The sequence below is a fragment of the Streptomyces sp. NPDC006743 genome, from assembly GCF_040703815.1.
In the GTDB taxonomy this organism is placed as follows: domain Bacteria; phylum Actinomycetota; class Actinomycetes; order Streptomycetales; family Streptomycetaceae; genus Streptomyces.
This window is the reverse complement of sequence record NZ_JBEYJA010000040.1, coordinates 1-56,690: the sequence shown is the minus strand read 5'-3', so window position 1 is coordinate 56,690 and position 56,690 is coordinate 1. Positions and strand designations below refer to the sequence as shown.

Genomic DNA, 56,690 nt, shown 5'->3' with positions numbered 1-56,690 from the left:
GTCGGCGGGCCACCAGTCCTGCGAGGTGGTCAGCACCTCGGCGATGTCCCGCTTCACGGCCGGCAGGTCGAGGCTCTTGAACGCCTCGGCGTAGTCGAAGTCCTCACCGAACGGGTTGGCCACGGCGGGGTTCTTGGCGAGGATCTTCAGGTTCAGCCGCTCCGGCCACCACTGGCGGTTCCCGCCGCCCTGCGTCGGATGGGGTGCGCGTCCGTGCGCGACCGGGCAGCCGCCGCCCGCATCCTCCGTCTTCGGGTCGGTGACGATGGCCTCGTGGTTCTCGGACATGGAAATCCTTCCGGGCTGGGCGGGTCACGGTGCTCACGTGCTGGGCGCGGTGGAACAGGCGGGGCACTGGCCCCAGTAGACGACCTCGGCCTCCTCGATGGAGAAGCCGTGGGCGGCGGACGCGGTCAGGCAGGGTGCCTCGCCTCTCGCGCAGTCCACGTCGGCGACGGCACCGCACGACCGGCACACGACGTGGTGGTGGTTGTCCCCGACGCGGCCCTCGTACCGGGCGGGACTGCCGGCCGGTTCGATACGGCGTACGAGTCCTGCCGCGGTGAGCGCGTGCAGGGCCTCGTAGACGGCCTGCAGGGAGATGTGGCCGACGCGGCCGCGCACCCCGGAGGCGAGATCCGCCACGCCGAGGTGGTCACCCGCGCGGACGGTCTCCAGGAGGGCGACACGGGCGGCCGTCACCCGCAGCCCCGCACCGCGCAGTTCCTCGGCGGTCGTCGGGGGCCGGGCTGCCGTCATGGCGCCGAACCTACCGCCGCAGACACGAACGATTCAAGAAAACGAACGGTCAAAGTCCGGTACGGATCGTGCGGACTGCGTCGAGGGCCCGGCCGGGACCGCTTCGAGGAGGACGCCGGCCGGGACGAACGGGGCGGACCGGACGCGGAAGGCTCGGGTGAGCAGGGTGGGGCGGGACGGTGCGGGTGAGCAGGGTGCTGCGGGAGGGTGCGGGGCCGCTGCGCACCGCGCCGCCGACGGCGTCCGGGTGCCGGGGGGGACAGGGCCGGAGCCGCGGGCGGACGGGTCCCGGCCGTGGCCGGCGCCCCGGGCAGGAGGCGCCGGCCGGGCCCCGGTGGGGCCGGGGCGGATCCGCGGGAGTTCAGCCGCCGGGCGGATCCGCGGGAGTTCAGCCGCCGAGGGCCGTCAGGACGACCTGCTTGGCCTCGTCCTGGACCTGGCGGAGGTGGTCGGCACCGCGGAAGGACTCGGCGTAGACCTTGTAGACGTCCTCGGTGCCGGAGGGGCGGGCCGCGAACCAGGCGTTCTCGGTGGTCACCTTGATGCCGCCGATGGAGGCACCGTTGCCGGGCGCCTCGGTGAGCACGGCGGTGACCCGCTCCCCGGCGAGGGTGTCGGCGGTGACCTGGGCCGGGGACAGCTTGGCCAGGCGCGCCTTCTCCTCGCGGGAGGCGGGGGCGTCGATGCGGGCGTAGGCGGGCTCGCCGAAGCGTTCGGTCAGGGCCGCGTAGTGCTGGGAGGGGGTCCGGCCCGTGACGGCCGTGATCTCGGAGGCCAGCAGGGCCAGGATGATGCCGTCCTTGTCGGTGGTCCACACCGAGCCGTCGCGGCGCAGGAAGGACGCACCCGCGGACTCCTCGCCGCCGAAGCCGAGCGAGCCGTCGACCAGGCCGTCCACGAACCACTTGAAGCCGACCGGCACCTCCACGAGCCGCCGTCCGAGGTCGGCCGCGACCCGGTCGATCATGCCGGAGGACACCAGAGTCTTGCCCACGCCCGCGGCCGCGGGCCATTCGCCGCGGTGGGCGTACAGGTAGGAGATGGCCGTGGCGAGGTAGTGGTTGGGGTTCATCAGCCCGCCGTCGGGGGTGACGATGCCGTGCCGGTCGGCGTCGGCGTCGTTGCCCGTGGCGATCTGGAACCGGTCGCGCTGCTCGATCAGCGAGGCCATGGCGTACGGCGAGGAGCAGTCCATGCGGATCTTGCCGTCCCAGTCCAGCGTCATGAAGCGCCAGGTCGGGTCGGTGAGCGGGTTGACCACGGTCAGGTCGAGCCGGTGCTGTTCGGCGATGCGGCCCCAGTAGGCCACCGACGCGCCGCCCAGCGGGTCGGCGCCGATGCGCACGCCCGCGCCGCGGATCGCGTCGAGGTCCAGCACGCTGGGCAGGTCGCCGACGTAGGCGCCGAGGAAGTCGTGGCGGCCGGTGGACTCGGCGGCGAGCGCACGGGCGTAGGGGATGCGCCGTACGTCCTTCAGGCCGCCGGCGATGATCTCGTTGGCCCGGTCCTGGATCCAGGAGGTGGCGTCCGAGCCGGCCGGGCCGCCGCTGGGCGGGTTGTACTTGAAGCCGCCGTCGGCGGGCGGGTTGTGCGAGGGCGTGACGACGACGCCGTCGGCGAGGCCCGAGGTCCGCCCGCGGTTGTGGGTGAGGATGGCGTGCGAGACGGCGGGCGTGGGGGTGTAGCCGTCGGCGGCGTCGACGAGGACCGTGACACCGTTGGCCGCGAAGACCTCCAGCGCGGTGACGCGGGCGGGCTCGGACAGGGCGTGGGTGTCCGCGCCGAGGAAGAGCGGGCCGTCGGTGCCCTGCCCGGCGCGGTACTCGCAGATGGCCTGGCTGGTCGCGGCGATGTGGTCCTCGTTGAAGGCCGCCGCCAAAGACGAGCCGCGGTGCCCGGACGTCCCGAACGCCACGCGCTGCCCGGGTTCGGCCGGATCGGGGTGCAGCGCGTAGTACGCGGTCACCAGCCGGGCCACGTCGATCAGCTCCTCCGGACGGGCCGGGCTGCCCGCTCGTTCCTGCACCATGACACCCACTCCTCGTGTTCGGTCGTGTGTCCGCTCGCGATCTCCATCTTCCCCCGCCCGCGAACGGGAGGCGCACCCACGTCCCGGGGCACCGTCCCCCCGGCCCCGGGCCCGGTGCGCCTCCCCGGCCGCCGGCCCGGCCGGCCCCGGTTCACCGTCCGGGCACGCTGTCCGACAGCGCGGCGCCGCCCAGTTGTTCGAACCGCTGCTGGACGTTGGCGGCGAAGGCCTGCGACTCGGCGCCGCCGTAGCCCTGCCCGGTGGTGTTCATCGCCACCGTGAGGACTCCCTTGAAGGGGGCGCTGGGCGAGGTGCGGATCGGTGTGCACAGGAAGTCGAAGTCCTGCGGGGCCGCGGAGTCGTACGTCCGCAGCGACGCCCGGGGCACGCTGGTCGGCCGTCCCGTGCGCAGCGCGTCGTCCATCGCGGCGAAGACGCCGATCCGGTCCAGACCGGGCAGCACGTTCCGGCCGAGGCTGAACTGGGGGACCATGCCGAAGGCCTGTCCCTGCCTGCCGTTGGCGTAGCGCAGCAGGTGGTCGGGGCCCTCGGTGAGCATGATCGGGAAGGGGGCGCCGTCGAAGACGGCGAACAGTTCCTGCTGCTGGGCGAGGAGGCTGTCGCGCAGCTTGAACTCGGACAGCAGGGTCTCGGACAGTTCCTGCATGCCCAGCTTGAGCTGGCGGTCCCAGGCGCGCGGCTTGAAGTCGGCGACGCACACGGTGCCGAGGATGACGCCCGTGTTGTCGCGCAGCGGCGTGCCCAGGTAGGAGCGCACGCCGAGGTCGTTGACGAGCGGGTTGCCCTTGAAGCGGGGGTAGTCGAAGACGTCGTCCAGGGCGAGCTGGGACTGCTGGGCGACCACGTGCGGGCAGAAGCCGTAGTCGCCGGGTGCCTCGCGGGCGAGGTTGCTGAGGTCGAAGGGGATGCCGCCGCCCGAGACGTCCACGGGGTCCTCGGGGGTGCCGCCGGGCACATACATGCCCCGGAACATCTGGCGCTCGTCGTTGATGAAGTTGACCATGGCGAGCGGGGACTGGGTGAACGTGGCCGCGAGCCGCGCGATGCGGTCGAAGGTGGCCTCCGCCTCGACCGTGTTGAGGCCGAGAATCCTCAGCCGGTTGGTCCGCTGCTCGCCTGCGGCACGGTGCTGTTCGGGTGACAGGGATTCCATGGGGTCAGATCAAAGCAGAGATCCGGCCGCCGTGGATCACCACTCCAGGTCATTCCGCCCTCGGCTGTCCCACCGTCAACACGTCGGCGGTGGCATGGACTTGTCCGCCCGCCGTCCGGGGGCGGTTGCGCGCGGGAACGGCGCACGGACCGTCCCGGTGGCGCGGTGGGGCCGGCGGGTGGCCATCAGGAGAGTCTGTCCAAACTTTTCAATGTTTCAACATCGAGCGATCACTTCCCGTCATTCTTGGATCGCACATCGTTCGGGAACGATTTCACCCCCGACAATCATGCGGTGGACTTGCCGCCGACTCCGGTGATCCGGTCCGAGGCGGCATCAGATAGTCGAATGTTAGTTCGAATTGGGAAGGTGAGGCGGGTGCGCGGTCCCCGGTCCGTACCCGAGACACGGGAACGTCGAGACCGCCGGCCCCCCTCCCCGCGGCGGGTCCCGGAACTGCGCACGACAGGGGCACCGCGAGCCGGGCACCCCTTTTGTCCGCAGCTCTTACCCCACGACCCGCGCCGACTGCCCTGACCGGACGGTCCTGCGAGGCGGCCGCCCGCCGCCCGGACACAGCGTCGCCTCCCCCCACGGCACGCGCCGGGAACTTGCGCGCCCGGGCGTCCCGCTGCCGTCCCCGCCCCCGGACGGCACATGGCTCGCCACGGGCACCTGACGGACGCGTGGACCGGGTGCGTGGGGCAAGGTGCCATGGGGCAAGGTCGACTACGCCACGGCGTAGGGACCGTGCGACGTATGAACGGAGTTCTCTCATGAACAGGTCCGACGTGGACCCTCGGTCGGTCGCGGTGATCGGCATGGCGTGCCGGCTGCCCGGGGCGTCCGCGCCCGACGCGCTGTGGGCCCTGCTGCGGGACGCCGTGGACGCCACGAGCGAGACACCCCCCGATCGCTACGACGTGGACGCCCTCCACTCCCCCCAGCCGAGGCAGGGCCGAATAGCCGCCCGGCGCGGCGGCTACGTCGACGAGGTCGCCGAGTTCGACGCCGGGTTCTTCGGCATGTCCGCCACCGAGGCCACCGAACTCGACCCGCAGCAGCGGCTGCTGCTGATGACGGCCTGGGACGCGCTGGAGGACGCCGGCCAGAACCCCGACCGGCTGGCGGGCAGCCGCTCGGGCGTCTTCGTCGGCAACACCCGCGCCGACCACCTGGAACTCGCCCTGCGCCGCGGACCGGACTCGGTGACGGCCGCCCAGCTCAACAACTTCCGTTCCCTGCTGCCCGCCCGGCTGTCCCACTTCCTCGACTTCCGCGGCCCCAGCATCGTGGTGGACACCGCCTGCTCCTCCTCGCTCGTGGCCGTGCACCAGGCCGTGCAGAGCCTGCGCGCCGGTGAGACGCCGCTGGCTCTCGCGGCCGGCGTGAACGTGCCGCTGCGCCCCGACGAGGGCCTGGTGCTCTCGCACGCGGGCGCGATGGCCGCAGACGGGCGCTGCAAGTTCGGTGACGCGGGCGCGGACGGCTACTCGCCCAGCGACGCGGTGGCCGTCGTGGTCCTCAAGCGGCTGACGGACGCCCTGGCCGACGGCGACCGGATCCGGGCCGTCATCCGGGGAAGCGCCGTCGGCAACGACGGCCGCACCAGCGACTCGGTCCTCAACCCCTCCCTGCAGGGCCAGTTGGACGTGCTGCGCTGGGCGTACGAGGACGCGGGCGTGAACCCGGCCGACGTCGACTACGTCGAGGCCCACGGAGCGGGATCCCCCGCCCTGGACCCGCTGGAGCTGAGGGCCCTGGGTGAGGTGCTCGGAGCCGGCCGGCCCGCCGGCCGGCCGCTCCTGGTGGGTTCGGTGAAGACCAACATCGGCCACGCGGAGGCCGCCGGGGGCACGGCCGGCCTGATCAAGACCGTGCTGTGCCTGGAGCACGGCCAGGTGCCGGCCTGTCTCCACCTGGACACCCCCAACCCGGGCGTCGACTGGGACGCGCTGCCGCTGACCGTGCCGGACAAGCTGCTGGACCTGCCCGTCCTCGGCCGCCCCGCCGTCGCCGGAGTCGGCGGGCAGGGCTCCTCCGCCCTCAACGCCCACGTGGTGCTCGCCCAGCCCGACCCGCGCCACATGCCGCCCGCCACCGAGCCGGACCGCGGTCCCTACCTCCTCGCCCTGTCGGCCCACAGCCCCGCCGCGCTGGAGGCGCTGCGCGAGGCCTACGTGCGCTACCTGCGGCCGGGCGGCGCGGGCGCCTCGTACGCGCTGCACGACATCTGCCACAGCGCGGCCGCCCGGCGCCGCCACCACGCGCACCGCCTGGCGGTCACCGGCCACACCCACGAGGAGCTGGCGGCGGCCCTCGCCGGGACACCGGCACCGGCCGCCGGCGGACCGCTGACGGCGGCCGCCGAACGCTACCTGGCGGGCGGCGAGCCGGAACGGGCAACGATGTCCGGCACCCCGGGCCGGTGCGTACCGCTGCCTTCCTACCCCTGGCAGACACGGCGGTACTGGGCGGGCGAGGAGCCCGACGGCGGCCACCGCGCGCAGGACGGCGCGGACCTGGCGGACCGGGTGCTGCGCGAACACGCCCGCACCGGCTTCGACGACGCCTCCGGCCTCACCGACATCGGCATCGACTCCCTCGCCAAACTGCGGATCGTGGTGGAACTGGCCGAACGGTGCGGGCAGGAGATCGACCCCGAGGAACTCGGCGGACTGCGCACGGTCGGTGAGCTGCGGCAGTGGACGCGAACGCTCCAGGCGGCCGGCCGATGACCCACCCGTCCACCCTCTACGGCTGGTTCGCCCGCTCGGCCGCCGCTCACCCCGACGCCCCCGCGCTGGAGGTCGCCGGGGCGTGCCTGACCTACCGGGAACTGCGCGCGGCCGCCGAACGCCTCGCCGCCCGGCTGACCGCCGCGGCCGGGGGCACCGCACCGCGGCGCGTCGGGCTGCTGACGTCCCGCTCGGTGACCGCCTACGCCGGGTACCTCGCCATCCTGCGCACCGGCGCGGCCGTCGTACCGCTCAACCCCGAACACCCCGCCGCGCGGACCGCCGCCATCGCCGCGGCGGCCGGCCTGGACCTGGTGCTGACCACGAGCGCGGACGCCCCCTCGGCCACCGGCCTCGGCACGCCCGTCCACATCCACACCCCCGACGCCGAGACCGGCGCCGGCACCGAGGGCGCCGAGACCGCGGACGGCACCGGCCCCGGCGCGCCCCCGCCGCAGGCGGATCCCGACGGCGTCGCGTACATCATCTTCACCTCGGGCTCCACCGGCGCGCCCAAGGGCGTGCCCGTCCGGCACCGCAACATCTGCGCCTACCTGGAGCGGGTCGCGGGCCGCTACGGCATCGGTCCGGGCAGCCGGCTGTCGCAGAGCTTCGAGCTGACCTTCGACGGATCCGTGCACGACCTGTTCGTCGCCTGGGCGGGCGGCGGCACCCTCGTCGTGCCCTCCCGCGGCCAGTTGCTGAACCCGGTCAAGACCGTCAACAGCCTGCGCCTGACGCACTGGTTCTCGGTGCCGTCGCTGATCACCTTCGCCGCCCGGCTGGGCGCCCTGGCCCCGGACAGCATGCCGACCCTGCGGTGGAGCGTCTTCGGCGGGGAACCGCTGACCCTGCGGGCGGCCCGCGAGTGGCGCGCCGCCGCGCCCGGCAGCCGCCTCGAAGTCCTCTACGGACCCACGGAAGTGACGATCTCGTGCACCGCCTACCGGTTCCCCGACGAGGTGGCGCACTGGCCGCGGACCCCCAACGGCACCGCGCCCATCGGGACCGGTCACCGGGACCTGGACGTCCTCCTGCTCGGCGAGGACGGCCGGCCCGCCGAGCGGGGCGAGCTGTGCGTGCGCGGCCCGCTGCGCTTCGACGGCTACCTGGACCCGCGGCACGACGGGGGCCGCTTCCTCACCGAGGACCTCCGCCCGGCCGACGGCTCACCGCCCGCCCCGGGGCACTGGTACCGGACGGGCGACCGGGTCGCCGTGACCGACGGCCTGCTGGTCCACCTCGGCCGGACCGACCAGCAGGTCAAGGTCCGCGGGCACCGCATCGAACTCGGTGAGGTCGAGGCCGCCCTGCGCACCCAGCCCGGAGTGCGGGACGCGATCGTCGTCACCCTGCCCGCGGCCGACGGCGAACCGGAGCTCCAGGCCGCGGTCAGCGGCACCGGCTGCGTCCCCGACCGCTTGTACGCGGCGCTGGCCGGCCGCCTGCCGCCGTACATGATGCCCAGCCGGATCACCGTCCTGGACGAGCTGCCGCTCAACCCCAACGGCAAGATCGACCGCCGGGCGCTGCTCGCCGAACTGGGGCGCCCGCGCTGACCACGGGCACCGGCCTCCCCCCGAACCCCGCCTCCCACCCCCCACACCCTTCCTCCCCTGTCCCCGAAGCTCGTTGTGAGGCATCCGCATGTACGACGCCATCGTGGTGGGAGCGCGCTGTGCCGGCGCCCCCGCCGCCCTGCTGCTGGCCCGCGCGGGCCACCGTGTCCTTCTGCTCGACAAGGCGGCGTACGGTTCCGACACCCTCTCCACCCACCTCGTCCACCAGCCCGGCGTCGCCGCGCTCGCCCGGTGGGGAGTGCTCGACCGGGTCCGGGCCTCGGGCTGCCCGCCGCTGGACCGCACGGTCTACGAGGTCGCCGACATCCACATCGAGGGCCGGGCCAGGGGCGTGGCGGGACAGCGCTCGGGATTCGCCCCGCGCCGCCACGTGCTCGACGCCATCCTGGTCGACGCGGCCACCGCGGCCGGCGCCGAGTTCCGCGACCACTGCCGGGTGACCGGTCTGCTGCGCGACGGCCTCGGGCGGGTCGTCGGTGTCGAGGGCAGCCGGGACGGCCGGCCCTTCACCGAGCGGGCCCGCCTGGTGATCGGCGCGGACGGGATGCGCTCCACCGTCGCCCGGCTGGCGGCGGCCCCCTGCACCGTGCAGGACCCCCGGCTCACCTGCGCCTACTACACGTACTGGCAGGACGTGCCCGCCGACCTGGAGCTGTTCGAGCGGCCCGGCGGCTGGGTGGCCGCGGTGCCCACCAACGACGACGCGACCCTCGTCCTCGCCTACTTCCCGCAGTCCCGGTTCGAGGAGGTCCGCGCGGACGCGCACCGCGCCTACCGCGAGCAGATCCGCGCCACCGCTCCCGCCCTGCACGAGCGGCTGGCCGGCCGGGAACCGGCGGAGCGGCTGCACGGCAGCGGCGACCAGCAGAACTTCTTCCGGCGGGCGGCCGGGCCCGGCTGGGTCCTCGTGGGGGACGCCGCGCACCACAAGGACTCCATCACCGCCCGCGGGATCAGTGACGCCTTCTGGCAGGTCGAACGGCTGGCGGAGGCCCTGTCGGGCACCCTGGACGGCGCCCCGGACGTGCTCGACACCGCGCTGGCCCGCTACGCCGAGGACTGCGCGCGGCATCTGGCGCCGGGCTACGAGGCCACCCTCGGCGTCGCCCGGCTCGATCCGCACGAGCAGCGGCTCTCCCTGCTGCGGGCCGTGCAGTCGGATGCCGAACTCACCGCGATCTACCTCGACATGGTGGCCGGCATCGCCTCGGCCGGGGCGCTGTACACCCCGCGGCTGCTGGCCCTGCTGTGATGCGTCCGCCCGCCGTGACCGCGGCACCCGGCGCCCTGCACGGCCCACGGCGGCGCTGTCAACTCGGCTGTCGTCACAGGCCAGTTGCCATGGACGCCACATGACGCTGCGCGATGATCCTGATACGGTGCAGCTCGCGCGACTTCGATCACGGTGGGCCACCAGGCCGCGGGGGGCGGGGATCGTCGGACGTCGCGTTCCCTGCCCGCACCGCTGAACCGCTGCTGTACGAGGAATCAGATGCCAGGCACCCGCGACCGGCGGACACGTCACCGCGCCGGTACCCCGAGATCACTGCGATCCTCGTTCGTCCTCCCCTTCGTCATCCCCGCGGTCTGCGTCAGCGGGCTGTGGGGGTACACGGCCGCCGGTCTGGTGGACGACCAGGCCGGGCTGCACACCGACGCCGGCCACGTCGCGTCCGTCGCCCGGCCCGCGCAGCAACTGCTCGCACGGCTGCAGGACGAACGCCGGCTCACCGCCCTGTGGCAGGCGAGCCGCACGGACCCCGCGCGCGCGGACCTCGACTCGGCCCGCGCCAGGACCGACACCGCCCTCGCCGAGTACCGGCGGCACGCCGCCGCCGCGGACACCGCCGCGCTCCGGCGCCGGGCCGGGGCCTACGACGGCGCGCTGAAGTCGCTGGCGGACCGCCGGGCGGCGATCGACGCGCGCAAGCTGTCCTCCGGCGACGCCTTCGCGTACTTCACCGACGCCGCCTCGCAGGGGCTCGCGCTGCTGACCGCGGCGGTGCGCGGCGACGACGCCAGGACGGAGCGGGCCGGCACCGCGACGGTGGCGGTGGCCCGGATCACCGAGCTGCTGTCCCGCGAGGACGCCCTGGTCACCGCCGCCCTGCCCGGACACCGCATACCGGCCGCCGACCGCGCCCGCTTCGGCCGGTACGCCGCGGTCCGGACGGCCGCCCGGGAGGGGCTGGCCGCCGCGGACCTGCCCGGCGGCACCGCCGCCACGTACGACCGGATCACCTCCGGGCCCCAGTGGCGCACGGTGGCCTCGGCCGAGCAGGCCGTCGGCGACGGTCAGGGCACCGCGCTGCCGCGGGACGCCACCGCCTGGCCGGCCGCGGCCGACGGCGTGGTCCACGAGTTCCAGGCCCTGACCGACACCTCCCTCGGCGCGCTGTCCGCCCATGCCACCGACCGGGCGCGGGACTTGCTGCTGGTCACCCTGCTGGGCAGCGCGGCCACGCTGGCGGCCGTGGCCGCCGCGACGGTGCTGGCACTGCGCACCCGGCGCTCCGCGCTCGGCCGGCTCACCGAGTTCGAGCGGCTGTCCCAGGAGCTCGCCGGTCTGCGGTCGGGCACCGAGCACCTGGCCGCCGTACGGCTCCCCGAACTCCTGGCCCGGCTCGAGAAGGGCGAGCGGGTCGATCCGGCCGCCCTCACCCCGCACCGGCAGCACAGCGGCGACGAGATCGGCCGCCTCTCCTCTGCGGTCGACCAGCTGGCGCGGGTCGCCGCGGACTCCGTGCTGCGCCAGTCCCAGGGCCGGCAGGGCTCGGACAAGGTCGTCGGCCAGCTCATCCGGCGGGCCCAGGTGCTGATCCACCGGCTGATCGCGCTGCTGGACGACCTGGAGCGCAAGCACGAGGACTCCGACCTGCTCAAGGACATCTTCCGCGTCGACCACCTGGCGACCCGGGTGCGGCGGCACGCGGAGAACCTGATGATCCTCAGCGGCGCCCCGCCGAGCCGCCGCATGACACGGCCGGTGGCGATCACCGACGTGATGCGCGGCGCGGTGGCGGAGACGGAGCACTACACCAGGGTCAGGGTGCGCAACACCCCGGCGGACCGGCGGGTGGCACTGGCCGGCCGCGCGGTCGCCGACGTCACCCACCTGCTGGCCGAACTCATCGAGAACGGCACCAGCTTCTCCCCGCCCGACACCGAGGTCACGGTCAGCACCGCCCGGGTGGCCAAGGGCCTGGCGGTGCATGTCGAGGACCAGGGGCTCGGCATGCCCGCGGAGATGCTGGAGCGCGCCAACGAACTGCTCGCCCAGCCGCCCCGGGTCGACATGACGGTGTTCGGCGAGGACCCCCGTCTCGGGCACTTCGTGGTGGCCCGGCTGGCCGAGCGGCACGGCATCAAGGTGGTGCTGCGCGAGTCCGACTACGGCGGCACACGCGCCCTGGTGATGCTGCCGGCCGCGTTGCTGGAGGACGTCTCCTCCCCGGTCGTCGACCAGTTGCAGTCGGCCGCCGTCGCCGCGGGCCGGGCCGTGGGGAGCCCGGCGGACCCCCAGCTGACGGACGGCGGGCAGTACGCCGCCGCCGGGGCCGTGCAGGGTGCGCTGACCGCGGCGGCCGGCCCGCCGGCCGGTGCCGACGAGGTGATCGTCCACGCGGCGATGCCCGACCACAACGGCTTTCCCGAGTACGGAGGTGCCGGTCTGCTGCCCCCCGCCGCGTCCGACCACCCCGCGCCGTCGCCGGCCTTCGGGCCGGTTCCGGACGCCCCCGGCACCGGCGCCCGCACCCCCGCGACGACCCCGTACCCGCCCGGCCCGCCCTCGCACACGCCGGGCCGGGCCCCGGCGGGAGCGCACCCGCCGGCCGGGCAGCCGGGCCCCTCCGCGCCGTCGGCCCCGCCCGCACCGCCGGCCTTCCCCGCGCCCCCGGCCGGGTCCGTGCCACCGGATCCCCACCCGCCGGCCTCCCCCTACGCGCCCGAGGCCCCGTCCGCGCCGGCCGGCCCGTACGTTCCGGAGGACCGGCACGCGCCCCCGGCGCCGTCCTCGTCCCCGGCCGCCGACGCGTCCCTGCGGCGCAGCGCGGTACCCCGCCAGGAGCGGCCCGCGCCCGCCACGGACCACCCCTCCGCGGCGGCCGTGACGCCGGCGGCTCCCGCGGCCGGTGCCTCCGCCCCGGACGGCGCCCCGGACACCTCCGGCCCGCTGACGACCCCCTCGGTCCTGCCGCAGCGCGTCCGGGGGGCCAGCCTCGCGCAGCAGTTGCGCCGGGAGGCCGCGTACGCCGAGGACGAACCCGCGGGCGGGAGTGACGACGACGTCATCTCGCCGGACGCGTCGGCCCGTGCGATGAGCGCCATCCACCAGGGGCTCAAGCGGGCCTGGATGTCCGAGGACGACGACACGCCGCACGGTGCGCACGGGCGGCAGAGCGATGCGGCAGGCCCCCCTGCCCATGAACTGTGAGGACGTTACGCAATGACTGAGCAGGTACAGACCGGACGTCAGCTGGACTGGCTCCTGGACGGCCTGGTGAACCGGATTCCGGAGATCCGCTGCGCCATCGTGCTCTCCGGGGACGGTCTTCTGATCGGCAAGTCCAAGGACATGCTCCGGGACGACGCCGAGCACCTGTCGGCGGTGGCCTCGGGCGTGCACAGCCTCGCCCGCGGCGCCGCCCGGCACTTCCACAGCGGAAGCGTGCAGCAGACGGTCATTCAGATGGACAAGGCGTTCCTTTTCGTCACGGCCGCGGGCAAGGGGGCGCGGCTGGCGGCGCTGGCCTCGGAAGAAGTGGATGTCGGGATGATGGCGTACGAGATGGGCACGCTCGTCAAGCAGGTCGGCCAGTACCTGACGGCCGCGCCGCGCGTGCAGTCCCCGGCCGGCGGCCCCGTTCAGAATGCCTGAACCGCGCCGGCACGACGAGCCGGAGGCCGGACGCTACTTACGGCCCTACGCCATCACCGGTGGCCGTACCCAGCACAGTCAGCACGCGTTCACGCTGATCACGCTGGTCGTCGCGCGGTCCGCGCGGGGGGCGGGCGCCGGCCACCTGGAGCCGGAGGCGGCCCACATCCTGGACCTGTGCCGGGACCGGGCGCTGGCGCTCGCGGAGATCGCCGCGCTGCTGGACCTGCCGGTGAGCGTGGTGAAGGTGCTGTGCGGCGATCTGCTCGACGCCTCGCTGATCCTGGTGCAGTCGCCGCCGGGGCGCGAGAGCCGGCCGAGCGTGGAACTCATCGAAAGGGTGATGGATGGTATCCGTCAGCTCTGACCCCGTCATGGCCGGCCCGGTCATGCCGACCGCGTTGAAGATCCTGATCGCGGGCGGCTTCGGCGTGGGCAAGACCACCATGGTGGCCGCGGTGAGCGAGGTCCCTCCGCTGGAGACGGAGGAGCGCATGACCGAGGCGAGTCTCGGCGTCGACGACCTGTCGGGGGTGGAGACCAAGGCGTCCACGACGGTGGCGATGGACTTCGGCCGCATCACGATCGGTCCGGAACTGGTGCTGTACCTGTTCGGCACGCCCGGCCAGGACCGGTTCTGGTTCATGTGGGACGACCTGGCCACGGGGGCGCTCGGCGCGGTCGTCCTCGCCGACACGCGGCGGCTGGAGGCCTCGTTCGCCTCGATCGACTTCTTCGAGGAGCGCGGGATCCCCTTCGCCGTGGGCATCAACTGCTTCCACGGGCGGCGCGACTGCACCGCCGAGCAGGTGCGGGCGGCGCTGGACCTGGACCCGGCCACCCCGGTGGTGCTGTGCGACGTGCGCGACCGCGCCTCCGGCAAACAGGTCCTGCTCGGTGTCCTGGAGGCGGCCCGTGCCGCGGCCGAGGCCCGCGCCGGCCACGGACCGCAGCGGTCCCTGACCGGCGGCTGAGGGCGGCGCGCGGGACACACTGTGCCGGACGGCTGAGGACGGCGCGGGGCACACCGCGCCTGACCGGCTGAGGGGCGGCGCGGGCACCCTCTGCCCGCACCGCCCCTCGGTACCGCCCCGCCGGGCCGGGGCGGCCGCTTCAGCGGTGCGCCACGAGATCCGCGAGGGCGGTGTTGAGCCGCAGGACGTTCACCCGGGGCTCGCCCATGAAGCCCAGGGTGCGCCCGTCGGTGTGGTCCGCTACCAGCCGCTCGACCCGGGCGAGCGGCAGGGCGTTGCGTACGGCGACCCGGCGTGCCTGGAGCCGCGCGTACTGCGGGGAGATGTCGGGGTCCAGGCCCGATCCGGAGGACGTGACCGCGTCGGCGGGGACCTCGGAGGGCCGGATCGCGTGACCGTGCACCGAGTTGTCCCTGACGACGGCCGCCCGCGCGTCCCGGACCTGTTCGATCAGCGTCCTGTTGTCGGCGGCCAGGTTGGTGGCGCCGGACACCAGCAGCGAGTACCGGGTGTTGACGCTGTTGGCAGCCAGCCCGTTCGCGGGCCGGCCCTGGAACCACTTCAGGTCGGCCCGCGGGGTCCGCTGCCCCTTCTTCAGGGGGAGGCCGTAGGACTGGCCGATGAGCGCGGAGCCGACGACCCTGCCGTCCGCCCTGACCTCGGAGCCGTTGGCCTTGCCGGGGAACAGGCCCTGCGCGACGCCGGTGACGGCGAGCGGGTAGAGGACGCCGGTCACCAGGGTCAGCACGAGCAGGGCGCGCAGGCCCGCTGCGAGCAACCGGGCGGTGTTCGTGAAGGAGTTGTTCATGGCGGTCAGCCGATTCCGGGTATGAGGGACAGGAGCAGGTCGATCAGCTTGATGCCGGCGAAGGGGGCGATCAGGCCGCCGATGCCGTAGACGGCGAGGTTGCGGCGGAGCATCCGGTCCGCGCCCATGGGCCGGTAGCGCACGCCCTTGAGGGCGAGCGGCACCAGTGCCACGATGATCAGCGCGTTGAAGACCACGGCGGACAGGATCGCCGAGCTCGGCGAGGCCAGATGCATGATGTCGAGCTTGCCGAGGCCGGGATGGACCGCGGCGAACAGCGCCGGGATGATCGCGAAGTACTTCGCCACGTCGTTGGCGATGGAGAACGTGGTGAGCGCGCCCCGGGTGATCAGCAGCTGTTTGCCGATCTCGACGATCTCGATCAGCTTGGTGGGGTCGGAGTCGAGGTCGACCATGTTGCCGGCCTCCTTGGCGGCCGACGTGCCGGTGTTCATCGCCACGCCGACGTCCGCCTGGGCCAGCGCCGGTGCGTCGTTGGTGCCGTCGCCGGTCATCGCGACCAGCTTGCCGCCCGCCTGCTCGCGTTTGATGAGGGCCATCTTGTCCTCGGGGGTGGCCTCGGCGAGGAAGTCGTCCACCCCGGCCTCCTCGGCGATCGCCTTGGCCGTCAGCGGGTTGTCACCGGTGATCATGACGGTCCTGATGCCCATGCGGCGCAGTTCGCCGAACCGTTCCCGCATGCCGTCCTTGACGACGTCCTTGAGGTGGACGACGCCGAGCACGCGGGCGCCGCGCGCGTCCTCGACGGCGACCAGCAGCGGGGTGCCGCCGGCTTCCGAGATGCCGTCCACGAGAGCGGCGGCGTCCTGGGCGACCGTGCCGCCGCGCTCCTCGACCCAGGCGGCGACCGAGGCGGCCGCTCCCTTGCGGATCCGCCGGCCGTCGACGTCGACGCCGGACATCCGGGTCTGGGCGGTGAACGCGATCCACTCGGCCGAGGCCAGTTCCCCCTGGTGGCGTTCCCTGAGCCCGTACTCCTCCTTCGCCAGCACGACCACCGAGCGGCCCTCGGGGGTCTCGTCGGCCAGCGAGGAGAGCTGGGCGGCGTCGGCGAGTTCGGCCGCGGTGGTGCCGCGCACCGGCACCAGGGCGCAGGCCTGCCGGTTGCCGAGGGTGATCGTGCCGGTCTTGTCGAGCAGCAGCGTGGAGACGTCCCCGGCGGCCTCGACCGCGCGGCCGGACAGGGCGAGCACGTTGCGCTGCACCAGCCGGTCCATGCCCGCGATGCCGATGGCGGACAGCAGGGCGCCGATCGTCGTCGGGATGAGGCAGACCAGGAGCGCCACCAGGACCACCAGCGTCAGGTGGGCGCCGGCGTGCGCGGCGAACGCCGGCAGGGTGGCGCAGGCCAGCAGGAAGACGATGGTCAGGGACGCGAGCAGGATGTTGAGCGCGATCTCGTTGGGCGTCTTCTGCCGGGCCGCGCCCTCGACCAGGCTGATCATCCGGTCGATGAAGGTCTCACCCGGCCGGGTGGTGATCCGGACGACGATGCGGTCCGAGAGGACCTTGGTCCCGCCGGTCACCGCGGACCGGTCGCCGCCGGACTCCCGGATGACCGGTGCGGACTCGCCGGTGATCGCCGACTCGTCGACGCTCGCCACCCCCTCGACGACGTCGCCGTCCCCGGGGACGACGTCCCCGGCCTCGCAGACCACCAGGTCACCGACGCGCAGGTCGGTTCCGGGCACCCGCTCCTCTCCCCCGGCGGCCAGCCGGCGGGCCACCGTGCCGGTCTTGGCCTGGCGCAGGGTGTCGGCCTGGGCCTTGCCCCGGCCCTCGGCGACGGCCTCGGCGAGGTTGGCGAAGACGACGGTCAGCCACAGCCAGCCACTGATCGTCCAGCCGAACCAGTCACCGGGGTCGGCGCAGGAGCAGACGGTGGTCAGCACCGAACCGATCCAGACCACGAACATGACCGGCGACCTGGCCTGGATCCGCGGGTCGAGTTTACGCAGGGCGTCCGGCAGCGACTTGAGCAGCTGCGCGGGGTCGAACAGGCCGGCGCCGACGCGGCCGGTGGCCTGCGGGCGCCCGGTGGGGGCGTCGCGGTGCGGCGTCCGGGTGGGGGTGACTGCGGACATGGAGTCCTCGTGGCTCTCGGTACGGATGGTCATCACGCCAGCCCTTCGGCGAGCGGGCCCAGCGCGAGCGCCGGGAAGTAGGTCAGACCGGTGATGATCAGCACGGCGCCCACCAGCAGCCCGGCGAACAGGGGCTTCTCGGTGCGCAGGGTGCCCGCGCCGGCCGGCACCGGCCGCTGCCCGGCCAGCGATCCGGCCAGCGCCAGGACAAACACCATCGGCAGGAAGCGGCCGAGCAGCATGGCGATGCCGGTGGTCGTGTTGAACCAGTCCGTGTTCGCGTTCAGACCGGCGAAGGCCGAGCCGTTGTTGTTCGCGGCGGACGTGTAGGCGTAGAGGATCTCGGAGAAGCCGTGCGGGCCGGGGTTGAGCGCGGAGTGCGGCGGGGTGGGCAGTGCCGTCGACAGGGCGGTGAGGACCAGGACGAGCGCCGGGGTGACCAGGATGTAGCAGGCGGCGAGCTTGATCTGCCGGGAGCCGATCTTGCGGCCCAGGTACTCGGGGGTGCGGCCGACCATGAGCCCGGCGATGAACACTGCGATGACGGCCATGATCAGCATGCCGTACAGGCCGGATCCGGTGCCGCCGGGCGCGATCTCGCCGAGCATCATGCCGAGCAGGGTGACGCCGCCGCCGAGTCCGGTGAAGGAGGAGTGGAAGGAGTCCACCGCGCCGGTCGAGGTGAGCGTCGTGGCCACCGCGAAGATCGAGGAGGCGCCGACACCGAACCGGGTCTCCTTGCCCTCCAGGGCGCCGCCCGCCAGGTGCAGGGCGCCCTCGTGGTGGGCGAACTCGGTCCACATCATCAGGGCCGTGAAGCCGAGCCAGATCGTGGCCATGGCCGCCAGGAGGGCGTGGCCCTGGCGCACCGAGCCGACCATCAGTCCGAAGGTGCGGGTCAGCGCGAACGGGACGACCAGGATCAGGAAGATCTCGAACAGGTTGGTGAACGGCGTCGGGTTCTCGAAGGGGTGGGCGCTGTTGGCGTTGAAGTAGCCGCCGCCGTTGGTGCCCAGCTCCTTGATGGCCTCCTGGGAGGCGACCGCTCCGCCGTTCCACTGCTGCGAGCCGCCCATGAACTGGCCCACCTCGTGGATGCCGGAGAAGTTCTGGATCGCGCCGCACGCCACCAGGACGACGGCGGCGACCGCGGCGAGGGGCACGAGGATGCGGACGGTGCCGCGCACCAGGTCGGCCCAGAAGTTGCCCAGCTCACCGGTGCGGGTGGGGGTCCCCCCTGCTCGAGCGGAGCCGAGAGCTCGGGGGAGGGTGAACCCGCGCACCAGGGCGAGGGCCACCGCGATGCCCACCGCGGCGGAGACGAAGTTCTGCACGGCCAGACCCGCGGTCTGCACGACGTGCCCCATCGTCTGCTCGCCGGCGTAGGACTGCCAGTTGGTGTTGGTGACGAAGGACGCGGCCGTGTCGAACGCCTGGGCCGGGTCGACGGACCGGAAGCCGAGCGAGAGCGGCAGCACCCCCTGGATCCGCTGGAGCAGGTACAGGAAGAGGACACCGGCGGCGGAGAAGGCGAGGACACCGCGCAGATACGCCGGCCAGCGCATCCCCGCGTCCGGGTCGGCGCCGATCCCCCGGTAGATCCACCGCTCGACGCGCCAGTGCCGGTCGCAGGAGTAGACCCGGGCCATGTAGGAGCCGAGGGGAACGTAGGCGAGTGCCAGTGCGGCCACCAGGGCGAGCAGTTGCAGCACACCGGCAAGTACGGGACTCATGGCGGGGCTCAGAACCTCTCCGGGAAGAGCAGGGCGAGGACGAGGTAGCCCAGCAGGGCGACGGCCACGACCAGACCGACGACGTTCTCGGCGGTCACAGCTTCGTCACCCCCTTGGCGACGAGGGCCACCAGCGCGAAGAGGGCGAGGGTGGTGACGACGAAGGCCAGATCGGCCATCGCGGGCTCCTGGAATGGGTGCGGATGCTTCGGACGACTAGAGGAAAACCCCTCTTCGGCCCGGTCCGGCCCCCCGTTGACGCCTCTCTTACGGCGCTCACCTCGCCCTTGACGCAGCTCTGACGCCGTCGCCGCCACGGCGTTTCCCCCTCGGGCCCGCGGGTACGCGGCGTGCGTGACCGGCTCCGAGGCGGGTCCTTCCCGGACCGCCACCGTCACCGTCAGGCCGTACGGCAACCCTCTGCCGCTCGGGTTCTTCGCCTTCGGCGTCGGCATGGTGCTGCTCGCCGGGATCTCGCTGGGTCTGGTCAGTGGTGACCAGGTGCGTCCGGCGGGCCTCCTGCTCGCGGTCTTCGTCTTCCCGCTGGAGTTCCTCGCCGCGGTGATCGCCTTCCTGAGCCGGGACACCGCCGCGGCGGCGGCACTCGGGCTGTTCGCCACCTCATGGGCGGCGCTGGGTGTGCTGCACGTCGCCGCGCCGCAGCAGGACAGGAGCGTCGCGGCCGGCATGTTCCTGAGCGCGTTCGCCCTGATGCTCGTCCCGCTGGCAGTGGCCGGCTTCCTGGGCAAGACACTGCTCGGCGTGGTCCTCAGCGTGTCGGCGCTGCGCGCCTCGCTCGCGGCGTCCTACCAGCTCGGCGCCGTGCGGCTCGTCGAACTCGCCGATGCCGCGGCGGCCTTGCTGCTGGCGGTACTCGCCCTGTACGCGGGCACCGCCTTCCTGCTGGAGGATCTGCACCGCCGTACGGTCCTGCCGGTCCGGCGCCGCGGCGAGGCACGGCGTGTCATGGAGGACGACGGGGACGGCGGCGGGCGGGCCGGTCCGCCGCGGGAACCCGGCGTCCGCGGCCAGTTGTGAGCACGGGCGGGCGGGGACGGTCGGGCGGGGACCTCGACGGCACGGTCGGCTGTGGGCGACGGCTCCCGGCAAGGCCCCGGGGCGTCGTCGACTGCCGGCGACGGCCCGGGGCGCGGTCAGGCTCCGGGTGGCCCGCCCGGCGCGGTCAGGGCTCGGCGACGGCCCGCGGCGCCGTCAGCTCTGGGTGGCGGCCACCGCCAGGAGCACGGCGGCCGCGACCACCGTGAGCCCGGCGATCGAGAACGCGAGGCAGCGGGCGCGCAGCCGCCGGTAGCGTGCCTCGTACTCGCCGCGCAGCGCCCGGCAGCGGTCCGCGACGCGTTGCAGGTCCGCCCGCGCCCGGGCGAGACAGTCACGGACGTAGTGCTCCTCGATCTCCTCCCGCTGCGCGGTGGTCAGCCACTGCAACGGCTCGGTGAAGGCCCGGGCCCGCTCCTCGGCCTCGGCGACGCGGGCCTGCCACAGCAGGTAGCCCTCGACCTGGTTGACCAGGTGGGCGGGGCTGAGCGGCTCCCCGCCCGTGCGCCCGGCCGCGTCCGTCATGCCGGCAGACCCAGGTTCTCCTGCCGGTCCGCCAGCGACACCTCCGGATGGTTCAGGTCGAACGCCGGGGACTCGCTGCGGATCATGGGCAGGGTGACGAAATTGTGCCGTGGCGGCGGGCAGGAGGTCGCCCACTCCAGCGAGCGGCCGTAGCCCCACGGGTCCTCGGTGCCCACCGGCTTGCCGTACTTGGCCGTCTTCCAGATGTTGTAGAGGAAGGGCAGCATCGACAGGCCCAGCAGGAAGGAGCCGATGGTGGAGACCATGTTCAGCCCGGTGAAGCCGTCGGCCGCCAGGTAGTCGGCGTAGCGGCGGGGCATGCCCTCCGCGCCCAGCCAGTGCTGCACCAGGAACGTGGTGTGGAAGCCGACGAACAGCATCCAGAAGGTCATCTTGCCCAGCCGCTCGTCGAGCATCTTGCCGGTCCACTTCGGCCACCAGAAGTGGAAGCCGGCGAACATCGCGAAGACGACCGTGCCGAAGACGACGTAGTGGAAGTGGGCCACCACGAAGTAGCTGTCGGTGACGTGGAAGTCCAGGGGCGGGGAGGCCAGCAGGACACCGGTCAGACCCCCGAAGAGGAAGGTCACCAGGAAGCCGGTGGCCCACAGCATGGGTGTCTCGAAGGACAGCGAGCCCTTCCACATGGTGCCGATCCAGTTGAAGAACTTCACCCCGGTGGGCACCGCGATCAGGAAGCTCATGAAGGAGAAGAAGGGCAGAAGCACGGCGCCGGTGGGGAACATGTGGTGCGCCCACACCGTCACCGAGAGACCCGCGATCGAGATCGTCGCCCCGACCAGGCCCATGTAGCCGAAGATGGGCTTGCGGGCGAAGACCGGGATGATCTCGGTGACGATGCCGAAGAACGGCAGGGCGATGATGTACACCTCGGGATGACCGAAGAACCAGAACAGGTGCTGCCACAGGATCGCCCCGCCGTTGGCCGGCTCGAACACATGGGCACCGAACTTCCGGTCCGCTTCCAGCACCAGCAGCGCGGCCGCCAGGACCGGAAAGGCGAACAGCACCAGGACGCTGGTGAGCATCACGTTCCAGGTGAAGATCGGCATGCGGAACATGGTCATGCCTGGCGCGCGCATGGTGACGATGGTGGTGATGAAGTTGACCGCGCCGAGGATCGTCCCGAAGCCCGACAGGGCCAGGCCCATGATCCAGAGGTCGCCCCCGATGTTGGGCGAGTGATGGGCGTCGTTCAGCGGCGAGTAGGCGAACCAGCCGAAGTCTGCGGCGCCGTCCGGGGTGAGGAACCCGCCCACCGCGATCAGCGAGCCGAACAGGTACAGCCAGTAGGCCAGCATGTTCAGCCGGGGGAAGGCCACGTCGGGAGCGCCGATCTGCAGCGGCATGATCCAGTTCGTGAAGCCGGAGAAGAGCGGAGTCGCGAACATCAGCAGCATGACCGTGCCGTGCATCGTGAAGGCCTGGTTGAACTGCTCGGTGGAGACGATCTGCAGGCCCGGGCGGGCCAGCTCGGCGCGCATCACCAGCGCCAGGATGCCGCCGAGCAGGAAGAACGCGAACGAGGTGATCAGGTAGAGCGATCCGATCGTCTTGTGATCGGTCGTCGTGACCCATTTCACCACCACGGCTCCGGGTCGCACGCGACGACGGGGACCGGCGGTTTCCGGTGTGATGTGCTGAACGTCTGTCATGCGGCCCGTAACACGCTTTCTCTCAAGACACGGATGCGTGAGTTCCGCGGGACTGCCCGCAGGGCTCGTTTCCCCATCCTTGCGTCCGGGAGGGGGCGAAGTGCTCTCCGCCGTCGCCGGGACGGCCCAACGCCCGGCGCGATTGCACCCGGTCGGCCTACTCCGTCGGGGCGTCGGCGGCGGCCGTTGCGTGCGGCGCTCGCCGAAGAGCGGGACACGCGCGGTGCGGATGCGGTGAACTCCGTGCCGAGGGTGCGGCACATGTGCCGGTGCCGTGCCGGAGCGCCGCCCGGTGTGCGGTGCGCCCCGTCCGAGAGGAACATCCGGTGTCCTGCGTACGTCACGTCGCCCACGCCTTCCTGGAGCGTCAGGGCCTCACCACCGTCTTCGGCAACCCCGGCTCCAACGAGCTGCCGTTCCTCGCCGGTCTGGGGGCCGGTTTCCGTTACGTCCTCGGGCTGCACGAGGGTGCGGTGGTCGGCATGGCGGACGGCTACGCGCAGGCCACCGGGCGGCCGGCGCTGGTCAGCCTGCACGCGGCCGCCGGCTCCGGCAACGCGATGGGCGCGCTGACCAACGCGGTCGCCGCGCGCACGCCGCTGGTCCTCGTGGCCGGCCAGCAGGTGCGTCCCGCCGTCGGCCCGGAGGCGAACCTGGCCAACACCGACGCCGCAGCCCTGATGAAGCCGCTGGTCGGCTGGGCGGCGGAGCCGGCGTGCGCCGGGGACGTGCCGCGTGCGCTCGCCCAGGCCGTCTTCGAGGCGCGGCTGCGGCGCCGGCCGGCGTATCTGTCCGTGCCGTACGACGACTGGGCGGCCGACGCCGACGACAACGCGCTGGAGGTGCTGGACCGGCGGGTCGAGCGGGCGGCCGTGCCGAGCGGGGAGCAGGCCCGCCGGCTGGCCCGGCAGGTCGCCTCGGCGCGCCGGCCGGCGCTGGTGCTGGGCGGCGACATCGACGCGGACGCTCTCTTCGACGACGCGGTGCGGCTGGCCGAACGTCTGGGCGGGCCGGTGTGGGCGGCGCCCTCGCTGTTCCGGCTGCCCTTCCCGAACCGGCACCCGCTCTTTTGCGGAGTGCTCCCCGCCGGAATCGCACCGGTGTGCGAGGCGTTGGAGGGGCACGACCTGGTGCTGGTGCTGGGGGCTCCGGTCTTCCGCTACCACGAGCACCTGCCCGGCCGGTACCTGCCGCGGGGCACACGGCTCGTCCAGGTGACCGAGGACGCCGCCGCTGCCGCCCGGGCCCCCGTGGGAGAGGCGCTGGTCGCCGATCCGGGCGCGGTCATCAGGCTGCTGACCGAGCGGCTCCCCTCCCCCGCCGCCCCGCACGACCCCGGCGGCGCGTACCGGTCCGTCCCCGCGCCGGCTCCCGGTGACGGGCGGCGCCTGCACCCCGAGCAGGTCTTCGCGGCATTGCGCGACGCACTGCCTGAGGACACCGCGTACGTCGTCGAGTCGACATCGACGAGCGCTTCCTGGTGGCGCCAGATGGACCTGCGGCGGCCCGGCTCCTACTACTTCCCGGCCGCCGGCGGGCTCGGTTTCGGGCTGCCCGGCGCCGTCGGGGTCGCGATGGCGCAGCCGGACCGGCCGGTCGTGGCCGTCGTCGGGGACGGCTCGGCCAACTACGGCATCACCGCCCTGTGGACGGCCGCCCGGTACCGGGTACCGCTGACCGTCGTGCTGCTGCGCAACGGGACGTACGGTGCGCTGCGCTGGTTCAGCGGACTGCTCGGGGTGCCCGACGCACCGGGCCTGGACCTGCCCGGCATGGACTTCACCCGGATCGCGGAGGGCTACGGCGTCCCGGCCCGGCACGTCGAGGGTCCCGAGGAGCTGCGGGCCGCCCTCGCCGAACGCCCGGACGGGCCACGGCTGATCCAGGTGGACACGGTGCTCACGGCCCCTTCCTGACCGGACCGTCCCGGCCGGGACCCGGCTGAAATCCCGGTCGGCACCACAGCCCGGGGCCACGGCCGCGACCCCACCCGACGGCGTCCGCTGCTTCGGTGCGGTCACTGTGCCGGCCGTGCCGCGGCGCTCACCCTGCCGTGCACGGGGGCGGGCGCCGTACGAGGGTCTCGGGGATCTCGGGGACCGCCCTGACAGGGTGTCAGGGTCGGCTCAGGGTAGGAGCAGGGACGTCACTGATGGTGACGGAGAGGTGGGCGGCGGCAGGCTTGGGACATGCCGAAGACCACTGTTCACGACCCCCGTCCCCCGCGCACCGCGCCCGGTCCCCGTCGCGCCGGGCGCCGGTCCCGGCTCGGGCCCCGCACCGGTGCGGCCCTGGCCGGCGCGGTGGCCCTGCTGGGCCTGGCGAGCGCCCTTCCCGCGAGCGCCGCGCAGAGCACAGGGCCCGCGCGGAGCCCACGGAGCACGCAGGCCCTTCAGAGCGGACAGACCATGCAGGGCGGGCAGGCCGGGCGGGCCTCCCAGGAGCTGCCGGCCGGCTTCGACGACTGCCCCGCTCTTCCGGCGGGGGTGGATCCGGCCGCCTGGCGGTGCGAAGTGCACACCGCCTCACCGCGGCTGGCGATGGGAAGCCTCGCGGTGACGCTCGCGCCGATCACGATGACCCACGCCGAGGGTTTGCTGCCCGACGGTTCGCCAGGACAGGTGTGGGGAGCGATGCACAGCGCGGCGACCCCCGTCCCGGGCGGGCTGACCGGCAGCGACGCGGCCGGACGCACGCCCCTGCTCGGCCTGGCGGTACAGCCCGAGTACGGCGGCCGGGCCGACTTCTACACGGGCCGGTTCAGCCTCCGCTTCCGTCTGACAGGACCCCTGCTGCCCCGAGACTGCGCGATCGGCGCGGCCGAGCCGGTCGACTTCGCCTTCAAGCGGCCGAGCCCTTCGGAGTGGATCTCGACGGACCCGCCCCTGATCAGGTTCTCGGCGTACGACGACACCTTCGCCGCTCCGGCCGCCGAGCGCTGCGGCCCGCTGACGAAGGCGCTCGGCCGGCGTCTCTCCCTGCCCGCGCCGAGCGGCAACCTGATGAGCTACGACGCGACCTACACGTTCAGGACCTACGACCGGCTGCCCGCTCGCTGAGACACGGCCGGCCGAGCGCTGCCGGCGAACGGGCGGCACCCCCGCCACAAGGGCGCCGGGACCGATCGGCACCCGACGACCCGCAACCCCCCGCGCCCGTACGCAGTTGCTTCCCTGTACCCCCTCTGCGACGGAGGCTTCCCTTGCGTATGACCGACATCCAGCGCTGCGAGGTCCGGCCCGGACTGCTGGTGGAGTGGACACTCGACCCGGCGGCCGTCGAGGCCGCGTCCGCTCTGCCCGACGATCACCGACCGCCGGCGTACATCCAGGAGTCGCACATCAGGACGGCCCGGGCCGTCCGCGAGGGCGGGCTGTTCGTACCGACCTGGCTGGGCACCGCGTTCGACGTCCCGGGCAGAGTCGATCTGGACGCCCTCGGGGAGGCCCTGCGCGGCTGGATGCTCCGGCACGAGACGCTGCGCAGCGGCTTCCGCTGGGCCGGTGACGACATGCGCCGGTTCACGCTGGACGCCAGCGACGTGGCGCTGCGGCGTGAGACCGTCGGGTACTTCCCCGAGCCGGAGGCGCTGGCGCGGCACCTGCAGGACCGTTTCGACGTGACGGCGGACGCGTTGCGCTGGCCGAACTTCCTCTTCTGCGCGGTCGTCAGGGACGACGGCGCGAGTGTCTACATGGCGTTCGACCACAGCAACGTGGACTCCTACTCCGTGCAGCGGATCCCGGCCGAGATCCATGAGCTGTACTCCGCCGGGAGGGACGGCGAGCGTCCCGAGCCCGGGCCGGTCAGCAGCTATGTCGACTTCTGCCGGGCCGAGCGGGCGAGCGCCGACGAACTCGACGGCGCCGACGCCGTAGTGGAACGCTGGCGGGAGTTCATCGGCCGGTGCGACGGCCGGCTGCCGGACTTCCCGCTCGATCTCGGCCTGGAGCCCGGCGGTCCGCTGCCCCGGCAGAAGCTCATGCACGAGATGCTCGTGAGCGCCGAGGACGCGGCCGGTTTCGAGGCGTACTGCCGCCCCTTCGGCGGGAGCCTGGTCGGCGTCCTGGCCGCCACGAGTCTCATCGTGCACGAGATCGGCGGTCAGCCGGTCTACCGGACCGTCGTCCCCTTCCACACCCGCAGGAAGTCTCAGTGGCTGGACTCCGTGGGGTGGTACGTCGGCGGCGCGCCGATCGAGGTCGACACCGCCGGGTCGGCGGACTTCCCGGCACTGCTGCGGACGGTGAGCGCGCAACTGCGCGCCAGCAGGTCCCTGGCCCGTATGCCGCTGGCCCGGGTACTGCGCCTGCTGGGGTCCGACTTCCGGCCCACCTCCCCGGACCTGTATTCGATCGTCTCGTTCGTCGACGCCCGGCACATCCCGGGCTCCGAGCGCTGGTCCGAGCTGAAGGCCTACGGCCTGATCCGGGTGTCCTACGGCGACCAGGTGTGCGCGTGGGTCAACCGGCTGCACGAGGGGCTGCAGTTCGCGAGCCGCTATCCGGACACGGACATCGCGTACAAGAACATGCGGTTGTACGTGGAGCAGTTGCGGGAGGTGATCGTCTCGGTGGCCCGCTCGCGGGCCGCGTGAGGGTGCTCAGGCCGGCGGAGGTCCGCCGGGCAGCGCCAGTTCCGCCCAGATCACCTTGCCCTCGGGGGTGTACCGGGTGCCCCAGCGCTCGGTCGTCCGGGCCACGAGGAACAGGCCCCGGCCGCCCTCCTCGGTGGTCGCCGCGTAGCGCAGGTGCGGGGAGGCGCTGGTGCCGTCGGAGACCTCGCAGACGAGGGTGCGGTCGTGGATCAGGCGGACGTGGATGGGCGCGGAGCCGTAGCGGATGGCGTTGGTGACGAGTTCGCTGAGGACGAGTTCCAGGCTGAAGTCCAGGTCGGACAGGCCCCACTCGTCGAGTTTGGCGCAGGCCGCGAGGCGGGTTCCCGCGACGGCGGCCGGATCGGGCGGTACGTCCCAGTCGGCGATCCGGCCGGCGGGCAGCGCGCGGGTACGGGCGACGAGCAGGGCGACGTCGTCCCTGGGCCGGGCGGGCAGGAGCGCGTCCAGTACGGCCTGGCAGTTCTGTTCGGGCGTCCGCTCGGGGTGGCCGGCCAGGGCCTTGCGCAGCAGTTCCATCCCCTCGTCCAGGTCACGGTGGCGGTCCTCGATCAGTCCGTCGGTGTACAGGACGATCTGGGTGCCCTCCTCCAGGTCCAGTTCGGCCGTGCGGAACGGCATGCCGCCCAGCCCGAGCGGCGGCCCGGAGGGCAGGTCGGGGAAGTCGACGCTGCCGTCCGGGCGGACCAGCGCGGGCGCCAGATGTCCGGCGCGTGCCATGGCGCAGCGCCGGCTGACGGGGTCGTAGATCGCGTACAGGCAGGTGGCGCCGACGATGTCCGCGGCGCTCTGCGGGCATGCCTCGTCCTGGTCGATGCGGCCGACCAGGTCGTCGAGGTGGCTCAGCAGTTCGTCGGGAGGCAGGTCGAGCGTGGAGAAGTTGTGCACGGCGGTGCGCAGGCGGCCCATGGTCGCGGCGGCGTGCAGCCCGTGGCCGACCACGTCTCCGACGACGAGCGCGACCCGGCCGCCCGGCAGGGGGATCACGTCGAACCAGTCGCCGCTGACGCCCGACTGGGCGGGGAGGTAGCGGTGTCCGGCCTCGACGGCGCCGTGGTCGGGCAGGGCCCGCGGCAGCAGACTGCGCTGGAGGGTGACCGCCAGGGCGTGCTCGCGGGCGTAGCGGCGGGCGTTGTCGATGCTGACGGCGGCGCGGGCCACGAGTTCCTCGGCCAGGAGCACCTCCTCCTCCTCGAAGGGGCCGTGCTCCTTGGACCGCCAGAAGTTGGCCACGCCCAGCACGGCGCCGCGGGCCCGGATCGGCGCGGTGACGAGCGAGTTGATGCCGTAGTCCACGATGCGTCCGGCGCGTTCGGGGTCCTGGGCCTGCCAGCCGGCCGCCGACGACAGGTCGGGCACCAGTTCGGGCCGGCCGCTGCTGTGGCCGCGGGCCTGCGGTGTGGAGGGCAGGAAGTCGATCAGCCGGCCCTGCTCGTAGAGCGGAGCGTCGTCCCGTACGCCGCGCACGGCGACGCGGCGCATGCCGGTGGCCGCGCGGTCCGGCTCCTCCCCCCGCAGCACCGCGTCGTCGAGGTCGACGGTGACGAAGTCGGCGAAGCGGCCGGCGGTGATCTCGGCGAGTTCGTCGGCGGTGCGCCGGACGTCGAGGGTGGTGCCGATGCCCAGGCCGGCGTCGTAGAGGAGCCGGAGCCGTTCCCGTGCGGTCTCGGCCCGGCCGGCCAGTGCCTGCAGTTCGGTGGAGTCGCGCAGGGTGACGACGGTGCCCGCGGGTCCTCCGTCACGGTCGGTGGGCCGCTGGTTGACGGCGAGCAGCAGTCCTCCGGCCAGGTGGACCTCGTCGGTGGCCTCCCGGCCGGAGGCGAGCAGCGCCGCGGTCTCGGGCTGCAGTCCGGGCAGACGGCTCACCTTCGTGCCCTCCGCGTCCGGCGGGAGACCCAGGAGCCGCCGCGCCTCGTCGTTGGCCAGCAGCAGCCGCCCGTCCTCGCCGACGATGAGCACCCCTTCGCGCACGGAGTGCAGGACCGCGTCGTGGTGGTCGTACATGCGGGTCATCTCGTCGGGGCCGAGGCTGTGGGTCTGGCGGCGCAGCCGCCTGCCCACCAGCGCCGTCACGGCGGTGGCCACGCCCAGCGCCACGGCCCCGGCGGTCAGGATGATCGGGATCTGCCGGTACACCTGCCCGGTGACGTGCTTGACCTTCAGTCCGGCCGAGACCAGGGCGACCACGTGGCCGCGGGTGTCCTCGACGGGGACGACGGCCTGCACCTCCTGCCCGAGCGGCCCGTGCACGCTCTCGGTGCGGACCTTCCCCTTCAGGGACGGTCCGATGGTGCCGACAAAGCGCTTGCCGATCCGGTCGGGCAGGGGATGGGTGTAGCGGATGCCGTGCGTGTCCATGACGACGATGAAGTCGACGCCCGCCGCGGTGCGCCCGGCCTCCGTCAGGGGCTGGAGCACGGCCGAGGGAGCGGGGGCACGCAGCGCCGCCAGGACGCCCGGGGAGTGGGCGAAGGTCTGGGCGACGGCCGTGGAGCGGCGCTGGGCCTCGGCGCTGGTGTCCCGCTGGGACTGCAGGACGAGGGCGAAGACGGCGCAGATCACCAGCAGCACCACGAGGGCCGCCTGCAGCACGAACACCTGTCCGGCGACGCTTCGCGGACTCTTTCCCACCAGCGACCGCCCCGATATCCGTCGAAGACGGGCAAAACGGTCTGCCATCCGGCCTTTGTAGCATCGACCCTCCCAAGTCGTCACGACCTGGGCACATGATCCTTCGCCGGGTCCACCTGGTGAGACAGGCCCGTCGCCCCGCTCACGGCCCGCGCCCGGCGGCCGGGGGAAGGCTCACGCGGCGGGTTTCAGGACGCGGTGAGGTCGCGCAGCAGCGCGTCCAGCCGGTCGAGGACCCACGCCCAGGTCTCCTGGGAGTCGGGGGCGCTGTGCCGGAAGCCGCCGGCCAGCTCCAGGCTGACGTAGCCGTGGAAGACGCTGCCCAGCAGCCGGACGGCATGGGTCTCGTCCGGTTCCGTCAGGCCGTACCCGCGCAGGAGCGCCCGCGTCATCTGGGCGTGGCGCACTCCCGCGCTCCCGGCCGCGGTCTGCGCGTCCAGCGGCAGCCGTGCGGCGGCATAACGGCCGGGGTGCTCGCGGGCGTAGGCGCGGTAGACGTCGGCGTAGGCGGCCAGCGCCTCCTTGCCGGCCCGTCCGGCCAGGGCGTCGGCCGCCCGGTCGGCCAGTTCCTCCAGGGCGAGCAGGGCGATCCTCGTCTTCAGGTCCTGCGAGTTCTTCAGGTGCGAGTACAGGCTCGCCACCTTGACGTCGAACCGCCGGGCGAGCGCCGAGACGGTCACCTGGTCGAAGCCGACCTCGTCGGCCAGCTCCGCCCCGGCCCGGACCAGGCGGTCGGTGGTGAGTCCAGCGCGCGGCACAGTGATCCCTTCTGTTTCCTGAAGGGATTGTGCACTTGCCTAAACATCTTAGGCAAGTGCGGCGGGCGGCGGGGTCGGCGCAGGCCGCGGTGCTCGAGCGAGGCGCCGTGCGGGTCGCGGACCGCGACCCGCCAGTGCGGCGACCGGACGCTCAGCCCTGCGCCATCACCTATGTTGACATACCTATAATCTCATATCTAAAGTCGCCTCCATGCCCGGACCCCGTACGCCCGCAGACAGCGCCGCCGCCGAACTCGCGGTCGCCGTGTCGGCGGTGCACCGGGCCCTGGACCACCGCATCCGCGCGGACTTCCCGCACGACAAACTCCCCGACGGCCAGCTCGCGCTCCTGCGGCTCACCGCCGAGCAGGAAGGCGTCACCGTGCGGGAAGCGGCCCGCATCCTGCTGATGAAGCCGAACAACGTCAGCGCACTCGTCTCCCAGCTCACCGGCCTGGGACTGCTGGAGCGCCGCTCCGACCCGGCCGACAAGCGCGTCGCCCACCTGTACTGCACGGATCTCGCGCGGGAACGGCTCGCCGAGGCGGCCGCGCTCGCCGAGCGTCACCTCTCCGACGCCATGCGGCACCTCGGCGAGGGTGAGATGGCCGCGCTGGGCTCCGCCGTGGGCGCGCTGCGCTCGCTCGCCGCCCGTCTGCGGCCCGCCTGCGACCAGGACTGAGCCGCGCCCTGCGGGGCGCCCCCTGCTTCCGGGCCTCCAGGTCTCCCGGTTCCTTCTCCGCGCTTGTCCCGCCCCCGTCAGCCGGGCGCGCCGCGACACGCCTGCCGCGGCGCGCCCGCGCCCCCCTGTCCTCGTACGACACACGAAACAAGGCAGTCCTCATCATGTCCTCGCCCAGTGCGACCCTGTCGGCAGCTCCGCCCCAGCGGGCGGCAGGCCGCCGCGCCAACCCCTGGCTGACCCTCATCGCCGTCGCGTTCGGCCTGTTCATGGTCGGTCTCGACGGGTCGGTGGTCTCCATCGCCAACCCCGAGATCGGCCGCGACCTCCACGCCACCACCGCCGACCTGCAATGGGTGACCAACGCCTACCTGCTCGCGCTCGCCGCCGCGCTCATCCTCGGCGGCAAACTCGGCGACCGCTTCGGCCGCCGCACCGTCTACCAGGCCGGTGTCGCCGGTTTCACCCTGGCCTCCGTCGCCATCGGACTGTCCGGCGCGATCGTCCCGGTCATCGCCTTCCGCGCGCTCCAGGGCCTCTTCGGCGCCCTGCTCATGCCCAACACGCTCGGCCTGCTCCGCGCCGTGTTCCCGCCGCGCAAGTTCGGCATGGCGGTCGGCATCTGGGCCATGGTCTCGTCCGTCTCCACCGCGCTCGGCCCGATCGTCGGAGGCCTGCTCGTCGAGCACGTCAGCTGGGAATCGGTGTTCTACATCAACGCCCCGATCGGCGTGGCCGCACTGGTCGTGAGCGCGCTGGTCCTGCCCCAGAGCCGCAACGACGCCGCGCGCGGCGAGAAGTTCGACATCCCCGGTGTGCTGCTGCTCGCCGCCGGTGCGCTGCTCGTCGTCCTCGGTGTCGTCAAGGGCGAGACGTGGGGCTGGTCCTCGGCCGCCACCCTCGGCACGGTCGGCGCCGGGATCGTCGTACTGCTGCTGTTCGGGCGGCACGAGATGCGCGTGGCCGCACCGCTGCTGCCCATGCGGCTGTTCCGCAACCGGGCCCTGACCATCGGCACCGTGATCACCGGGCTCAACTTCTTCGTCCTGCTGGGCTCCATCTTCTTCGTGATGCTCTACCTGCAGAACGTCCGCGGCTTCTCCCCGGTCGAGGCGGGCGTGCGGACCCTGCCGCTGAGTCTCGCCTCGGTCGTCGCCTCGCCGCTCGGCGCCGCCCTGACCGAGCGTTTCTCCGCCCGGCTGACGATGCCGCTGGGCATGCTGCTGCAGGCGGCCGCCTCCTTCCTGATGCTCACCTGGAGCGCCGGTTCCGGGTACGGGGCGCTGTGGCCGCCGTTCATCGCGCTGGGCCTGGGCGTCGGCATGGTGATGTCGGCCTCCTCGGACACCATCGTGGGCAACGCTCCGGTCGCGGACGCCGGGGTCGCGGGCGGGCTGCAGGCCACCTCGCTCCAGGTCGGCGGCGCGCTCGGGACGTCCGTCCTGGTGTCCTTGATCAGCGGCCGCGTGGGCGCCACGCTCGGTTCCGCCCTCACCGCGGCCGGCGTGCCGCAGGACACCGCACGCCGGCTCGAGGGTGCGAAGGACGCCGTCTCCATGGGGGTCGCCCCCGTGTCCGGCGCGATGCCCGGCCCGCTGAAGGAGGCGGTCGTGGCCGGCAGCGGCCAGGCCTTCGTCGGCGGACTGCACACCGCGGCACTGACCACGGGCGTGCTCTGCGCGGCAGGTGCCCTCACCGCCGTCCTCGGCCTGCGCGACCGAGGCAACCGCACGGGCAGCAGCACCACCGGCCCCCACGGCAACGGCGAGCACACCCGCGACCGCGACCCCGGCACCGATCACGGCCACGGCCACGACCGCAGCCGCTCCCCAAGGAGCTGACACCCCGTCGCGCGCACCGCAGCCGAAGGGCCCTGTCCGCCGGGAGAACTTCCCCGGCGGACAGGGCCCTTGTGACACGGACCGCTAGTTGTCCGTGCCGACCGGAGAGCCGACGGCCGGTGGAGCGGTCATCAGCTTCCCGAACAAGGCCATGCACGTGGAACAGTGACCGGCCCGCTGCGCGCTCGCCCCGTCGACACGCCGGCCGAGCCGCTGGCCGCAGAGCGTGGTCACCGTGTTCTTGGCCATGACATGCCACACCAGTGCGCCGCCCGCTTTCTCGGCTCCTGCACACATCTCATACATGATCGGCTCCCTTGATGGACGCCTCTCTCACTCCAGGAGACACCCGATCAGCCCTGAGCACGCTGCCACGGACGGCCATTCGGGTGACGGCGCGAGGGCCGGGACCCGGCGGCCGGGCGGCCGGAACGCGGTGCCATCATGGGCGCCATGCGAAAAAGCGGTGCGATACGGACGGCCGCCGCGACGGTGGCCTGCGCGACCCTGGCGATCTGTCTGACGGGCTGCGGCAGTTCGGCCCACCCGCGCGCGAGAGGCGGCGCGAACGGGCCGGGCGGCACACCGCGCGCCACGGCGCCGACCCGTGTCCCCGGCATCGGCGACGGGATGTGGCGGCGCGTCCCGGCCGGCACCCGCCAGGTGGTCGCCGTCTACGGCGCGGGCCCCGACTCCCCCGACTCGACGGTGAAGCTCTTCACCAAGACCGGCTCCCGTTGGAAGCAACTGCGTTCCTGGGCGGCGCACAACGGCAGGAACGGGTGGACGACCGACCACCACGAGGGCGACCAGCGCACCCCCGTGGGCGTGTTCACCTTGAGTGACGCGGGCGGTGTGCTGGCCGACCCCGGGAGCCGGCTGCCGTACACCCGCTCCGCCTCGTTCCAGGCGCCGCACTACTGGAACAAGAACTCCTGGCACGACTTCGACTACGTCATCGCCATCGACTACAACCGCGTCCGGGGCACCGCGCCCAACGACCCCACCCGGCCCGAGGGACAGCGCAAGGGCGGCAGCATCTGGCTGCACATGGACCACGGCGGCGGCACGTCCGCGTGCGTGAGCCAGTCCGAGGACGCGATGCGCTACCTGCTGCGCACGCTCGACCCGCGCCTGCACCCCGTGGTGGTCATGGGCGACTCCCGCCACCTCGCCGCATGACCGGGCGGCCCGAGCGCCGCACGTCCTCCCGCCGGTGCCCGCCGCGGCCCCCCTGGCCCTCCCGGCGGTCCCCCCGCGGCCGGCACACGCCCTTCCGCCGGCGCCCGCCGGCGCGGGCGTCCACGAACCGGACGGACCGGCGACAAGGTGCCGGATGCATCTAACGTCCGGGGTGCCGATGAGACGGGGGCCGAACACGTCGAGGGGAGCCCTGGGATGGCCGAGGAGACAACGGGACGACGACCCGTGAAGGACGACGGGACGGCGGGCCCGGGCGCCGTCGTGGCGCTCCGGGACGTGGGTGTGCGCCGGTACACGACCGACCAGGTGATCCTCGACGGCATCGACTGGACCGTCCGGCCGGGGGAGCACTGGGCACTGCTCGGCGCGAACGGCGCGGGCAAGACGACGCTGCTGCGGCTGCTCGGCGCGCTGATGCACCCCACCACCGGCAGTGTCGAGGTGCTGGGCGCCCGGCTCGGCCGCGTCGACGTCCGTGAACTGCGGGCGCTCATCGGGCACGTCACCTCCGCGCAGCGCGTTCCCCAGGACCTCGACGCCCACACGGTCGTGCTGACCGGTCACACCGGCACGGTGCAGCCGCTGTGGCGGTCCTACGACGAGGAGGTGCGCGAGCGGGCGCACGAGCTCCTCGCCGAACTGGAGATCAAGGATTTGGCGGACCGGCCGTACGGTGTCTGCTCGGGCGGGCAGCGGGCCCGTGTCCTCATCGCCAGGGCACTGATGGCCGACCCCGCCCTGCTCCTGCTGGACGAGCCGTTCAACGCCCTCGACCTGCCCTCCCGCGAGGACCTCGTGGAGGCCATGCAGCGGCTGGCCGAGGGCCGTCCGCGGCTGGCCACCGTGACGGTCACCCACCACCTGGAGGAGCTGTCCCCCGCCGTCGGCCACGCCCTGCTGCTGCGCGAGGGCAGGATTCTGGCCGGCGGGCCCGTGGCGGACGTGCTGACCGGACCTTGGCTGACGTCCTGCTTCGGCCGGCCGATCGCGGTGAACCGGCACGAGGGCCGCTGGTGGGCCTACTCCGGACGACAGGCCTGACCTGGGCGTGTGACCCCGTGTGACGGTCCGGGTCGTGACGGTCAGTGGCTCAGCGTGGCCGGATGCCGCTTTCCACTACCGGGAGTAACGTGATCAACTTTTGCGCGGGTGCTCCCTACAGCCGAGTCGAGCGCTCTTCTCCGTCCGACCCCCCGTGCGAGGATCCTCATGCCGTCCCAGGGCGATGCTCTGCAGCAAGCGCATTCTGAACACCAACAGCACCTGCAGACGTGCCGCCAGTGCCGCGCGGACGGTGCGCCGTGCCCCGTCGCCAAGCACTTGCTGCGCCTGTACAACAACGCCCGGAGAGCGGCCGCCCGGGCCAACTGACCTGACACAAGCGGCGGCAGGCACCGAGGTCCCGGTGCCTGCCGCCGCTTCTTCGTGCGCCCCCGGACCCGGCCGGGGAGTCTTTTTCGGCCAAGTCACCCTGAACCGCGACGCGTTCCGCTCGCGTCCGCTTTCGGCCGACCGGGTGACCCTCCCCGGATGCCGGGCGCTGCCGCACGGAAATTGACCGCCAGGATCACCGGACGCGCCGCCCCAGTTCTCCCACATATCGCTATAAAACGTGTGTTATTCATTCATGCACTCACCTACGCGGCGCACCTTGCTCAGTGCCTCGATCATGGCTGCCGGCTCAGGTCTCCTGGGAGCCTGCTCCGGGTCAGGCTCCCCGTCGGAGGCGGGTCCGCACCCGGGAACCGCCCGGGGCTCGGGCTCCGCGCCGGGATCCGGCACCGCGGGCGGCCGCTCCCGTCCCTTCGTGCCGAAGGGGCCCAAGGGGTACGTGAACCCGTCCGACCCCGAGGTGCTGGCCGCCGAGCGCGAGCGCGGCAGCGGGCCCGTGCGCACCTTCCGGTTCACGGCGGCGCAGACCACGTTCGACCTGGGCGGACGCTCCGTCAGGACGTGGGCGTACGGCGGTGCGGTGCCCGGTGAGGTGATCCGCGTGACCAAGGGCGACATCCTGGACCTCACCCTGGTCAACCGGCTCCCGGTCGCGACGACGCTGCACTCGCACGGGGTGCGCCTGCGCTGCGACATGGACGGTGTGCCGGGGCTCACGCAGGAGGGGATCAAGCCGGGCGAGGAGTTCCGCTACCGCTTCGCCGTGTCCTACCCGGGCACCTATCTCCTCCATTCCCACGAGGGCATGCAGCTCGACCGGGGTCTGTACGCGCCGTTGATCGTGGACGACCCCAAGGAGCCCTTGTCCTACGACAAGGAGTGGGTCGTCGTCCTGGACGACTGGGTGGACGGGGTGGACGGCTCCACCCCGGACGGCGTGCTGTCGCAGCTGCACGGCGGCAAGCGTCCGCCGATGAGCATGGACATGGGCGGCGACTCCCAGCAGGAAGGTTCCGCCGGCCATCACGCCTCCGCCGGCCACAGCGCGCCGTACGGGAAGTCGGCCGGTGGCCCCTCCCGCGTCCTGCGCCACTCCCACAGCCGCCTCCTGGACGGCATGGGCGGCAACGTCGACTTTCCGTACTACCTGATCAACGGGCATCTGCCGCACTCCGCCCAGGTGTTCAGGGCCAAGCCGGGGGACCGCGTCCGGCTGCGGCTCATCAACGCCGGCGCCGACACCGCGTTCCGGGTGGCCCTGGGCGGCCACCGGATGACGGTGACACACACCGACGGCTACCCCGTCGAGCCCCGCGACACGGACGCGCTGCTCATCGGCATGGCCGAGCGCTACGACGTGGTCGTCACCGTCAAGGACGGGACGTTCCCGCTGGTCGCCCTGGCCGAGGGCAAGGGAAGCAAGGCCAGGGCGCTGGCCGTGCTGCGCACCGACCAGGGCAAGGGGCTGCCCTCGCCCTCGGTGCACCCGGACGAGCTGGACGGCCGCCTCCTGCCCGCCCGGGCCCTGCGGCCGCACGAGTCGGTGGCCTTCCGCGACGGGGAACCGGACCGGCACATCCGTATCCGGCTGACCGGCAGCATGAAGAACTACGACTGGGCCTTCGACCACCAGCCGTACTCCACCGAGCACCGCCATCCGGTCCGCAAGGACGAGCGGGTCCGGCTCACGCTGGTCAACGCCACCGACATGTGGCACCCGCTGCACCTGCACGGCCACACCTTCGCGCTGACCGGCCTCGGCGACATCGGCACGCGCAAGGACACCGCGATCGTGCTGCCGCACCGCAAGCTCGTCGCCGACTTCTACGCCGACAACCCCGGCCTGTGGATGCTGCACTGCCACAACCAGTACCACTCCGAGTCCGGCATGATGACCATCCTCGGCTACCGGAAGTGACGAGCACCGCGGTCACGCCGGCGGAGCAGGCGCTGCGCGCTCCGCGGGCGGCGGGGCTGGCCGGGGTCCTGTTCGCGCTGCTGCTCGCGGCGGCGGTCGTACTGATGCGGCTGGGCCTCCCGGAGGGCGCCGGCTCGGTCACCGCGCCGGCCCTGACCGACTCCACCCGGCGTGACGCGGTCCGGGCGGCGCTCGGTCTCGTGCCGCTGGCCGGGATCTTCTTCCTGTGGTTCGTCGGCGTGGTGCGCACCCATGTCGGAGCGGCCGAGGACAAGTTCCTGGCGACCGTCTTCCTGGGCAGCGGGCTGGTCTTCGTCGCCATGATGTTCGCAGCGGCCGCCGCGGCCACCGCCGCGCTCGCCACCGTCCGTGCGCCCGGCACCGCGCCCTCCCCCGCCGCCTGGGAGTTCGGCCGCCGTCTGGCGTACGAGCTGCTGACCGGGTACGCGATGCGGATGGCGGCCGTCTTCACCTGCTCCCTGTCGGTGATGGGACACCGGCTGCGGGTGCTGCCGCGGTGGCTGACCGTGCTGGGACTGCTGGCCGCGCTGACGCTGCTGTTCGCCTCCTCCCGGGTGCCCTGGGCCGAGCTGGCCTTCCCGGCCTGGGCGCTGGTGCTCAGCCTCCACATCCTGGGGGCGGCCGGCCGCCGCACCGGGCCCGCCGCACCGGCGGCCTGAGAGCCGGGCGGCAGCCGCCGGCGCTTTCCCCGCGCACCGGGACGGCCGGCGATTGTGCCCCGCGCGCCCGGCCCCGCGCGGGTGGTGGCCCGTCACTCCTACGGCGGGCTCCGGCGCGCGGCGGGGGCGTCGCGCTGCGGATCCTGTCGTGGGGGAGATGACCGCCGTCCGAGGGCGCCCGCCGAGCGGGTGGTGCCCGAGGACCTGGCCGCCGGAAGGGCGGGTCGCCAATGAGGCTTGTCGTCGATCTCAACAAGTGCCAGGGCTACGCCCAGTGCGCCTTCCTCGCGCCGGACGTGTTCACGATGCACGGCGAGGAGTCTCTGGTGTACAGCCCGTGGGCCGACGACGAGCAGCGGGAGAAGCTGGCCCGTGCCGTCGCGGCCTGCCCGGTGCAGGCGATCACCACGGACGGCACGGACGGGGGCGGCGCGCGCTCCGCCACCGCCGGGCAGGAGGCGTCCGATGCCCGCTGAGCAGTTCCACGAGTGGCTGCGCCGGGAGGGCCGGATCGTCGTCGTGGGTGCCTCACTGGCCGGTCTGCGGGCCGCCGAGACCCTGCGCGCGGAGGGCTTCGCCGGGTCGCTGACCATGATCGGCGACGAGCCGTACGAGCCGTACGACCGGCCTCCGCTGTCCAAGGCGGTCCTGCTCGGCAAGGCGGCGCCGGACCGCACGGACCTCCCCCGGCGCGTCGACGTCGACGCGACGTGGCGGCTGGGCGTGGCCGCGAGCGGACTCGACCTCGCGGGCCGGCGGGTCCGGCTCGCCGACGGCGACGAGGTGCCCTACGACCGGCTGCTCATCGCGACCGGGGTCCGGGCCCGGCCCTGGCCGAAGGAGGAGGAGGCCCAGCTCGACGGGGTCTTCGTGCTGCGCACGCGGGACGACGCCGTGCGGCTGCACCGGCGGCTGAAGGCCGGGCCGCGCCGGGTCTTCGTGATCGGTGCCGGGTTCACCGGGTCGGAGATCGCCTCCGCCTGCCGCGACCAGGGCATCCCCGTCACCGTGGCCGAGCGGGCCGACGCTCCGCTGGTGGGCGCGCTCGGCGGCGTGGTCGGGACGGTCGCCGCGGAACTGCACCACGACAACGGGGTCGACCTGCGCACCGGCGTCATGGTCACCGGTCTGGAGGGCAGCCCGGTCGGGCGGGTGCGGGCCGCCCACCTGTCCGACGGCAGCGTCGTGGAGACGGACGTCGTGGTGGTGTGTCTGGGCGCGACGCGCAACACCGACTGGCTGACCGGCTCCGGGCTCGGGGCCGGCCCGCGCGGCATCGCCTGCGACGCGGGGTGCCGGGCGTTCGACTTCCGGGGCATCGTCACCGACGACGTGTACGTGGCCGGGGACGTGGCCCGCTCCCCGCACCCGCTGTTCGGCTACCAGTTCCTGTCCCTGGAGCACTGGGGCAACGCCGTCGCGCAGGCCGAGGTCGCGGCGCACAACATGATCAGCGCCAGTTCCGACCGGCGACCGCACATGTGGGTGCCCGCCTTCTGGTCGTCGCAGTTCGGTGTGAACATCAAGTCCGTCGGCGTGCCGTCCATGGGCGAGCAGATCATGATCACCCAGGGTTCGCTCGCCGAGCGCCGCTTCGTCGGGGTCTACGGCTACCAGGGCCGGGTGATCGCGGCCGTGAGCTTCGACAACACGCGGTGGCTGGAGTTCTACCAGCGGCAGATCGAGATGGGCGCGCCGTTCCCGGTGGAGTACCCGACGCTGGACCGGCGGCCCGAGGGCCGCAGGCCGGTGCCGGCCGACTTCCCCGACCCGTCCCTGCCGACGCACGGCCCGACGGTGACCCTCAGCGGGTACTCACCGGCCGACCGGCGCATGGTCTTCACCCCGGCCCGCCACTGACCACCGCGCCGCCGGCCGGCGCCCCGCCCTGCCCCATTCCGAGGACACCCCGAGGACCTCCCATGACGCAACCGTCGCTCATGCGCCGGATCACCGACTTCTCCAGCCGCGCCAACCCCTACCCGCTCTACGCGGAGCTGCGCAGGACGCCCGTGCTGCACGAGGAGGAGGGCGGCCCGTACGTCGTCAGCTCCTACTACGACATCCTGGGCCTGCTGCACGATCCCCGGATCAGTTCCGACGCCGGCAACCTCACGGCGCCGGGTGCCGACGAGCTGTCGGAGCCGGAGGCGACGGGCCTGCCGCCGAGCTTCATCCGGCTCGACCCGCCCGAGCACGACCGGCTGCGGCGCATCGCCAACAGTTCGTTCGGACCGCCGCACCGGCCGCACCGGATCGACTCCATGCGCGAGGAACTGGGAGCTGTCGTCACCGAACTCCTCGACGGGCTCGGCGACGCCCGGCAGGTCGACCTCGTCGACCAGTTCGCGTACCCCTTCCCGGTGACGGTGATCTGCAGGCTCCTCGGCGTGCCCCGCGAGGACGAGCCGCGCTTTCGCGCATGGGTCGACCCGATCGTCGCCGGCCTGGACCCGGACTCGCGCGACGACCCCGGGGCGCCGGTCCAGCGCGCCGCGCAGGAGGCCCGGCTCCAGCTCGGCATGTACCTGGCGGGGCTGGCGGAGCAGCGCGCCAAGGAGCCCCGCGACGACATGCTGTCCGATCTGACGGCCGGCCACGGCCCGGACGGGGCCATGTCGACGATGGAGGTGCTCAGCACGGCGGTGCTGCTGCTCATCGCGGGCCACGAGACGACGGTCAACCTCATCACCAACGGCATGCTCACCCTGCTGCGCCACCCGGAGCACCTGCGGCGGCTGCGCGAGGACCCGGGGCTCAGCGTCAACATCGTCGAGGAGCTGCTGCGTTACGAGCCCCCGGTGCAGCTGGTGCCCTCGCGGACCTGCATCACGGACATCGAGCTGCGCGGGGTGACGATCCCCAAGGGCTCGCGGATCTGGCTCGTGCTGGGCGCGGGCAACCGGGACCCGGAGCGCTTCGAGGACCCCGACCGCTTCGACCCGGACCGCGGGGACATCCAGCACCTCGGGTTCGGCAGCGGTGTCCACGTGTGCTTCGGCGCGCCGCTGGCCCGGCTGGAGACGCAGATCGCGCTCATCGAGCTGGCGCGGCGCCTGGACAATCCCCGGCTCGTCGAGGACCCGCCGCCCTACCGGCAGAACGCGGTGCTGCGCGGCCCGCGGCACCTGAACGTCGCGATCGACGGCGTGCTGGCCTGACGAGCCCGAGAATCTTCTGGACAACAGAGAAAAATCAGACAAAATGAATGAGTATCCCCATCGCGACTTCGAGGAGCCGCCCCCGCATGGCGTACGGAGCCCACCACAGCCCCACCCCGCCGCCGCGCCCCGACCTGGACCTGGCTCGTGACTGCGAGCACTGTCTGGGCTGGGGGACCGTCGTCACCCAGGACGGTCAGCACGAACTGTGCGACACCTGCCAGTTCGCCCCGGACGACGGCGGTCCCTCGCTCGGCCTGAGCGCACGGCACCGGCCCCCCGGCTGACGGCACGACTCCGTCCGGCGGCGCACCGCTCCGGCGGTCCGCGCCGGCCGGTCCGGGGCCGGCCCCGTTCCCGCCCGGCACCGGCGGCGGTTGTCCGCCCGGCACCGACAGCGCTGCTCCGTCCGAGTGGTGCGACCTCTCACCCCGTCGTAGCGTCGTTGATGAGTTTCTGACGTCATCGGTTGGGAGCGGACATGGGCGAACACACTGTGAGGACCGCGGTCACGCTCGGTGCGGCCGTCCTGCTCACCGCGGGTCTGGGAACGGCCTCCGCGGCGCAGGCGGCACCGGCAGGGGCGGGAGCCTCGCACACCACGCACCGGCAGCCCGTGTTCGTCGACTGCTTCTGGAAGCCGCAGACGCGCCCCGACGCGTTCATCCTGGCCTGCGGCGACGGCAACAGCCGCCTGTCCTCGCTGCACTGGACGAAGTGGAACGGCCGCTCGGCGGTGGCCGAGGGCGTCAACCTCGTCAACGACTGCAAGCCGTACTGCGCGGCCGGGACCTTCCACTCGTACCCGGTCGTCGTGCGCCTGGACCGTGCGGAGCCGTGGAAGAAGCACCCGCGGTTCGAGCACTTCACCCGGCTCAGCCTCGCCTTCCCCGGGCACCGGCCGGACGGGTACGGGCGCGTGGTCACCTACTCCCTGTGGAACTGAGCCCGTGATGCGCCCGATCACCAAGGGCCTGCTGGCCGGCGCCGCGGGAACACTCGCGCTGGACGTGGTCACGTACGGCGACATGCTGCTACGCGGGCGGCCGTCCAGCAGCATCCCGGCCGAGGTCGCCGGCCGGCTCGCCGGCCGCGCCCGGATCCCGCTCGGTGGCGGCGAGGAGAAGGAGAACCGCACCCAGGCGGCCGGGGCGCTGATGGGCTACGCCACCGGGGTGGGCGCGGGAGTGGCCTACGGCCTGCTCGGCCACCGGCGCCCGGCGCTGTCCGGCTGGGCGGCCGGGCCGCTGCTGGGTGCCGCCGTCATGGCGGGAGCCAACGGGCCCGCGACCGTCCTGCGGCTGACCGACCCCGCTTCCTGGGACCTGGCGTCCTGGGTGTCCGACGTCGTGCCGCACCTGGTGTACGGCCTGACCACCACGGCGGCGTACCGGGCCATGCGCTGACCGGTGGGCGCCGGCACCGGGTGGCCGCCCGGTCGACGAGAGCGGGGAAGCACCGTGATGTTGCGCATCGGGGCCGAGGAGGAGTTCCACCTCGTGGAGGCCGGGAGCGGACGGCTGGTGCCCAGGGCCGGCGCCGTCCTCGAACGGCTGGCCGGAGCCGGGTTCGCGCCCGAGCTGCAGCGGTCGGTCGTGGAGAGCAACAGCGGGGTGCACGACACCCTGGACGGCCTCCTCGCCGACCTGACCGCGTCCCGGCGCCGGCTCGCCGCGACGGCCTCCTCCCTCGGACTGGCCGTGGTGGCCGCCGGCACCGTCCCGCTGGCCGCGCTCGCCCCGGGCGACGTCACCGACGACCCGCGCTACCGGCACATGGCCGAGCGGTACCGGCGGGTCGCCGACGAGCAACTGGTCTGCAGCGCGCAGGTGCACGTCGACGTACCCGACCGGGACACGGCCGTACGCGCCATGTGCCTGGTCTCGCCCTGGCTCCCCCCGCTGCTGGCGCTCTCCGCCAGCTCCCCGTTCTGGCTGGGCGCCGACACCGGTTACGCGAGCTGGCGGACCATGCTGTGGCAGCGCTGGCCCACCGCCGGACCGGCCGGCTGCCACTGCGGTGCCGACTCCTACGACGCCCTGCTGGCGGACCTGCTCCGCTCGGGGGTCATCAGCGACCCGGGAATGGTCTATTACGACGTCCGGCCCTCCGCGCACCTGCCGACGCTGGAACTGCGCATCTGCGACGCCTGCCCGCGGGTGACGACGGTGGTGCTGGTGGCCGGGCTCTTCCGGGCGCTCGTCCACGACGCCTGCGCCCGGCTCGCCCGGCGCGACCCACCCGGGTGCGACGGTCACCACGAGTGGCTGCGGGCCGCCACCTGGCAGGCGGCGCGCACGGGCCTCGAAGGCCCGCTGGTCGATCCCGTCACCCGCCGTGCCGCCCCCGCCCGCACGGTCCTGGCGGGCATGCCGGCCCGGTTCCGCCCGGCGCTGGAGGCGTCCGGCGACTGGGACACCGTCCGTGAGCTGCTGGACGCGGCCCTGGCCGACGGCAGCGCGGCGCGGCGGCTGCGGTGCACGGCCGGACAGCTGGGTCAGGCCGCCGCCGTACGGCTGCTGGCCGCCGAGACCCGCGGTGCCACGTCGGGGGCCGCCCGAGCGGCCCGCTCCGGCGGCCCCGGCCGCTCCACCGGCGCCACCGCCTCCCGCCCGCTCGCGCCGGGCCCGGGGACCGGCCGGGGGACGTGAGCGGCGTACTTCGCCCCGGCACTCCCCCGCCGGGGCGTTTCGGAACGCGCCGGACGGGCAACTCCTTGTGTCGAGCGCGCTGCAGCCGGGGAGTCGCCATGTGGAAGCGCAGGAAGCGCGTACGGTCCGCCGTACCCGTGCCGCTGGAACTGTGCGACCTGTGCGCCCTGACCTTCCCGGCGGACGAGGCGGTGCGCGGGTACGTGCCGGACTCGTCGGCCGTGCACCCCACCGAGGACTGGTTCGACGGGCTGCGGCTGGTCACCGCGTGCGGTGAAGCGCACTTCGCCGCCGTCCAGGAGCGCTACCGCCACCGCCCCTTCGTCCAGGAGGAACTCTGGGCGGCCAAGATCGACCGCGCCCTGAGCGGCGGCACGCCGGTGCTCACCATGGGGCAGCTCGGCTGCCGCACGGGGCTGCACGCACCGGAGATCCGGCGCGCCATCGCCTGGCACAACGCGCACCGGCCGCACGGCCCACAGCCCTGACGGGCGGGACAGCCAGGACACGGTTTCGCAGGCCTGCGCGGCGGGCACCCGGGGCGGACCCGTCGGCCGCACCGCCCCGGACGGCGGAGCGTGCCCGGACGGGCGCCGAGCGAGGAGGCCGGACATGAGCGAGCACGACACCGCCGCGGTGGGCCGGGCGGAGGACGGCCGTCCGACCGCGTCCGGCGACCTGCTGTCCGGGCCGCAGCCCGACGTGGCCCGGGCCGCCGGTTACCCCGACGCCCCGCCGCGGGTGGGTTTCTTCACCGACACCTCCGTCTGCATCGGGTGCAAGGCGTGCGAGGTGGCGTGCAAGGAGTGGAACTCCGTGCCCGCGGACGGACTGGGACTCAGCGGCATGTCCTACGACAACACCCGCGGCCTGGGCGCGAACACCTGGCGGCACGTGGCCTTCATCGAACAGACGAGGCCGGCCGGCCCCGCGGAACGCGCGGCGGGCGCCGAGGGGTTCGACGTGTTCGAGGCCGCCCGCGCCCTGGACACCCCGGGGGCCTCCCCGGCCTCACCTGCCTCTCCGGCCCCCTCGGGGCCCCCGGTGTCCCCGCCCGCCCCCGACGGGCGGACGGAGCTGCGCTGGCTGATGTCCTCCGACGTCTGCAAGCACTGCACGCACGCCGCCTGTCTGGACGTCTGCCCCACCGGAGCGCTCTTCCGCACCGAGTTCGGCACGGTGGTGGTCCAGGAGGACGTGTGCAACGGCTGCGGGTACTGCGTGCCGGCCTGCCCCTACGGGGTCATCGACCAGCGGGAGGAGGACGGCCGGGTCTGGAAGTGCACCCTGTGCTACGACCGGCTCGGGGTCGGCATGGAACCGGCCTGCGCGAAGGCGTGCCCCACCGAATCCATCCAGTTCGGCCCGCTGGAGGAACTGCGGGAGCGGGCCGCCGACCGGGTGGAGCGGCTGCACAGGGACGGCGTCACCGGGGCCCGGCTCTACGGCGAGAACCCGCAGGACGGGGTGGGCGGCGACGGCGCGTTCTTCCTCCTGCTCGACGAGCCCGAGGTCTACGGGCTGCCGCCCGACCCGGTGGTCACCACCCGCGACCTGCCGGCGATGTGGAAGCACGCGGCGCTGGCCGCCGCGGCGCTCGCCGCCCTCGGCGTCGCGAGCTTCGTGAGGAGGCCCCGATGAGCGGACCGGGCGACGAGAGGCGGACGGGACCGGACGGCGGGCGGGGCCCCGACGCGGGCGACGCAACCGGCGGCGGACCGGCCGTGACCCGGGGCGGTGTCCGGGGCGCGCGCCCCGGCCGGCAGGCTCCGGCGCCCGGCCCGGCCGACCGGCCGGGACACACGGACCGCTCCGGGCGCGCCGGACGGTCCGGGCGAGGCCGGCGCCGGCGCGGCGAGCAGCCGATGGTGCCCGACGCGGCGTTCTCCTCGTACTACGGCGAACCGGTCCTGAACAAGCCCACCTGGAAGCCGGCCGACATCGCCGGGTACCTCTACCTCGGCGGGCTGGCGGGCGCGTCGTCCCTGCTGGCGGCAGGCGGGCAGGGCACCGGGCGGCCGGATCTGGCGCGCGTGGCGAAGCTGGGCGCGGCGGGTGCCATCAGCCTGTCCCTGGGCGCGCTGGTGCACGACCTCGGCCGGCCCGCGCGCTTCTTGAACATGCTCCGCGTGTTCAAGCCCACCTCGCCGATGAACACGGGTTCGTGGCTGCTGGCCGGGTACGCGCCGCTGACCCTGGCCGCCGTCGCCGCCGACCTCACGGGCCGTGCGCGGCTCGCCGGGGCGGGCGCCACCGCCGGGGCGGCCGTGCTGGGTCCGGCCGTGGCCACCTACACGGCCGTGCTGCTCTCCGACACGGCGGTGCCGTCCTGGCACGAGGGCTACCGGGAACTGCCGTTCGTCTTCGCGGGGTCGGGGGCGAGCGCGGCGGCCGGGCTGGCCCTCCTCTGCGCGCCGCCGCGGCAGGCCGGGCCCGCGCGCCGGATGGCCGTGCTGGGTGCCACGCTGGAGCTGGGCGCCTTCCGGTGGATGAAGCGCGGGATGGGCCTGGCGGCCGAGCCGTTCGAGCAGGGCCGGCCGCACCGGCTGCTGCGGGCGGCGGAGCTGCTGACCGCGGGCGGCGCCGTGCTGGCGGCGTACGCGGGCCAAGGCGCCGGGCGGCGCGGGCGCGGCGGCCGGGTGCCGGCGGCGGTCGCGGGGGCGGCGCTGCTGACGGGTTCGGCCGCGCTGCGCTTCGGGGTGTTCCACGCCGGTGTGGCCTCCGCCGAGGATCCCCGCTACACGGTCGTACCCCAGCGCGAGCGGCTGCGCGCCCGCGCCGGCTGACGGCGGCACGGCCACCGCCGGACGGGTGACCGGGCGGCGGTCGAACGGGTGAGCGCCCGGCGGCCGTACGGCCCCGCACCGCCCCGCCGCGGATCCGGTTTCACCGCACGAGGACGGGGTACCCCGCAGCCACCGCGCCGCTCCACGGAGCGCCGTAACCGGAGAGGAGGGCCACGAAATGGGTGTACGCACCTGGATCGACTCCTGGCCGGTCTACCGCCAGCTCACCGGCACCGACCCGCTGGGCCGGGGCGCCGCGGCCAAGAGCGGGCCCACCGCGCGGCTCACCCCCCGGGTCGCTTCCGCCGACCGGGTCGTGAAGTCGGTCTGCCCCTACTGCGCCGTGGGCTGCGGCCAGAACGTGTACGTCGAGGACGAGCGGGTCACGCAGATCGAGGGCGACCCCGACTCCCCGGTCTCGCGCGGGCGGCTGTGTCCCAAGGGCTCGGCCAGCCTCCAGCTGACCACCGGGAGCGCCCGCGAGCACCACGTGCTGTACCGGCGTCCGCACGGCACCGAGTGGGAGCGCCTGGACCTGGACACGGCGATGGACATGATCGCCGACCGGGTCATCGAGGCGCGGCGCGCGGGCTGGCAGTGGGAGGTCGACGGCACGCGCACCCGGCGCACGCTCGGCATCGCCAGTCTGGGCGGGGCGACGCTGGACAACGAGGAGAACTACCTCATCAAGAAGCTCTTCACGGCGCTCGGGGCGATCCAGATCGAGAACCAGGCGCGTATTTGACACTCCTCCACCGTTCCCGGTCTGGGAACCTCGTTCGGCCGCGGCGGCGCGACCACCTTCCAGCAGGACCTGCAGAACGCGGACTGCATCGTCATCCAGGGCTCGAACATGGCCGAGTGCCATCCGGTCGGGTTCCAGTGGGTGATGGAGGCCAGGGCGCGCGGCGCCAAGGTGATCCACGTGGACCCGCGGTTCACCCGCACCAGCGCGCTCGCGGACGTGCACGTGCCGCTGCGCGCGGGCTCGGACATCGCCTTCCTCGGCGGGATCATCAACCACGTGCTGAGCACCGGCGCGTACTTCCGTGACTACGTCGTCGCGTACACCAACGCGCCGGTGGTGCTGCGGGAGGACTTCCGCGACACGGAGGACCTGGACGGGGTGTTCTCCGGGCTGGACCCCGACAGCCGCAGCTACGACAACACGAGCTGGCAGTACGAGGGCACCGAGATGCAGGCGGCCTCCGGGCAGCGCGACGAGGAGTACGACAAGCGCACCGGCTCCGCCCCGGTGAGCGAGGCGGCGGGCAGCGAGTCCCACGGCTCGGGCGGCCCCGCCCTCGGCGAGGACGAGCCCGAACGGGACGAGACCCTGAGCCACCCGCGGTGCGTGTTCCAGGTGCTCAAACGGCACTACGCCCGCTACACGCCCGAGCTGGTGGAGCGGATCTGCGGGGTGCCGCAGGACCTGTTCCGGCGGGTGTGCGAGCTGGTCACGGAGAACTCCGGGCGCGAGCGGACCACCGCGTTCGCCTACGCGGTGGGCTGGACCCAGCACACCGTGGGGGTGCAGTACATCCGGGCCGCCGCCGTGCTGCAGAGCCTGCTCGGCAACATCGGCCGGCCGGGCGGCGGCATCATGGCGCTGCGCGGGCACGCCTCCATCCAGGGGTCGACGGACATCCCCACCCTGTTCAACCTGCTGCCCGGGTACATCCCGATGCCGTACGCGCACCGCAACGAGGACCTGGACGCCTTCGTGCGCGGCGAGGCGGCCCGCAAGGGCTACTGGGGCAACATGCGCGCCTACATGGTGAGCCTGCTCAAGGCCTACTGGGGCGATGCGGCGACGGCGGAGAACGACTTCTGCTTCGACTACCTGCCGCGTCTGACCGGCTCGCACTCCACCTACGAGACGGTGACGGCCCAGCTGGAGGGGGTCTGCAAGGGTTACTTCCTCATGGGTGAGAACCCGGCGGTCGGTTCGGCCAACTCCAAGCTGCAGCGGCTGGGCATGGCCAACCTGGACTGGCTTGTCGTACGGGACTTCTCCCTGATCGAGTCGGCCACCTGGTGGAAGGACGGCCCGGAGACCGAGACCGGCGAGCTGCGCACGCAGGACATCGGGACCGAGGTGTTCTTCCTGCCGGCCGCCGCGCACACCGAGAAGGACGGCAGCTTCACCAACACGCAGCGGCTGCTGCAGTGGCACCACCAGGCCGTCGAGCCGGCCGGGGAGGCGCGCAGCGACCTGTGGTTCACCTACCACCTCGGGCGGATCATCCGGGAGAAGCTGGCCGGGTCGGCCGATCCGATGGACCGGCCGGTGCTGGACCTGACGTGGGACTACGCGACGAAGGGCGAGCGGGCCGAGCCCGACGCGGAGGAGGTCCTGGCGGAGATCAACGGCCGCGACGCCGAGGGCCGCCCGCTGGCCTCGTACGAGCAGCTCGCGTCCGACGGCTCCACCGTCTGCGGCTGCTGGATCTACTGCGGGGTGTACGCCGACGGGGTGAACCAGGCGGCGCGGCGCAGGCCCGGCGGCGAGCAGGACTGGGTGGCGTCCGAGTGGGGGTGGGCGTGGCCCGCCAACCGCCGCATCCTGTACAACCGGGCGTCGGCGGACCCCGACGGCAGGCCGTGGAGCGAGCGCAAGGCGCTCGTGTGGTGGGACGCCGACGCGGGCGAGTGGACCGGCCACGACATCCCCGACTTCAAGAAGGACAAGGCGCCCGGCCACCGGCCACCGCCGGACGCCACCGGTCCCGAGGCGCTCTCGGGCACCGACCCGTTCGTCATGCAGGCCGACGGGAAGGCCTGGCTGTACGTGCCCTCCGGACTCACCGACGGGCCGCTGCCGACCCACTACGAGCCGCAGGACTCCCCCTTCCCGAACCTGCTGTACGGCCGGCAGCGCAACCCGGTGCGACAGGTCATGCCGTCCGTCCCGGACAACCGTTACCAGCCCAGCGGCGACGAGCCCGGCTCGCAGGTGTACCCGTACGTGGCCACCACCTACCGGCTCACCGAGCACCACACGGCGGGCGGCATGTCCCGCTGGCAGCCCTATCTGGCGGAACTGCAGCCCGAGTTCTTCTGCGAGGTGTCGCCGGAACTGGCCGCCGAGCGCGGGCTCGAACACACCGGGTGGGCGACGATCGTCAGCGCCCGGGGTGTCGTCGAGGCACGGGTGCTGGTGACCGACCGCGTGCCGCCGCTGAGGGTGCACGGCCGCACCCTGCACCAGGTGGGGCTGCCCTACCACTGGGGTCCCAACGGCCTCAGCACCGGTGACGCCGCCAACGAGCTGATGCATCTGTCCCTGGATCCCAACACGCACATCCAGGAGACCAAGGCGTTCGCCGTCGACATCCGGCCGGGGCGCCGCCCCCGCGGCCCGGCCGCACCGGCGCTGGTGCGCGCCTACCGGCAGCGGGCCGGCATCGACGACCGCACCGGGACCGAGCCCTGACCGGCCCCCGGCGCGGTCCCGGCACGGTCGGCTCCTCGTCCGCTCATCTCAGGACGAGCGAGTGCGGGCCGGGAGCGACCAGCTCGCCGATCACCGGAGCCCCGGGCACCTCCCCGGCGACGAGCAGGCCGCCGGAGGTCTGGGCGTCGGCCAGCAGCAGCCGGGTGTCCGGGTCGGTGGCGCCGAAGTCGGTGAAGGGGGCCACCCACTCCAGGTTGCGCCGGGTGCCGCCGCTGACGTAGCCGTCGCGTACGGCCTCCCGGGCGCCGTCCAGGTAGGGCACGGCCGCGGTGTCGAGCACGGCGGTGACGCCCGAGGCGCGCGCCAGTTTGTGCAGGTGTCCGAGGAGTCCGAAGCCCGTCACGTCGGTGGCGCAGCGGGCCCCCGCGGCGACGGCGGCGGCCGCCGCGTCGCGGTTGAGGGCCGTCATGGCCGCCACCGCCTGCGGGAACCGTTCCCCGGTGGCCTTGTGCCGGTTGTTCAGCACTCCGAGGCCCAGCGGTTTGGTCAGGGACAGCGGCAGGCCGGGCCGGCCGGCGTCGTTGCGCAGCAGCCGGCCGGGGTCGACGAGGCCGGTGACGGCCATGCCGTACTTGGGTTCCGGGTCGTCCACGCTGTGCCCGCCGCCGACGTGGCAGCCGGCCTCGGCGGCGATGTCGAGGCCGCCGCGCAGCACCTCGCGGGCCAGCTCGAAGGGCAGCACGTCGCGGGGCCAGGCCAGGAGGTTCACGGCGAGGACCGGGCGGCCGCCCATGGCGTACACGTCGGACAGGGCGTTGGCCGCGGCGATGCGGCCCCAGTCGTACGGGTCGTCGACGACCGGGGTGAAGAAGTCGGCGGTGGACACCAGGGCCGGGGCCGCGGAGCCGTGCGGGGCGGGCAGGGCGACGACCGCCGCGTCGTCGCCGGTGGCCGGTCCGACCAGCATCGGGATGTCCTTCGGTGCCGGCAGCGGCGGGGTCAGTCCGCCGAGCAGGTCCTCCAGTTCGCCGGGCGGGATCTTGCAGGCACAGCCGCCGCCGTGGGCGAACTGCGTGAGCCGTACGGGCGTTTCGCTGCTGGCGGTCATGCCGGGTCCTTCCGGTAGCCTGGCGGGCGGTGGAGGCGTGTGGGTGCCTGGTGGCCCTCCCGGTCTTCAAAACCGAGGTGTCCGAGGATCTCGGGCAGGCGGGTTCGATTCCCGTCCGCCTCCGTCCCCCGCAAGCTTCCTACCTGCGAAAACACATAGCCCGCAGGTGCCGTGGCCAAACCATGGCCGCACGAGGGCCTCTCAAGGTCAGAAATGCGCCTTACGCTCCCCCCGTGGTTCCCGGCCGGCAGCGGCGGTGCTGGTCGTCGATCCGTTCGGTGTGTCCGCGGGCGTCGAGGAGTTCCAGCAGCGGCACGGCGACCCGCCGGGTGGTGCCGAGGGCCCTGCGCGCCTCGCTCAGGGTGAAGGGCTGCGGCAGTCCGCGCAGCACGGCGGCGGCCTCCGTGTCCGCGCCCGGCAGCAGGACGACTCCCTCGGTGACGCGCAGCAGCGCGCCCGCCCGGACGGCGGCGGCCAACGCCTTGCGGTGCAGCCCGAGTTCGGCCAGGCGGTCGGCCTCGGGGGCGCGGAAGGGCGTCTTCTCCAGCTCCTCGCGCACGGCGTCGACAGCGGCCCGCAGGGGCGGCGGCAGTGCGGGGCGGGCCCGGGCGGGGACGTACAAGCGGCCTTCCTTGCCGAGCAGCCCGGTGGCGCCGGGGGTGCGGGCCAGGGCGTCCACGAGGGTGCGGTCGGGCAGGCCGAGCAGCCGCCGGGCCGCTTCGGCGGGCAGGCCCGGCTCCATGGGGTGCTGCTCGGCGTACCGCTCGACCTCGGCGGCCAGCCGCTCGCGCAGCCGGGCCCAGTGCGCCGGGTCGGCCAGCCAGTCGCCGGTCACCGGCGCGGTGGGCGCGGGCACGCCCATGGCCAGCAGTTCCGAGCGGCGGACGAGGCCGCGGCGGCGCAGTTCCGCGGCGCCGTCGGGCCGGCCGGTCAGTGCGGCCAGCTCTGCGGCGCGGGCCCGGCCCGCGCCCCGCCGCTCCAGGGGCGGGGGCCGGACGTCGAGGACGGTCGCCGCGCAGGGCGGCCGGCCGCCGCCCGGCTCGCGCAGCACCGCCCGGTCGCCCACCCGCAGCGGCAGGCGCCGGCTCAGGGTGAGCCTCGCGGTGTCCTCGCCCAGGGGGCGCACGGTCACCGGGACTGCGGCCGTGCCGAGGTGCAGCCGCAGCGTCCGCGGCAGGTCACCGGTTCCCTCGCCGCCGACGCGGACGTCGGCCAGGTCGGTGAGCAGCCAGCGGTCCGGGGTGAGCAGCACGTCCCCGCGGCGCAGCGCTCCGTCCAGGGGGCCGTGCACGTTGACCGCCACCCGCGCCACCCCGCTGACGGCCGTGCGTTCCTGCTGGAGGCACTGCAGCGCGCGTACCCGCAGCGCGGTCGTACCGTCCGAGGCCACCAGGCGGTCCCCCACGCGCAGGGTGCCCGCGCCGAGCGTGCCGGTCACGACGGTGCCGTGCCCGCGCACCGTGAACGCGCGGTCCAGCCACAGCCGTACGTCGGCGTCGGCGGGGGGTTCGGGCAGGGTGCGGGCGAGGCGGGCCAGTTCGGCGCGCAGCCCGTCGAGGCCGGCGCCGGTCACCGCGCTCACCGCGACGGACGGCACGGTGCCCAGGGAGGTGCCGGCCAGCCGCCGGACGGCGTCGGCGCGCACCGGCTCGGGGTCGGCGAGGTCGCTGCGGGTCACGGCGAGCACGGCGTGCCGGACGCCGAGCGCGTCGAGGATCACCAGGTGCTCCTGCGACTGGGGCTGCCAGCCCTGGTCGGCGGCGACCACGAAGAGCACGGCGGGCACGGGCCCGGCCCCGGCCAGCATGGTGGCGACGAACTTCTCGTGTCCGGGCACGTCGACGAAGGCCAGGTACTCGCCGTCCGGTGCGGTCCGGGTCCACACGAAGCCGAGGTCGAGGGTGAGCCCGCGGCGCCGTTCCTCCTCGTAGCGGTCGGGTTCCATCCCGGTCAGGGCGCGCACGAGGGCTGACTTGCCGTGGTCGACGTGGCCGGCGGTGGCCAGGACCCGCATGGCGCCGCCTACCTTTCCGCGACCCGGCGCACGGCTTCGGCCAGCCGTTCGTCGTCCTCGGGCGGCACGGCCCGCAGGTCGAGCAGGCACCGCCCGCCCTCGACCCGCCCCACCACGGGCAGCGGGCCGGTGCGCAGGGCGGCGGCCCAGGATCGAGGCAGGGAGAGGGCCGCGCTGGGCAGTGTCACGCCGGGTGCGCCGCCGCCGCCGACCGTGGCGGCCGAGGCGACGGCCCGTACGTCGATGCCGGCGCCGCTCAGGCCGGCGGCGAGCTGCCCGGCGCGCCGGTCCAGTTCCCTGGGGTCGGCGGTGAGGGCCGTGGCGGTGGGGGTCGCGGGGCCCGTCAGGGTCGCCTCCAGGGCGGCGAGTGTCAGTTTGTCGACCCGCAGCGCGCGGGCGAGCGGGTGCCGGGCGAGGCGGTGCACGAGGCCGGCGTCACCGAGGAGCAGTCCGCACTGGGGGCCGCCGAGCAGTTTGTCCCCGCTGGCGGTCACCAGCGCCGCGCCGGCCCGCAGTTCGGTCGCGGCGTCGGGTTCGTCGGGCAGCAGCGGATGGGGGGCGAGCAGGCCGGAGCCGATGTCGACGACGACCGGGACGCCGAGCGCGGACAGGTCGCGGGTGGCGACGGCGCGGGTGAAGCCGCTGATACGGAAGTTGGACGGGTGGACCTTCAGGACGAACCCGGTCTGCGGGCCGACGGCCTCCGTGTAGTCCGCGACCGCCGTGCGGTTGGTGGTCCCGACCTCGCGGAGCCGGGCGCCGGTGGAGACCAGCAGGTCGGGCAGGCGGAAGCCGTCGCCGATCTCCACCATCTCGCCGCGGCTGATGACGATCTCGCGCCCGGCGGCGAGCGCGGTCGCCGCGAGGACGAGGGCGGCGGCGCCGTTGTTGACGACGTGTGCGGCGGCTGCCGACGGCACGCGTGCGCGCAGCGCGGCCAGGGCGCTGCGGCCGCGCCGGGCGCGGACACCGGCGCTCAGGTCGAGTTCCACGTCGGTGGGTCCTGCCGCGTCCTGCACCGCCTGCCGGGCCGCCGCCGACAGGGGCGCCCGGCCGAGGTTGGTGTGCAGGAGGACGCCGGTGGCGTTGATCACCGGGCGCAGTCCGCCGGCCGTGGGCGGCAGCAGCGCGAGGGCGGTGTCGGCGACGTCCTCGGGGGCCACCGTGCCGTGGCGTGCCTGCTCCTGTGCCTGCCGTACGGCTGCCTTCACGGGCCGCGGCCCGAGCCGGCCGGCGGCCTGGAGCAGCCGCGGGTCGCGCAGGACGGTGTCGGTGCGGGGAATGCGCCGCCGGGCGTCCGGCGCCGGCCGCTCCCGGGCGGTGGTGCCGCGAGGACCGGCCCCGGACGGGCCCGGCCCGGTCGTCCCCGTGGTCGCGGCCGTGCCACGCTCTCCGTGCCCCGCGACCCGTTGGTCCACCGCAGCCCCTCCGTTCCGAGCGCGCTCTCCCGGCCGTCCTGGCGGGCCCATCGTCCCTCAGCGACGGCGGTCCTCCGCACGACACGCCGGTACCCCGGCGGCGGCGGAGGACACGTCCGTACGCTACGGACCGTCAGGCGCTGGGCGGGCGGCCGTCAGGCGCCGGGCGGCCGGCCCTCCGGTGCTGGGGCGGGCGGCCGTCCGGGGCTCGGCAGCCGGGCGTCAGGTGCTGAGCAGCCGGTTGAAGAAGGACCGGTAGCGGCGCAGCGCCTTGCGCAGTTCCTCCGTGTCCACCTGTTCGCCCTGGCTCCACTGCCCCTCCAGCTCCTCCTTGTGACGGGCGAAGGTCGCGGCCAGGGTCTGCATGACGTCGGCGACCAGGGTGTCGGCGGCGTGCACGGCGTCGCGCGGGTCGTCGACGAACTTGTTCTGCGTCTCGTGCCAGCGGTCGCGGAACCCCTGCTCGTCCTCGGTGCTGAGCAGGCGGGGGGCGTCCTCGCCGTCACCGGCGGGCCCGGTCGTCTCCGGGGTCCGGGCGGTGTCCGGGCTTCCTGCTGCTGCCGGGCCCTCTGCCGTGTCCTGGCCTCCTGCCGTCTCCCCGGTTCCCGTCGTGCCGGGAGGCGCCGTGTCCGTGTCCGGGGTCGCTTCCGCGTCCGCGGTTCCGGCCGCGCCGGCGGACCTTTCCTCTCCGGCCGTCCGGTCCGGACGGTCCCCCTGCGGGGTCGTGGCCGTACCGGCCCTGCCCGGCGAGGGGGTGCCGGTGCTCTCCCCCGGGTAGAGAGGGGCCTCGCGGGAGGCCGTTCCCGGTTCACCGGTCCGTTCCGGTGGGCCGGACCCCTGCTGCGCCAGGTCCTCGGTGGACAGGCCGCCGCTGAAGCGGCTCGGCTGGTCTTTGTCTCTGTGCATGGTGTTCCTCCCTGCCGGGCCGGCGTCGTCGGTGTCGTCGGCGGGCGCCGGCCGGGGTGGCAGGCCGGGTGTCAGGACCGGGCGGGTGCCCGGCCTCCGTCGGAGAGCAGTTCGTCGAAGAGCGCGCGGTAGTGCACCATGGCGCCGCGCAACTGCTCGGTGGTGGCCTTGTTGCTGGTGCTCAGCGTCTCGATCTCGTGGGCGGCCCGGTAGTGGTCGAGCGTCCGGCCGTGCTCGACCGACAGGTCGGCGGCCTGCTGCTCGAAACCGCCGGTGGGATAGCCGCGCTCGTGCATGAGCGAGGTCACCAGCCGGTCCGCGTCGTGCACCGCGTCCTCGGGCCGGTCCACGAACTCCTCCTGGACGCTGCTCCACTCGCGTGTGTAGCGCTCCCGCGAGACGGCGGGCAGCGGCTTGATGTCCAGCGAGTCGTGCCGCTTTTCGCGGTCCTTGAGTTCGCGCTCGCCCGCCCTGCGGCTTTCGGCCTCCTGGACGGTCCGTTCGTACTCGGGGCCGAAGCGCTTGCGGAGACGGCGGCGCCGGCTCAGCAGCGAAACCGCCACGGCGATCAGGGCCAGCACGACGACGATCGGGATGATGATGGCGAGAAGTGTTCCCGTGGACATGTGATGCACCCCCTTGGGCACTGCTTCGCGTGCCCAACATCGGTGGGATTATGCGTAAGTGTTGGGTTCCACCCCTTTCGCCCCGATTTTTTTCTCGTGGTCCGCACCCGCCGCTCAAGATGCCGTCACGCGAACGGACGACTAGCGTCTACCAGTGAGAGCCGCAACCGGGGGGACGCCCCGGGCGAGGTCTCCACCGCGGGGCCCGCCGGACGTGTCGCACCTCCGGCTGTGACGCCGACGACCGCGCCGCACGGTCTCTCACGACTGGGCGCGGCCATCATTCTCGCGCTGTTCCCCTTGCGCGAGACGATGGAAGGAAAGGTATTACCCATGCGAGCACAGCGCGTCAGGCGCCTCTTCGCCGTGTCCGCGGCCGGCATCATGATGGCCGGCGGCGCCGCGATCGGCGCGGCCGGGACCGCGTCGGCCCACGACTCCAACTACGACTCCAACCACCACTCCGGATACAGCCGCGACTGCTCGGACCGCGGCGGCTGGTGGGACGACTGCGGCTACGGCAACCACCGCGGCGACCGTGGCGACTACGGCGACCACGGCGGACGCGGGGACTACGGTGACCACGGCGGACGTGGGGACTACGGTGACCACGGACGCGGCGACCACGGCGGTGACCACGGCGGACGTGGCGGTGACCACGGCGGCGGTGACCACGGCGGACGCGGCGGTGACCACGGCGGCGGTGGCGGCCACGGCGGTGGTGGCGGCCACGGTGGTGGACGCTGACCGAGAACCCACAACCATATGAGCCACGGCGTGCGGTGCGCGGACCGCACGCCGGGGCGGGGGTGTGGGGGCGGGGGGATGAGCGGGATGTGCGCCGCGCCCCGTGCCGGCGGGGGAGTTC

General features: G+C 73.7%; 48 protein-coding genes and 1 tRNA gene (1 of these 49 running past the window's edge). 30 read left to right on the top strand and 19 right to left on the bottom strand.

Features of this window, described 5'->3' with window-relative positions; genetic code table 11:
• The 4 genes from katG to ABZ719_RS27235 all read right to left on the bottom strand — a co-directional run.
• Positions 1–288 carry the 5' portion of a catalase/peroxidase HPI gene (katG, locus tag ABZ719_RS27250; RefSeq protein ID WP_366727801.1) on the bottom strand. 1,947 nt of this gene lie to the left of the window's left edge, so the window shows 288 of its 2,235 coding nt (coding positions 1–288); it begins with the start codon at positions 286–288; its stop codon lies beyond the left edge, outside the window.
• A gap of 33 nt (positions 289–321) precedes the next feature.
• On the bottom strand, positions 322–759 hold the full coding sequence (locus tag ABZ719_RS27245) for a Fur family transcriptional regulator (protein WP_366727800.1): 438 nt from the start codon (positions 757–759) through the stop codon (positions 322–324).
• Positions 760–1,147: 388 nt separating this feature from the next.
• Positions 1,148–2,788, bottom strand: a complete 1,641-nt coding sequence (gene pgm / locus ABZ719_RS27240) for a phosphoglucomutase (alpha-D-glucose-1,6-bisphosphate-dependent) (RefSeq protein ID WP_366727799.1) — start codon at positions 2,786–2,788, stop codon at positions 1,148–1,150.
• A gap of 151 nt (positions 2,789–2,939) precedes the next feature.
• Entirely contained in the window at positions 2,940–3,962 is a 1,023-nt protein-coding gene (locus tag ABZ719_RS27235; protein ID WP_366727798.1) for a GAF domain-containing protein, read from the bottom strand.
• A gap of 776 nt (positions 3,963–4,738) precedes the next feature.
• Between ABZ719_RS27235 and ABZ719_RS27230 the strand changes: the two genes are divergently transcribed.
• The 7 genes from ABZ719_RS27230 to ABZ719_RS27200 all read left to right on the top strand — a co-directional run bounded on the left by ABZ719_RS27230 (position 4,739) and on the right by ABZ719_RS27200 (position 14,133).
• The gene (locus tag ABZ719_RS27230) at positions 4,739–6,700 is read left to right on the top strand and encodes a beta-ketoacyl synthase N-terminal-like domain-containing protein (protein ID WP_366727797.1); all 1,962 of its coding nucleotides are present in this window, start codon (positions 4,739–4,741) and stop codon (positions 6,698–6,700) included.
• On the top strand, positions 6,697–8,259 hold the full coding sequence (locus ABZ719_RS27225) for an amino acid adenylation domain-containing protein (RefSeq protein WP_366727796.1): 1,563 nt from the start codon (positions 6,697–6,699) through the stop codon (positions 8,257–8,259). Before ABZ719_RS27230 ends, ABZ719_RS27225 begins: the two co-directional genes overlap by 4 nt.
• A gap of 88 nt (positions 8,260–8,347) precedes the next feature.
• Positions 8,348–9,532 (top strand): FAD-dependent monooxygenase, encoded by a 1,185-nt coding sequence (locus ABZ719_RS27220; protein ID WP_366727795.1) that lies wholly within the window; start codon positions 8,348–8,350, stop codon positions 9,530–9,532.
• 240 nt (positions 9,533–9,772) lie between these two features.
• Positions 9,773–12,715, top strand: a complete 2,943-nt coding sequence (locus ABZ719_RS27215; RefSeq protein WP_366727794.1) for a nitrate- and nitrite sensing domain-containing protein — start codon at positions 9,773–9,775, stop codon at positions 12,713–12,715.
• Positions 12,716–12,727: 12 nt separating this feature from the next.
• Complete coding sequence (locus tag ABZ719_RS27210; protein ID WP_037852441.1) at positions 12,728–13,159, top strand: roadblock/LC7 domain-containing protein; 432 nt, start codon at positions 12,728–12,730, stop codon at positions 13,157–13,159.
• Positions 13,152–13,526, top strand: coding sequence for a DUF742 domain-containing protein (locus ABZ719_RS27205; protein ID WP_366727793.1), 375 nt, complete (start codon positions 13,152–13,154; stop codon positions 13,524–13,526). Before ABZ719_RS27210 ends, ABZ719_RS27205 begins: the two co-directional genes overlap by 8 nt.
• Positions 13,507–14,133: an ATP/GTP-binding protein gene (locus ABZ719_RS27200; protein ID WP_366727792.1), complete on the top strand. Its 627-nt coding sequence runs from the start codon at positions 13,507–13,509 to the stop codon at positions 14,131–14,133. The genes ABZ719_RS27205 and ABZ719_RS27200 overlap by 20 nt, the downstream gene beginning before the upstream one ends.
• Before the next feature lie 139 nt (positions 14,134–14,272).
• On the opposite strand, the gene ABZ719_RS27195 is transcribed toward ABZ719_RS27200, so the two are convergent.
• Genes ABZ719_RS27195 through ABZ719_RS27175 form a run of 5 tightly spaced genes read right to left on the bottom strand, consistent with a single transcriptional unit; the run spans position 14,273 to position 19,095 of the window.
• On the bottom strand, positions 14,273–14,941 hold the full coding sequence (locus ABZ719_RS27195; RefSeq protein WP_366727791.1) for a potassium-transporting ATPase subunit C: 669 nt from the start codon (positions 14,939–14,941) through the stop codon (positions 14,273–14,275).
• A gap of 5 nt (positions 14,942–14,946) precedes the next feature.
• Complete coding sequence (gene kdpB / locus ABZ719_RS27190; RefSeq protein WP_366727818.1) at positions 14,947–17,046, bottom strand: potassium-transporting ATPase subunit KdpB; 2,100 nt, start codon at positions 17,044–17,046, stop codon at positions 14,947–14,949.
• 32 nt (positions 17,047–17,078) lie between these two features.
• Entirely contained in the window at positions 17,079–18,779 is a 1,701-nt protein-coding gene (gene kdpA, locus ABZ719_RS27185; RefSeq protein ID WP_366727790.1) for a potassium-transporting ATPase subunit KdpA, read from the bottom strand.
• A gap of 8 nt (positions 18,780–18,787) precedes the next feature.
• Positions 18,788–18,877, bottom strand: coding sequence for a K(+)-transporting ATPase subunit F (gene kdpF, locus ABZ719_RS27180; protein WP_037817630.1), 90 nt, complete (start codon positions 18,875–18,877; stop codon positions 18,788–18,790).
• A complete protein-coding gene (locus tag ABZ719_RS27175; RefSeq protein ID WP_366727789.1) occupies positions 18,874–19,095 on the bottom strand; it encodes a hypothetical protein in 222 nt (73 codons plus the stop codon). Before ABZ719_RS27175 ends, kdpF begins: the two co-directional genes overlap by 4 nt.
• A 37-nt stretch (positions 19,096–19,132) precedes the next feature.
• Here ABZ719_RS27175 and ABZ719_RS27170 point away from each other — a divergent pair, with 37 nt between their 5' ends.
• On the top strand, positions 19,133–19,816 hold the full coding sequence (locus ABZ719_RS27170) for a hypothetical protein (protein ID WP_366727788.1): 684 nt from the start codon (positions 19,133–19,135) through the stop codon (positions 19,814–19,816).
• A 174-nt stretch (positions 19,817–19,990) separates the two neighbouring features.
• Here the strand turns inward: ABZ719_RS27170 and ABZ719_RS27165 are convergent, their stop codons facing one another.
• Together ABZ719_RS27165 and ctaD are read right to left on the bottom strand one after the other, a co-directional pair.
• Positions 19,991–20,359, bottom strand: a complete 369-nt coding sequence (locus tag ABZ719_RS27165) for a hypothetical protein (RefSeq protein ID WP_051812366.1) — start codon at positions 20,357–20,359, stop codon at positions 19,991–19,993.
• Positions 20,356–22,035, bottom strand: a complete 1,680-nt coding sequence (gene ctaD, locus ABZ719_RS27160) for a cytochrome c oxidase subunit I (RefSeq protein WP_366727787.1) — start codon at positions 22,033–22,035, stop codon at positions 20,356–20,358. The genes ABZ719_RS27165 and ctaD overlap by 4 nt, the downstream gene beginning before the upstream one ends.
• A 326-nt stretch (positions 22,036–22,361) precedes the next feature.
• Between ctaD and mdlC the strand changes: the two genes are divergently transcribed.
• The 3 genes from mdlC to ABZ719_RS27145 all read left to right on the top strand — a co-directional run bounded on the left by mdlC (position 22,362) and on the right by ABZ719_RS27145 (position 26,632).
• The gene (gene mdlC, locus ABZ719_RS27155) at positions 22,362–23,951 is read left to right on the top strand and encodes a benzoylformate decarboxylase (protein WP_366727786.1); all 1,590 of its coding nucleotides are present in this window, start codon (positions 22,362–22,364) and stop codon (positions 23,949–23,951) included.
• A 273-nt stretch (positions 23,952–24,224) separates the two neighbouring features.
• On the top strand, positions 24,225–25,094 hold the full coding sequence (locus ABZ719_RS27150; protein ID WP_366727785.1) for a hypothetical protein: 870 nt from the start codon (positions 24,225–24,227) through the stop codon (positions 25,092–25,094).
• A 149-nt stretch (positions 25,095–25,243) separates the two neighbouring features.
• Positions 25,244–26,632, top strand: coding sequence for a condensation domain-containing protein (locus tag ABZ719_RS27145; RefSeq protein ID WP_366727784.1), 1,389 nt, complete (start codon positions 25,244–25,246; stop codon positions 26,630–26,632).
• 6 nt (positions 26,633–26,638) lie between these two features.
• Here ABZ719_RS27145 and ABZ719_RS27140 read toward each other — a convergent pair whose 3' ends face one another.
• The gene (locus ABZ719_RS27140) at positions 26,639–29,329 is read right to left on the bottom strand and encodes a SpoIIE family protein phosphatase (RefSeq protein WP_366727783.1); all 2,691 of its coding nucleotides are present in this window, start codon (positions 29,327–29,329) and stop codon (positions 26,639–26,641) included.
• A gap of 140 nt (positions 29,330–29,469) precedes the next feature.
• On the bottom strand, positions 29,470–30,039 hold the full coding sequence (locus ABZ719_RS27135) for a WHG domain-containing protein (RefSeq protein ID WP_366727782.1): 570 nt from the start codon (positions 30,037–30,039) through the stop codon (positions 29,470–29,472).
• A 211-nt stretch (positions 30,040–30,250) separates the two neighbouring features.
• Between ABZ719_RS27135 and ABZ719_RS27130 the strand changes: the two genes are divergently transcribed.
• Positions 30,251–30,721 carry a MarR family transcriptional regulator gene (locus ABZ719_RS27130; RefSeq protein ID WP_366727781.1) on the top strand — a complete coding sequence of 157 codons (471 nt, stop codon included), beginning with the start codon at positions 30,251–30,253 and terminating at the stop codon, positions 30,719–30,721.
• A gap of 164 nt (positions 30,722–30,885) precedes the next feature.
• Positions 30,886–32,562, top strand: coding sequence for an MFS transporter (locus ABZ719_RS27125; protein ID WP_366727780.1), 1,677 nt, complete (start codon positions 30,886–30,888; stop codon positions 32,560–32,562).
• Between the two features lie 84 nt (positions 32,563–32,646).
• Here ABZ719_RS27125 and ABZ719_RS27120 read toward each other — a convergent pair whose 3' ends face one another.
• On the bottom strand, positions 32,647–32,868 hold the full coding sequence (locus ABZ719_RS27120) for a hypothetical protein (RefSeq protein ID WP_366727779.1): 222 nt from the start codon (positions 32,866–32,868) through the stop codon (positions 32,647–32,649).
• 147 nt (positions 32,869–33,015) lie between these two features.
• On the opposite strand from ABZ719_RS27120, the gene ABZ719_RS27115 reads away from it, so the two are divergent.
• The 15 genes from ABZ719_RS27115 to fdh all read left to right on the top strand — a co-directional run bounded on the left by ABZ719_RS27115 (position 33,016) and on the right by fdh (position 49,789).
• Positions 33,016–33,744, top strand: a complete 729-nt coding sequence (locus tag ABZ719_RS27115) for a L,D-transpeptidase family protein (RefSeq protein ID WP_366727778.1) — start codon at positions 33,016–33,018, stop codon at positions 33,742–33,744.
• Between the two features lie 216 nt (positions 33,745–33,960).
• On the top strand, positions 33,961–34,806 hold the full coding sequence (locus ABZ719_RS27110; RefSeq protein WP_366727777.1) for an ATP-binding cassette domain-containing protein: 846 nt from the start codon (positions 33,961–33,963) through the stop codon (positions 34,804–34,806).
• Between the two features lie 586 nt (positions 34,807–35,392).
• Positions 35,393–37,075: a multicopper oxidase family protein gene (locus tag ABZ719_RS27105; RefSeq protein ID WP_366727776.1), complete on the top strand. Its 1,683-nt coding sequence runs from the start codon at positions 35,393–35,395 to the stop codon at positions 37,073–37,075.
• Positions 37,072–37,755, top strand: a complete 684-nt coding sequence (locus tag ABZ719_RS27100) for a hypothetical protein (RefSeq protein WP_366727775.1) — start codon at positions 37,072–37,074, stop codon at positions 37,753–37,755. The genes ABZ719_RS27105 and ABZ719_RS27100 overlap by 4 nt, the downstream gene beginning before the upstream one ends.
• Positions 37,756–37,985: 230 nt before the next feature.
• Positions 37,986–38,231: a ferredoxin gene (locus tag ABZ719_RS27095; RefSeq protein ID WP_366727774.1), complete on the top strand. Its 246-nt coding sequence runs from the start codon at positions 37,986–37,988 to the stop codon at positions 38,229–38,231.
• A complete protein-coding gene (locus ABZ719_RS27090) occupies positions 38,221–39,615 on the top strand; it encodes an FAD-dependent oxidoreductase (RefSeq protein WP_366727773.1) in 1,395 nt (464 codons plus the stop codon). The genes ABZ719_RS27095 and ABZ719_RS27090 overlap by 11 nt, the downstream gene beginning before the upstream one ends.
• A gap of 62 nt (positions 39,616–39,677) precedes the next feature.
• Positions 39,678–40,916 (top strand): cytochrome P450, encoded by a 1,239-nt coding sequence (locus ABZ719_RS27085; protein ID WP_366727772.1) that lies wholly within the window; start codon positions 39,678–39,680, stop codon positions 40,914–40,916.
• A gap of 86 nt (positions 40,917–41,002) precedes the next feature.
• Positions 41,003–41,203 (top strand): hypothetical protein, encoded by a 201-nt coding sequence (locus tag ABZ719_RS27080; protein ID WP_366727771.1) that lies wholly within the window; start codon positions 41,003–41,005, stop codon positions 41,201–41,203.
• Positions 41,204–41,397: 194 nt separating this feature from the next.
• Positions 41,398–41,862, top strand: a complete 465-nt coding sequence (locus tag ABZ719_RS27075; protein ID WP_366727770.1) for a hypothetical protein — start codon at positions 41,398–41,400, stop codon at positions 41,860–41,862.
• Positions 41,863–41,869: 7 nt separating this feature from the next.
• Positions 41,870–42,322, top strand: coding sequence for a hypothetical protein (locus ABZ719_RS27070; protein ID WP_366727769.1), 453 nt, complete (start codon positions 41,870–41,872; stop codon positions 42,320–42,322).
• Positions 42,323–42,379: 57 nt separating this feature from the next.
• Positions 42,380–43,567, top strand: coding sequence for a YbdK family carboxylate-amine ligase (locus ABZ719_RS27065; RefSeq protein WP_366727768.1), 1,188 nt, complete (start codon positions 42,380–42,382; stop codon positions 43,565–43,567).
• 98 nt (positions 43,568–43,665) lie between these two features.
• The gene (locus tag ABZ719_RS27060) at positions 43,666–44,055 is read left to right on the top strand and encodes a hypothetical protein (protein ID WP_366727767.1); all 390 of its coding nucleotides are present in this window, start codon (positions 43,666–43,668) and stop codon (positions 44,053–44,055) included.
• 124 nt (positions 44,056–44,179) lie between these two features.
• Positions 44,180–45,208, top strand: a complete 1,029-nt coding sequence (locus ABZ719_RS27055; RefSeq protein WP_366727766.1) for a 4Fe-4S dicluster domain-containing protein — start codon at positions 44,180–44,182, stop codon at positions 45,206–45,208.
• A gap of 224 nt (positions 45,209–45,432) precedes the next feature.
• A complete protein-coding gene (gene nrfD / locus ABZ719_RS27050) occupies positions 45,433–46,353 on the top strand; it encodes an NrfD/PsrC family molybdoenzyme membrane anchor subunit (RefSeq protein ID WP_366727817.1) in 921 nt (306 codons plus the stop codon).
• A gap of 178 nt (positions 46,354–46,531) precedes the next feature.
• Complete coding sequence (gene fdh, locus ABZ719_RS27045) at positions 46,532–49,789, top strand: formate dehydrogenase (protein WP_366727765.1); 3,258 nt, start codon at positions 46,532–46,534, stop codon at positions 49,787–49,789.
• Between the two features lie 43 nt (positions 49,790–49,832).
• Here fdh and selD read toward each other — a convergent pair whose 3' ends face one another.
• Positions 49,833–50,858, bottom strand: coding sequence for a selenide, water dikinase SelD (selD, locus tag ABZ719_RS27040; protein ID WP_366727764.1), 1,026 nt, complete (start codon positions 50,856–50,858; stop codon positions 49,833–49,835).
• A gap of 31 nt (positions 50,859–50,889) precedes the next feature.
• On the opposite strand from selD, the gene ABZ719_RS27035 reads away from it, so the two are divergent.
• Positions 50,890–50,982: transfer RNA gene (locus ABZ719_RS27035), tRNA-Sec, on the top strand.
• 96 nt (positions 50,983–51,078) lie between these two features.
• Here ABZ719_RS27035 and ABZ719_RS27030 read toward each other — a convergent pair.
• The 4 genes from ABZ719_RS27030 to ABZ719_RS27015 form a co-directional block, all read right to left on the bottom strand.
• Positions 51,079–52,872 carry a SelB C-terminal domain-containing protein gene (locus tag ABZ719_RS27030; RefSeq protein WP_366727763.1) on the bottom strand — a complete coding sequence of 598 codons (1,794 nt, stop codon included), beginning with the start codon at positions 52,870–52,872 and terminating at the stop codon, positions 51,079–51,081.
• Between the two features lie 8 nt (positions 52,873–52,880).
• Entirely contained in the window at positions 52,881–54,155 is a 1,275-nt protein-coding gene (selA, locus tag ABZ719_RS27025) for an L-seryl-tRNA(Sec) selenium transferase (protein WP_366727816.1), read from the bottom strand.
• A gap of 357 nt (positions 54,156–54,512) precedes the next feature.
• Positions 54,513–55,196, bottom strand: coding sequence for a hypothetical protein (locus ABZ719_RS27020; protein WP_366727762.1), 684 nt, complete (start codon positions 55,194–55,196; stop codon positions 54,513–54,515).
• A 71-nt stretch (positions 55,197–55,267) separates the two neighbouring features.
• Positions 55,268–55,822, bottom strand: a complete 555-nt coding sequence (locus ABZ719_RS27015; protein WP_366727761.1) for a hypothetical protein — start codon at positions 55,820–55,822, stop codon at positions 55,268–55,270.
• Positions 55,823–56,155: 333 nt separating this feature from the next.
• Here ABZ719_RS27015 and ABZ719_RS27010 point away from each other — a divergent pair, with 333 nt between their 5' ends.
• A complete protein-coding gene (locus tag ABZ719_RS27010) occupies positions 56,156–56,569 on the top strand; it encodes a hypothetical protein (RefSeq protein WP_366727760.1) in 414 nt (137 codons plus the stop codon).
• Positions 56,570–56,690: the final 121 nt, after the last annotated feature.

What these genes read in the sequence shown, in the direction of transcription:
- ABZ719_RS27215 (WP_366727794.1), top strand. Translation starts at nt 9,773, where the DNA reads ATGCCAGGCACCCGCGACCGGCGGACACGTCACCGCGCCGGTACCCCG.
- ABZ719_RS27105 (WP_366727776.1), top strand. Translation starts at nt 35,393, where the DNA reads ATGCACTCACCTACGCGGCGCACCTTGCTCAGTGCCTCGATCATGGCT.
- ABZ719_RS27010 (WP_366727760.1), top strand. Translation starts at nt 56,156, where the DNA reads ATGCGAGCACAGCGCGTCAGGCGCCTCTTCGCCGTGTCCGCGGCCGGC.
- ABZ719_RS27245 (WP_366727800.1), bottom strand. Translation starts at nt 759, where the DNA reads ATGACGGCAGCCCGGCCCCCGACGACCGCCGAGGAACTGCGCGGTGCG.
- ABZ719_RS27150 (WP_366727785.1), top strand. Translation starts at nt 24,225, where the DNA reads ATGCCGAAGACCACTGTTCACGACCCCCGTCCCCCGCGCACCGCGCCC.
- ABZ719_RS27195 (WP_366727791.1), bottom strand. Translation starts at nt 14,941, where the DNA reads ATGAACAACTCCTTCACGAACACCGCCCGGTTGCTCGCAGCGGGCCTG.
- ABZ719_RS27210 (WP_037852441.1), top strand. Translation starts at nt 12,728, where the DNA reads ATGACTGAGCAGGTACAGACCGGACGTCAGCTGGACTGGCTCCTGGAC.
- ABZ719_RS27115 (WP_366727778.1), top strand. Translation starts at nt 33,016, where the DNA reads ATGCGAAAAAGCGGTGCGATACGGACGGCCGCCGCGACGGTGGCCTGC.
- ABZ719_RS27090 (WP_366727773.1), top strand. Translation starts at nt 38,221, where the DNA reads ATGCCCGCTGAGCAGTTCCACGAGTGGCTGCGCCGGGAGGGCCGGATC.
- ABZ719_RS27095 (WP_366727774.1), top strand. Translation starts at nt 37,986, where the DNA reads ATGAGGCTTGTCGTCGATCTCAACAAGTGCCAGGGCTACGCCCAGTGC.
- ctaD (WP_366727787.1), bottom strand. Translation starts at nt 22,035, where the DNA reads ATGACAGACGTTCAGCACATCACACCGGAAACCGCCGGTCCCCGTCGT.
- ABZ719_RS27230 (WP_366727797.1), top strand. Translation starts at nt 4,739, where the DNA reads ATGAACAGGTCCGACGTGGACCCTCGGTCGGTCGCGGTGATCGGCATG.
- ABZ719_RS27080 (WP_366727771.1), top strand. Translation starts at nt 41,003, where the DNA reads ATGGCGTACGGAGCCCACCACAGCCCCACCCCGCCGCCGCGCCCCGAC.
- ABZ719_RS27130 (WP_366727781.1), top strand. Translation starts at nt 30,251, where the DNA reads ATGCCCGGACCCCGTACGCCCGCAGACAGCGCCGCCGCCGAACTCGCG.
- selD (WP_366727764.1), bottom strand. Translation starts at nt 50,858, where the DNA reads ATGACCGCCAGCAGCGAAACGCCCGTACGGCTCACGCAGTTCGCCCAC.
- ABZ719_RS27060 (WP_366727767.1), top strand. Translation starts at nt 43,666, where the DNA reads ATGTGGAAGCGCAGGAAGCGCGTACGGTCCGCCGTACCCGTGCCGCTG.
- ABZ719_RS27055 (WP_366727766.1), top strand. Translation starts at nt 44,180, where the DNA reads ATGAGCGAGCACGACACCGCCGCGGTGGGCCGGGCGGAGGACGGCCGT.
- nrfD (WP_366727817.1), top strand. Translation starts at nt 45,433, where the DNA reads ATGGTGCCCGACGCGGCGTTCTCCTCGTACTACGGCGAACCGGTCCTG.
- ABZ719_RS27165 (WP_051812366.1), bottom strand. Translation starts at nt 20,359, where the DNA reads ATGACGGACGCGGCCGGGCGCACGGGCGGGGAGCCGCTCAGCCCCGCC.
- kdpA (WP_366727790.1), bottom strand. Translation starts at nt 18,779, where the DNA reads ATGAGTCCCGTACTTGCCGGTGTGCTGCAACTGCTCGCCCTGGTGGCC.
- ABZ719_RS27065 (WP_366727768.1), top strand. Translation starts at nt 42,380, where the DNA reads ATGTTGCGCATCGGGGCCGAGGAGGAGTTCCACCTCGTGGAGGCCGGG.
- ABZ719_RS27205 (WP_366727793.1), top strand. Translation starts at nt 13,152, where the DNA reads ATGCCTGAACCGCGCCGGCACGACGAGCCGGAGGCCGGACGCTACTTA.
- ABZ719_RS27125 (WP_366727780.1), top strand. Translation starts at nt 30,886, where the DNA reads ATGTCCTCGCCCAGTGCGACCCTGTCGGCAGCTCCGCCCCAGCGGGCG.
- kdpB (WP_366727818.1), bottom strand. Translation starts at nt 17,046, where the DNA reads ATGTCCGCAGTCACCCCCACCCGGACGCCGCACCGCGACGCCCCCACC.
- pgm (WP_366727799.1), bottom strand. Translation starts at nt 2,788, where the DNA reads ATGGTGCAGGAACGAGCGGGCAGCCCGGCCCGTCCGGAGGAGCTGATC.
- ABZ719_RS27200 (WP_366727792.1), top strand. Translation starts at nt 13,507, where the DNA reads ATGGTATCCGTCAGCTCTGACCCCGTCATGGCCGGCCCGGTCATGCCG.
- ABZ719_RS27140 (WP_366727783.1), bottom strand. Translation starts at nt 29,329, where the DNA reads ATGGCAGACCGTTTTGCCCGTCTTCGACGGATATCGGGGCGGTCGCTG.
- ABZ719_RS27235 (WP_366727798.1), bottom strand. Translation starts at nt 3,962, where the DNA reads ATGGAATCCCTGTCACCCGAACAGCACCGTGCCGCAGGCGAGCAGCGG.
- ABZ719_RS27020 (WP_366727762.1), bottom strand. Translation starts at nt 55,196, where the DNA reads ATGCACAGAGACAAAGACCAGCCGAGCCGCTTCAGCGGCGGCCTGTCC.
- ABZ719_RS27110 (WP_366727777.1), top strand. Translation starts at nt 33,961, where the DNA reads ATGGCCGAGGAGACAACGGGACGACGACCCGTGAAGGACGACGGGACG.
- ABZ719_RS27070 (WP_366727769.1), top strand. Translation starts at nt 41,870, where the DNA reads ATGCGCCCGATCACCAAGGGCCTGCTGGCCGGCGCCGCGGGAACACTC.
- ABZ719_RS27015 (WP_366727761.1), bottom strand. Translation starts at nt 55,822, where the DNA reads ATGTCCACGGGAACACTTCTCGCCATCATCATCCCGATCGTCGTCGTG.
- ABZ719_RS27075 (WP_366727770.1), top strand. Translation starts at nt 41,398, where the DNA reads ATGGGCGAACACACTGTGAGGACCGCGGTCACGCTCGGTGCGGCCGTC.
- ABZ719_RS27220 (WP_366727795.1), top strand. Translation starts at nt 8,348, where the DNA reads ATGTACGACGCCATCGTGGTGGGAGCGCGCTGTGCCGGCGCCCCCGCC.
- ABZ719_RS27225 (WP_366727796.1), top strand. Translation starts at nt 6,697, where the DNA reads ATGACCCACCCGTCCACCCTCTACGGCTGGTTCGCCCGCTCGGCCGCC.
- ABZ719_RS27085 (WP_366727772.1), top strand. Translation starts at nt 39,678, where the DNA reads ATGACGCAACCGTCGCTCATGCGCCGGATCACCGACTTCTCCAGCCGC.
- ABZ719_RS27120 (WP_366727779.1), bottom strand. Translation starts at nt 32,868, where the DNA reads ATGTATGAGATGTGTGCAGGAGCCGAGAAAGCGGGCGGCGCACTGGTG.
- ABZ719_RS27030 (WP_366727763.1), bottom strand. Translation starts at nt 52,872, where the DNA reads ATGCGGGTCCTGGCCACCGCCGGCCACGTCGACCACGGCAAGTCAGCC.
- ABZ719_RS27145 (WP_366727784.1), top strand. Translation starts at nt 25,244, where the DNA reads ATGACCGACATCCAGCGCTGCGAGGTCCGGCCCGGACTGCTGGTGGAG.